The 57,671-nt window shown below is 57.3% G+C and carries 39 protein-coding genes and 1 pseudogene (2 of these 40 cut by a window edge); 18 read left to right on the top strand and 22 right to left on the bottom strand.

Translation table 11 applies throughout. The annotated features are described in order from the left end of the window. From AC07OJ_RS03445 to AC07OJ_RS03420, 6 genes are all read right to left on the bottom strand, one after another. Positions 1-1,010 carry the 5' portion of an MFS transporter gene (locus AC07OJ_RS03445; protein ID WP_495094265.1) on the bottom strand. 538 nt of this gene lie to the left of the window's left edge, so only the first 1,010 of its 1,548 coding nucleotides appear in the window; its start codon is at positions 1,008-1,010; its stop codon lies beyond the left edge, outside the window. A gap of 299 nt (positions 1,011-1,309) precedes the next feature. After that, on the bottom strand, positions 1,310-2,818 hold the full coding sequence (locus tag AC07OJ_RS03440; protein WP_495093942.1) for an efflux transporter outer membrane subunit: 1,509 nt from the start codon (positions 2,816-2,818) through the stop codon (positions 1,310-1,312). Positions 2,819-2,828: 10 nt separating this feature from the next. Next, positions 2,829-6,098, bottom strand: coding sequence for an efflux RND transporter permease subunit (locus tag AC07OJ_RS03435; protein ID WP_495093941.1), 3,270 nt, complete (start codon positions 6,096-6,098; stop codon positions 2,829-2,831). A gap of 15 nt (positions 6,099-6,113) precedes the next feature. Next, a complete protein-coding gene (locus AC07OJ_RS03430; protein ID WP_495093940.1) occupies positions 6,114-7,298 on the bottom strand; it encodes an efflux RND transporter periplasmic adaptor subunit in 1,185 nt (394 codons plus the stop codon). Positions 7,299-7,467: 169 nt separating this feature from the next. Next, positions 7,468-8,115 carry a gamma-glutamylcyclotransferase gene (locus AC07OJ_RS03425; protein WP_495093939.1) on the bottom strand — a complete coding sequence of 216 codons (648 nt, stop codon included), beginning with the start codon at positions 8,113-8,115 and terminating at the stop codon, positions 7,468-7,470. 514 nt (positions 8,116-8,629) lie between these two features. Continuing rightward, on the bottom strand, positions 8,630-8,947 hold the full coding sequence (locus AC07OJ_RS03420; protein WP_401192331.1) for an antibiotic biosynthesis monooxygenase: 318 nt from the start codon (positions 8,945-8,947) through the stop codon (positions 8,630-8,632). Positions 8,948-9,220: 273 nt separating this feature from the next. Here AC07OJ_RS03420 and AC07OJ_RS03415 point away from each other — a divergent pair, with 273 nt between their 5' ends. Next, positions 9,221-9,841, top strand: coding sequence for a glutathione binding-like protein (locus AC07OJ_RS03415; RefSeq protein ID WP_401192328.1), 621 nt, complete (start codon positions 9,221-9,223; stop codon positions 9,839-9,841). A 165-nt stretch (positions 9,842-10,006) separates the two neighbouring features. Here AC07OJ_RS03415 and AC07OJ_RS03410 read toward each other — a convergent pair whose 3' ends face one another. Continuing rightward, positions 10,007-11,152, bottom strand: a complete 1,146-nt coding sequence (locus AC07OJ_RS03410) for an epoxide hydrolase family protein (RefSeq protein ID WP_218231828.1) — start codon at positions 11,150-11,152, stop codon at positions 10,007-10,009. 284 nt (positions 11,153-11,436) lie between these two features. Here AC07OJ_RS03410 and AC07OJ_RS03405 point away from each other — a divergent pair, with 284 nt between their 5' ends. The 3 genes from AC07OJ_RS03405 to AC07OJ_RS03395 all read left to right on the top strand — a co-directional run bounded on the left by AC07OJ_RS03405 (position 11,437) and on the right by AC07OJ_RS03395 (position 15,428). Next, positions 11,437-12,303 (top strand): patatin-like phospholipase family protein, encoded by an 867-nt coding sequence (locus tag AC07OJ_RS03405; protein ID WP_087692979.1) that lies wholly within the window; start codon positions 11,437-11,439, stop codon positions 12,301-12,303. A 789-nt stretch (positions 12,304-13,092) separates the two neighbouring features. Next, positions 13,093-14,688, top strand: coding sequence for a bifunctional 3-(3-hydroxy-phenyl)propionate/3-hydroxycinnamic acid hydroxylase (locus AC07OJ_RS03400; protein WP_401192324.1), 1,596 nt, complete (start codon positions 13,093-13,095; stop codon positions 14,686-14,688). An 80-nt stretch (positions 14,689-14,768) separates the two neighbouring features. Then, positions 14,769-15,428 (top strand): TetR/AcrR family transcriptional regulator, encoded by a 660-nt coding sequence (locus tag AC07OJ_RS03395; protein ID WP_177044221.1) that lies wholly within the window; start codon positions 14,769-14,771, stop codon positions 15,426-15,428. Between the two features lie 10 nt (positions 15,429-15,438). On the opposite strand, the gene AC07OJ_RS03390 is transcribed toward AC07OJ_RS03395, so the two are convergent. From AC07OJ_RS03390 to AC07OJ_RS03380, 3 genes are read right to left on the bottom strand one after another with little or no spacing between them, the layout of a single operon-like run. Next, positions 15,439-16,683, bottom strand: a complete 1,245-nt coding sequence (locus AC07OJ_RS03390) for an NADH:flavin oxidoreductase/NADH oxidase family protein (RefSeq protein ID WP_177409834.1) — start codon at positions 16,681-16,683, stop codon at positions 15,439-15,441. A 1-nt stretch (position 16,684) separates the two neighbouring features. Beyond that, a complete protein-coding gene (locus AC07OJ_RS03385; protein ID WP_495093938.1) occupies positions 16,685-17,893 on the bottom strand; it encodes an amidohydrolase family protein in 1,209 nt (402 codons plus the stop codon). Between the two features lie 55 nt (positions 17,894-17,948). Next, entirely contained in the window at positions 17,949-19,022 is a 1,074-nt protein-coding gene (locus AC07OJ_RS03380; RefSeq protein ID WP_495093937.1) for an amidohydrolase family protein, read from the bottom strand. Between the two features lie 274 nt (positions 19,023-19,296). Here AC07OJ_RS03380 and AC07OJ_RS03375 point away from each other — a divergent pair, with 274 nt between their 5' ends. From AC07OJ_RS03375 to AC07OJ_RS03350, 6 genes are all read left to right on the top strand, one after another. After that, complete coding sequence (locus AC07OJ_RS03375; protein ID WP_087692974.1) at positions 19,297-19,911, top strand: TetR/AcrR family transcriptional regulator; 615 nt, start codon at positions 19,297-19,299, stop codon at positions 19,909-19,911. A gap of 83 nt (positions 19,912-19,994) precedes the next feature. Further along, complete coding sequence (locus AC07OJ_RS03370; RefSeq protein WP_495093936.1) at positions 19,995-21,083, top strand: VOC family protein; 1,089 nt, start codon at positions 19,995-19,997, stop codon at positions 21,081-21,083. 86 nt (positions 21,084-21,169) lie between these two features. Beyond that, positions 21,170-22,123, top strand: coding sequence for a fumarylacetoacetate hydrolase family protein (locus AC07OJ_RS03365; RefSeq protein ID WP_495093935.1), 954 nt, complete (start codon positions 21,170-21,172; stop codon positions 22,121-22,123). Continuing rightward, the gene (locus AC07OJ_RS03360) at positions 22,123-24,024 is read left to right on the top strand and encodes an acyl-CoA synthetase (protein WP_495093934.1); all 1,902 of its coding nucleotides are present in this window, start codon (positions 22,123-22,125) and stop codon (positions 24,022-24,024) included. The genes AC07OJ_RS03365 and AC07OJ_RS03360 overlap by 1 nt, the downstream gene beginning before the upstream one ends. Before the next feature lie 190 nt (positions 24,025-24,214). Then, complete coding sequence (locus AC07OJ_RS03355; protein WP_087692970.1) at positions 24,215-26,077, top strand: DUF1302 domain-containing protein; 1,863 nt, start codon at positions 24,215-24,217, stop codon at positions 26,075-26,077. A 14-nt stretch (positions 26,078-26,091) separates the two neighbouring features. Beyond that, the gene (locus tag AC07OJ_RS03350; RefSeq protein WP_495093933.1) at positions 26,092-27,453 is read left to right on the top strand and encodes a DUF1329 domain-containing protein; all 1,362 of its coding nucleotides are present in this window, start codon (positions 26,092-26,094) and stop codon (positions 27,451-27,453) included. A 98-nt stretch (positions 27,454-27,551) separates the two neighbouring features. Here the strand turns inward: AC07OJ_RS03350 and AC07OJ_RS03345 are convergent, their stop codons facing one another. Further along, complete coding sequence (locus AC07OJ_RS03345) at positions 27,552-28,133, bottom strand: TetR/AcrR family transcriptional regulator (RefSeq protein WP_158213533.1); 582 nt, start codon at positions 28,131-28,133, stop codon at positions 27,552-27,554. Positions 28,134-28,235: 102 nt separating this feature from the next. Here AC07OJ_RS03345 and AC07OJ_RS03340 point away from each other — a divergent pair, with 102 nt between their 5' ends. The 3 genes from AC07OJ_RS03340 (at position 28,236) to AC07OJ_RS03330 (ending at position 30,673) form a co-directional block, all read left to right on the top strand. Next, positions 28,236-28,988, top strand: coding sequence for an SDR family NAD(P)-dependent oxidoreductase (locus tag AC07OJ_RS03340; protein WP_177123446.1), 753 nt, complete (start codon positions 28,236-28,238; stop codon positions 28,986-28,988). A 30-nt stretch (positions 28,989-29,018) separates the two neighbouring features. Continuing rightward, a complete protein-coding gene (locus tag AC07OJ_RS03335) occupies positions 29,019-29,903 on the top strand; it encodes an SDR family oxidoreductase (RefSeq protein WP_087692966.1) in 885 nt (294 codons plus the stop codon). A 290-nt stretch (positions 29,904-30,193) separates the two neighbouring features. Next, complete coding sequence (locus AC07OJ_RS03330) at positions 30,194-30,673, top strand: hypothetical protein (RefSeq protein WP_214498803.1); 480 nt, start codon at positions 30,194-30,196, stop codon at positions 30,671-30,673. 95 nt (positions 30,674-30,768) lie between these two features. On the opposite strand, the gene AC07OJ_RS03325 is transcribed toward AC07OJ_RS03330, so the two are convergent. Together AC07OJ_RS03325 and AC07OJ_RS03320 are read right to left on the bottom strand one after the other, a co-directional pair. After that, complete coding sequence (locus tag AC07OJ_RS03325) at positions 30,769-35,913, bottom strand: YadA-like family protein (protein WP_495093932.1); 5,145 nt, start codon at positions 35,911-35,913, stop codon at positions 30,769-30,771. Between the two features lie 211 nt (positions 35,914-36,124). After that, positions 36,125-41,263: a YadA-like family protein gene (locus AC07OJ_RS03320; RefSeq protein ID WP_495093931.1), complete on the bottom strand. Its 5,139-nt coding sequence runs from the start codon at positions 41,261-41,263 to the stop codon at positions 36,125-36,127. Between the two features lie 316 nt (positions 41,264-41,579). Between AC07OJ_RS03320 and AC07OJ_RS03315 the strand changes: the two genes are divergently transcribed. The 5 genes from AC07OJ_RS03315 (at position 41,580) to AC07OJ_RS03295 (ending at position 46,453) form a co-directional block, all read left to right on the top strand. After that, positions 41,580-42,884: an EAL domain-containing protein gene (locus tag AC07OJ_RS03315; RefSeq protein ID WP_495093930.1), complete on the top strand. Its 1,305-nt coding sequence runs from the start codon at positions 41,580-41,582 to the stop codon at positions 42,882-42,884. Between the two features lie 10 nt (positions 42,885-42,894). Beyond that, on the top strand, positions 42,895-43,074 hold the full coding sequence (locus AC07OJ_RS03310) for a hypothetical protein (protein WP_457346787.1): 180 nt from the start codon (positions 42,895-42,897) through the stop codon (positions 43,072-43,074). Then, positions 43,046-43,705, top strand: coding sequence for a response regulator (locus AC07OJ_RS03305; RefSeq protein WP_106803100.1), 660 nt, complete (start codon positions 43,046-43,048; stop codon positions 43,703-43,705). The genes AC07OJ_RS03310 and AC07OJ_RS03305 overlap by 29 nt, the downstream gene beginning before the upstream one ends. A gap of 2 nt (positions 43,706-43,707) precedes the next feature. Continuing rightward, entirely contained in the window at positions 43,708-46,125 is a 2,418-nt protein-coding gene (locus AC07OJ_RS03300) for an ATP-binding protein (protein WP_495093929.1), read from the top strand. Between the two features lie 109 nt (positions 46,126-46,234). Continuing rightward, complete coding sequence (locus AC07OJ_RS03295) at positions 46,235-46,453, top strand: hypothetical protein (protein WP_087693821.1); 219 nt, start codon at positions 46,235-46,237, stop codon at positions 46,451-46,453. Positions 46,454-46,468: 15 nt separating this feature from the next. Here AC07OJ_RS03295 and AC07OJ_RS03290 read toward each other — a convergent pair. The 9 genes and pseudogenes from AC07OJ_RS03290 to gabP form a co-directional block, all read right to left on the bottom strand. After that, positions 46,469-47,617 (bottom strand): annotated as a pseudogene (locus AC07OJ_RS03290) (IS3 family transposase). 456 nt (positions 47,618-48,073) lie between these two features. Beyond that, entirely contained in the window at positions 48,074-49,426 is a 1,353-nt protein-coding gene (locus AC07OJ_RS03285) for an aminotransferase class III-fold pyridoxal phosphate-dependent enzyme (protein ID WP_495093928.1), read from the bottom strand. Positions 49,427-49,510: 84 nt separating this feature from the next. Continuing rightward, positions 49,511-50,986, bottom strand: coding sequence for an NAD-dependent succinate-semialdehyde dehydrogenase (locus AC07OJ_RS03280; protein WP_495093927.1), 1,476 nt, complete (start codon positions 50,984-50,986; stop codon positions 49,511-49,513). A 610-nt stretch (positions 50,987-51,596) separates the two neighbouring features. Beyond that, positions 51,597-53,030 (bottom strand): amino acid permease, encoded by a 1,434-nt coding sequence (locus tag AC07OJ_RS03275; RefSeq protein ID WP_495093926.1) that lies wholly within the window; start codon positions 53,028-53,030, stop codon positions 51,597-51,599. 196 nt (positions 53,031-53,226) lie between these two features. After that, positions 53,227-54,084, bottom strand: a complete 858-nt coding sequence (locus AC07OJ_RS03270; protein ID WP_495093925.1) for a DMT family transporter — start codon at positions 54,082-54,084, stop codon at positions 53,227-53,229. A 69-nt stretch (positions 54,085-54,153) separates the two neighbouring features. Next, positions 54,154-54,876: a haloacid dehalogenase type II gene (locus AC07OJ_RS03265; RefSeq protein ID WP_106803851.1), complete on the bottom strand. Its 723-nt coding sequence runs from the start codon at positions 54,874-54,876 to the stop codon at positions 54,154-54,156. Between the two features lie 68 nt (positions 54,877-54,944). After that, a complete protein-coding gene (locus AC07OJ_RS03260; protein ID WP_120448609.1) occupies positions 54,945-55,274 on the bottom strand; it encodes a tRNA-binding protein in 330 nt (109 codons plus the stop codon). A 45-nt stretch (positions 55,275-55,319) separates the two neighbouring features. Continuing rightward, the gene (gene gabT / locus AC07OJ_RS03255) at positions 55,320-56,603 is read right to left on the bottom strand and encodes a 4-aminobutyrate--2-oxoglutarate transaminase (RefSeq protein ID WP_495093924.1); all 1,284 of its coding nucleotides are present in this window, start codon (positions 56,601-56,603) and stop codon (positions 55,320-55,322) included. Positions 56,604-56,855: 252 nt separating this feature from the next. After that, on the bottom strand, positions 56,856-57,671 hold the 3' portion of the coding sequence (gene gabP / locus AC07OJ_RS03250) for a GABA permease (RefSeq protein ID WP_201144461.1). It continues 615 nt past the right edge of the window; 816 of the gene's 1,431 nt are visible here — the last part of the coding sequence; its start codon lies beyond the right edge, outside the window; the stop codon is at positions 56,856-56,858.

The raw sequence follows: 57,671 nt of genomic DNA, 5'->3' as shown, positions 1-57,671 counted from the left end.
CCCGAAAGAACACCGGCAGAGATGAACTGCGTCATCGAGGCGGCCATCATCGGCACGACCAACATCGGTGCAGACAGTGCCAGCAGCAGCAAACCGGCGTCGATTTCGCTCAGGCCTTCAACACCAATGAATCGCAACGGCAGCATCACGACCAGCACGATGTAGCAGTAGCAAGTGCCTATCGGCAGCATTTGCACGCCGACAAAACGCGGGAAGCGGAACAGCGTCAGATCCAGCATCGGGCGCTTGACGCGCATTTCAATCATCACGAAAACCACCAGCAATACCGCCGATGCACCCAACAGGCCAACCACTAAAGGGCTACCCCAACCGCTGTCAGGCGCTTGGATCACGCCAAATGTAAACAACGCCAGCACCGAACTGAAGGTAACGGTGCCGGGCCAGTCAAGACCTGTTGCGCCGGGGTCACGTGTCTCACGCATGCGCGGCAGGCCAAAGACCATGGCAATCACACCGATCAAAGCCGTGAACAGGAAAATCGCACGCCAGCTAAAGGCTTCGATCAACACGCCGGCCACCAATGGGCCGAATGCCAGACCGATACCGAAGGTCGTGCCCAGCATGCTGTACGCACGGGTGCGAGCATGACCTTCAAACTCTTGTGCAAGCGCAGCGGAGCCACTCGCCAGTGCAGCCGCACCGGCAACCCCTTGAATGGCACGCAGGATATCAAGCCAGAACACCGAAGGTGCCATGCTTTGGGCCAACGACGCAGCGGTAAACAGCATCATGCCGATGGTGAACAGGCGCTTGCGCCCATATACGTCAGCCAAAGCACCTGCAGCCATTAGTAAACTGCCGAAAGACAGCATGAAGGCATTGGTGATCCAGGTAAGCGCCACTGGACTTCCACCCAGATCCCGCCCAATCGCGGGCGTGGCAACTGCCCCTCCGGTAAAACTCAGTGGAAGTACCAAAGCGGAAAGACAAATCGCTGCAAGAATAAGCAGCTTGTCTCTCTCCCTGGCAACTCGGTCTGTTGATTTCATGATTTCACCGTAAGTGGAATGTGCGCAGCTGAATGCACCGTCTTTGAAAATCGGCATCACCGTCGAGGGGTTTGCCACTTGGAAACCCAGGCATCGCCTGTGCTTGGGAGCTATTGTCCTGTAAGCAAGGAAGTCCTTAAACGCACCTGCGTGAGACGCTTCGTCGCTTGCAAAGAGACAATGCGACACCCCCGATTCCGGGCCTGCGTGACGGATGCACCGATGCGTCATCACAAAAACAAAAAAGCATGCTCGATGGCATGCTTCTCTGTTTTTCCATCGGTGATAGTCAGCGAGCTTTACCGCTGCGTGATCGCTTGAGACGTGGCCGGTTTGGCATTACCCCAGCCACCACCCAATGCGCGAATCAGGTTCACGGTGGCCGCCGCTTGAGCGCCCTGCAACTGCACCGCCGCCCTGCGTGATTGCAGCGCCGTCCGCTCCGCGTCGATCACAGAGAGATAGATGACATCGCCTTCGGTGTACTGCGCCCGAGCGACTTTCGCCGCCCGGCCTGACGCCTCCACAGCTTGCGACTGCATCCGGGTCTGGTCTTCCAGCACTCGCAGGTCAGAGAGGTTGTCCTCTACTTCACGGAACGCCACCAGCACCTGTTGCCGATAGTTGGCGACATCTTCTTCGTACTCGGCCCGGGCCTTGGCCAGGTTTCCCTTGCGCAGGCCGCCGTCGAAGATCGGCAAGTCAAGCGCTGTACCCACCAACGGGCCAAGCAGGAAAGTACGGCTGCTCCATTTGAACAAGTTGCTCAGCGAACCGGACTCAAAACCGGCAGTGCCGGTCAGCGTCAATGACGGGAAGAACGCCGCTTTAGCCACGCCGATCCGTGCGTTCGCCGCAGCCATCGAGCGTTCGGCTGCGGCGATGTCCGGACGACGCTCCAGCAGTGAAGATGGCAAACCCGCCGGGATACGCAGATTCACCGGCTGTAAAGGATTGGCGGCCATCGAAAACTCTGCCGGTGTTTTGCCCAGCAACACCGCGAGGCTGTGCTCCGACGTCGCACGCAGACGCTGCACCGTCATTGCATCCGACCGGGCTGTCGCTAACTCAGACTCGGCACGCGCAACATCCAGCTCACTGATATCGCCCAGCGCATATTGCTGCTGCACCAGTTTCAGGGCTTGTTCACGCAGTTCGATGGCATGGTTGTACACCTCGATTTCCGCGTCCAGTTCACGCAACGCGAAATAGTTCTGTGCTACATCCGCCTGCAAGGCCAACAACACCGAATGGAACAAGGCTTCGCTACGCTGGGTTTCCGCGTCCGCCGCATCAACCGTGTTGGCGACGCGACCAAACATGTCGACCTCGTAAGAGATACCGGTCTGGGCACGCCACAGGGTTTGACTTGCCCCCTGCCCGCTGTCCGACTGGAACTGCGACGCCGGTGACACACGCTGACGGGTCGGGCCGAAACCCGCGTCTACGGTTGGGAACAGAGCCGAGCGAGCCGACTGATTCAGCGCCCTCGCCTCATTCAACCGTGCGGCCGCTGCAACCAAATTCTGGTTGGCATCCTGCGCCTGACTTTCGAGGTGATTCAGAGTGGTGTCATTGAACACCCGCCACCACTCGCCCCTGGTGAAGTCCTCCGACGGCTCGGCGGTTTTCCAGTTGCCGGCTTCGGCAGAAGACAGCGGTGCCGAAACCTTTTCCTCTTTGAAAGCCTGTGGTGCAGAAACATCAGGTTTCTCGTAAGTCGGCGCCAGGGAGCAGCCGGCCGTCACCAACATCGTCGCCAGCCAGACCGATCCTAAAAGCATCCGATTCATTGCAAACACTTTCATGTCGTTCTCCTTACTTCAGGTACGCGGCTTCAGGCACGCGGGCTGATGCTTGAGTGTGATGGCCACTACTTGAGTGGGGCGTGTGTTCCGGACTGATATTAGAGTCGTCGTTGAGGTCAGCACCGAGGTGTGGGTGTTTACCGTGCTTATCCACCAGGTGTTCCACACCCGACAGTTTGCGCAGCAACACGTAGAACACCGGCGTCAACATCAGACCGAACAGAGTCACGCCCAGCATGCCGAAGAACACTGCGATACCCATGGCCTGACGCATTTCAGAACCCGCGCCGGTGGAGAACACCAACGGCACGACCCCCATGATGAAGGCGATGGACGTCATCAGGATCGGACGCAGACGCAGGCGGCTGGCCTCGATCGCGGCCTGCACAATGGAACGGCCCTGCATTTCCAGTTCACGGGCGAACTCGACAATCAGAATGGCGTTCTTCGCCGACAGTCCCACCAACACCATCAAACCAATCTGGGTGAAGATGTTGTTGTCACCATTGGTCAGCCACACACCCACGAGTGCCGACAGAATGCTCATTGGTACGATCAGGATGATCGCCAATGGCAAGGTCAGACTTTCATACAAGGCAGCCAACACCAGGAACACCAACAACACGCTGATCGGAAACACCCACATTGCCGCGTTGCCAGCGAGTACCTGTTGATAGGTCAGGTCAGTCCACTCGTACTTGATCCCGCGTGGAAATACTTCCTTGGCGATACGATCGACCGCCGCCTGAGCCTGGCCAGACGAATAGCCGGGAGCCGGGCCCCCGTTGATGTCGGCAGCGGTGTAGCCGTTGTAGCGCACGACCATTTCCGGGCCATAGGTAGTGGTCACTTTGATCAGCGACGACAGCGGCACCATCTCACCTTTGTCGTTGCGGGTTTTCAGCAAGCCAATGTTTTCAGCGGTAGCACGGAACGGCGCATCCGCCTGAGCCCGCACTTGATACACACGACCGAACGCGTTGAAGTCATTGACGTACATCGAACCCAGGTAGATCTGCAGGGTGTCAAATACATCAGTGACCGACACACCCAACTGCTTGGCCTTAACCCGATCCAGGTCAACGTTGAGTTGAGGCATGTTGATCTGGAACATCGAAAATGCCGGGCCCAGTTCCGGCGCCTTCGCAGCCGCAGCCAAGAAATCCTGAGTCGCCTTGTTCAGCGCCTCCAAGCCCAGTGCACCACGGTCTTCGATCATCAGTTTGAAACCACCGACCGTCCCCAGGCCCGCCACTGGCGGTGGGGGGAATACGGCGATGGCCGCGTCCTTGATCCCGGCATATCTGGCATTCAACTGCGCAACGATGGCCGAGGCGGACTCTTCTTTGGAGCGATACTTCGACGGCTCAAGTACAGGGAATACCAGGGCACTGCTTGGCGAGTTGGTCAGGCTGACCGACAACCCCGGAAACTGCGGCAGGTTCTTCACGCCTGGAATGGCCAAGGCGATATCACCCATGTCACGCACGACGTTCTCGGTGCGATCCAACGTCGCGCCGCTAGGCAATTGTGCGATAGCAACCACGTAGTCCTTGTCTTGTGCTGGCACAAAACCACCCGGCACGATTTTGCCCATCCACACCGCGCCACCGAGCAGAATGCCGTAGATCACCAGCATCACCAGCTTGCGGTTAACGACACGGCGTACACCGTTGCCATAGTTTTCCGAACCCCGGTTGAAAACGCGGTTGAAGACGTTGAAGAAACGACCGAATAGCTTGTCCATGATCCGGGTCAGACGGTCTTTCGGCTCGTCATGCCCTTTGAGCAGGATGGCGGACAACGCTGGCGACAGGGTCAGGGAGTTGAACGCCGAGATCACGGTAGAGATCGCAATGGTCATCGCGAACTGTTGATAGAACTGACCGGTCAGGCCGGACATGAAAGCCAGCGGCACGAACACCGCCACCAGGGTCAGCGCGATGGCGATGATCGGCCCGCTCACTTCCTGCATGGCCTTGTAGGTCGCATCACGCGGCGACAGACCGTCAGCGATGTTTCGTTCGACGTTTTCCACCACGACGATGGCGTCGTCGACCACAATACCGATTGCCAGCACCATGCCGAACAGCGACAGGGCATTGATGGTGTAACCAAAGCCCAGCAGCAATGCAAAAGTACCGATGATCGATACCGGCACCGCCAGCAACGGAATCAGCGAGGCGCGCCAGGTCTGCAGGAACACGATGACCACCAGTACTACCAGGGCAATCGCCTCCAGCAGGGTCTGGATCACGGCATGAATACTGTCACGCACAAACTGGGTGGGGTCGTACTTGATGCCGTAATCGACACCATCCGGCATGTCCTGCTTGATCTCTTCCATGACGGTGCGTACGTCATCGGAAATCTGCAACGAGTTTGCACCCGGTTGCTGGAAGATAATCATCTGTACGGCAGGCTTGTTGTCGAGCAGTGCACGCAAGGTGTACTCGGACGCGGCCATTTCCACACGAGCGACATCCGACAGCCGCGTGATCGCGCCACCGGAAGATTTCAGGATGATGTCGCGAAATTCCTGCTCGGTTTTCAAACGGCCTTGGGCGTTGACGCTCAACTGCATCGGTACGTCGGTGAGCATTGGCGCACCGCCAACGATACCGGCCGCCACCTGCACGTTCTGCTCACGGATGGCCTTCACCACATCGAGAGCAGTCATGTTCAGGCGGGAGACCTTTTGCGGGTCGAGCCAGATGCGCATCGAGTAGTCGCCGGCGCCCCACATCACCACTTCACCCACACCAGGAATCCGCGCCAGGCGATCCTTGACGTTGATCAACGCATAGTTGCGCAGGTAGGTCAGGTCGTAACGCTGGTTCGGCGAGGTGATGCTCACGCCCATGGTCAGGGTGGGTGAGGACTTGATCGTGGTCACGCCCAGGCGCTGCACGTCTTCAGGCAGACGCGGCAAAGCCTGCGCCACGCGGTTCTGCACAAACTGCTGAGCCTTGTCCGGATCAGTACCGAGCTTGAAGGTGACGGTGGTCGTCAACTTGCCGTCGCTGTTGGCCAGCGACTGCATGTAGAGCATGTTTTCCACGCCGTTGATCTGTTCTTCAATCGGCGAAGCAACGGTTTCGGCGATTACTTTCGGGTTGGCGCCCGGGTACTCGGCGCGCACCACCACCGAGGGCGGTACCACTTCAGGGTATTCGGCGGTCGGCAGCTTGGTGAGGGCAATCAACCCCGCCAAGACCACCACCACCGACAGCACGCCGGCGAAGATCGGCCGGTCAATAAAGAATTTAGAGATATTCATGATGATGTTCTCTCGTTAAGCCGAAGGCTTCGCAGCACGACCGATGTTTGCCATTTCCACGGCGTTGGCGTGCACGGTGTCGTTGGGACGTACGCGTTGCACACCGCTGACCACCACCCGATCACCGGCCTTCAGACCCGAAGTGATGATGCGCAGTCCATCGTGCAGGTTGCCCAGGGTGACCTCGCGGTACTCGACGACATCGCCCTGGCCGACCAACAGGACAAATTTCTTCGCCTGATCGGTGCCGATGGCCGAGTCATCAACCAATACGGCGTCCGTTGGCTTACCGCCGCCCACCTTGATACGTGCGTACAGACCCGGCATCAGTGCACCATTTGCGTTATCGATACGTGCCCGCACACGGATGGTTCCCGATTGGGTGTCGAGTTGGTTGTCGATGGAGTCGACCACACCGTTGCGTGAGTAACCGGTTTCGTCAGCAAGACCGAGGGAAACGGGAGCAGGTTTGCCTGACGCCTGATTCAGGTAGCGCAGGTAGGTTTGCTCATCGACATCGAAGGATGCGTAGATAGGTGTTACCGAAACCAGGCTGGTCAGCACCGGTGCCGCCGGGCCTGCCGACACTACGTTGCCAACGGTCAGTTCCGCACGCGATACACGTCCGGCGATGGGGGCGCTGATTTCAGTGTAGGAAAGATTGACCTTGGCCGCGTCGAGTGCTGCCTTCGCCACTTTCACGTTAGCGATCGCTTCGCGCGAAGCATTTTGTTTCTCGTCCAGATCGCGCTTGGAAATGGCATTGGATTCGATCAATCGCCCAGCGCGAGCGGCATCGGTCGCCGTATAGACGGCGCGGGACTCAGCAGCGGCTAATTGACCGGCAGCACGATCAACTTCGGCCAGATAAGGACGCTGATCAATAGTGAACAGGCGATCTCCTTTGTTGACCATTGCTCCGTCTTTGAAATGTACGGCAACGATAGTGCCTGGTACCAATGGACGGATATCGACCTTACTTACCGCCTCAAGGCGACCCGAATAACTCTGCCACTCGCTAATCTGTTTAAAGACCACGGTGGCAACATCAACTTCAGTTTTAGGGGCGACCGCTGCTTCTGCCGCATGAGCTGACTCAATGGGTGAAAAATGATCGCCATACTTCACGGCGATTCCGGCTGTGCCGGCCACTAAGAGCGCACTCAACGCAACAGAAAGTCGTTTGTGATGGGCGATCATTTCTTTTCTCCTACTCAGTTAAGTTACTGTCTTGATAGGCAGCGATCGAATACCAGCTCCGGTCTACTACCAAAGGTCTTGCAATTGACTTTTATGAATTTCGGGCGCAGAGAGACTCCTTCCCGAAACCGGATACTTACAGCACAACACACACAACATCAGGTTTAATTCAGGGCGTTATTCCCGCTGACAATGCGCCGATGTATTCATCAAAAAATCCGCTTTCGCATAATGCATTGGTCAACTTGTGCACATACTCTGCGTTACTCCCCATAGGGCCAGACGCTCCTGAAATGTGCCGCGTAACGGATTCAACACTCGCATCCTTTTCATACAGCGGATGGTCAGGCTCAGCGACGAATACCAATGCCGTAGCGTGTGTCCCGTCATCCATAGAGATCGGCGCCCAAACCGGTCGATAAGCGCCAGTTGGCATCTCCCGAATCCAAAGCAAGATCAACTCTTCTCGTGCCACCTGCTCGGTCAACTTGAAAGCGACTCCCTGAGTAGAGCCCCCTGGTTCAAGTGCCAGCATCCGTCCCGGCGTACTGACAGTGGCCCGGCCAGCGATGATTCGCATGCAAAAGCTTCTGTGCCAGCCTTGTAAAGTTGCGCGCTTTTGTCCTGCAAAGTTCAACAAGGGATTCCATAACAACGAACCGTAACCAAAGACCCAGATGTCGCCACGTTCATGGCGTTTGGCCAACGTTTCGCGCATGGATTGCTCGATCTGCTCTAACGTCCACAACAAATCTTTTGGCATCTCACCGAAATTTTCGAGGTATGCACCGGAGGTAATCTGGTCTCTCGTCAACATTGCCGCCGCCTCTATCCTGCGCCTACACTGAATATAGATCCGGCTCAGCCTGGCCCATGAACGCAAAATTTGCGGTAGCCAAGATATGAACCAACGTTGGCAGCCAAGTAATAAATCTGCCCATGGACAAATACTGCCGGAGCGTGAGAGACGGATAAATAACGCAGGGGCCTACTGTTAGTAGCCACAAAAGAGACAATGATATAAACAGAGGGTGCCAGTTCTAAGTAATCAGGTCTTTGTCGCAGGCACCCCTTTTCTTTACGGCGCAGCAAAACACCCAAGCGCCCCTTTCAAAGTCTCGCAAGGTGTCAGCTTGGTCTCGTTCCAATGGATGCACGATGGATACAGCTTTCTGATTACCACCGCGGTATGCGGAGTCTATTGACGACCCAAAAATCTAAGCACGCAGACATACTGCCCTCAAGACTTTTCCACAACGAAAGCAGGCGTAGTTCCCTGTCTATCTTTCAAGCTTTCAAGCGTCCGCCCACCACCTAAGGGAAAGGCGTTATCAGTGCTTGGGTTGTTGATCCGCGTGAGTCACAACGAAACTATTGAATTTGACCCGGCTTGCCATACCGCTGTTTAACATATCCATGAATCCACCCAGCTCAGGGCGGTCGAAATGTGCGCGCATTTTGCTTTCTGATTCCCAGTAGCCGCTGACGATCCAGGCGTTTCTCACTGCCCGATTATCGGTTACCGCATACCCTACACACTCGGTGTTATCAAGGAGTGCACGCACAATACAAGGGAGCTTCGTGAACACCTCTCCCACTCGTCCTGGCGCGGCATCCACTTCGACAGTATTGATTGCTGAAACTAACATTTCCAACCCTCCTGCATGATCTAAGCGAATTATGCCTTCCGCTCTAGACCGCATAAATAACGCTGTAGTTGTTACACAGTTGCCACAGGAGCGACAATCCTGGTCACGACTTGATGGCGTGAAGGAGATATAGAAAAACGACACCTTTTGGGAGCCTCTGTCATCGTGCGCTTTTGCCGATGAACGGCGTATCTGTCGAGGCACCGCCAAACGCTATATTTTCCTCAGCAAGCTATCCTTCTATTTTCCAAATCCGCACGACGAGCCCCTCCCATGAAGCTCTATTTCACTCCTGAAGCCTGTTCGATGGCACCCCATATTGTATTGCGTGAGCTGAACATTCCCTTTCAGCTAATCCAGGTCGACCACGCCACCAAAACCACTTCCGCAGGAGAGGATTACTGGAGCATCAACCCACATGGGTACATCGCAGCCTTAATGCTCGACAATGGAGAAGTGCTTACCGAAAGCTCAACTATTCTAGAATTTCTTGCCGATCTCATACCCGCGGCAGGTTTGGCGCCTCCGCCAGATAGCTGGCAGCGAGTACGCCTGCGTGAGTACCTGAGTTTTCTGTCGTGCGAGCTCAACTGTGCAATGAGCCCCTTATTTCGAGATATCCCTCAGCAGGTGCGCGACCAAATCTTCACCCGCCTGTTCCGTCGTGTGGACTCACTCAATCAAACGCTTTCACAGCACCCCTATTTGTTGGGCGAAGCATTTTCCGTGGCAGATGCCTACCTCTATACGTTACTAAGATGGCTCAACTGGTTCTCGATTGACCTGGTACGGTGGCCTGCTTTGGCCGCTTACCAAGAACGTATCGGTGCTCGCCCTTGCGCTCAGGCAGCGTTGGCCGCAGAACTGAACGGGAAGAGTCCGCGCACACATTAATTCGACCATTGCTCGGCCATTAGGAATTGAGAAATCAATCGGAGTGAACCCTTCTTGCGACTCGTTTGCACACAAAAAGGGCCCGACGTAGACAGGCTGTTTGAAGCCTAAATACGCTGAGCGCAGTTAAACGCGTACCCAGAGATGCGCGCACTCCAGCCGCCATCAACGAACTGTAGAGAACGCCGCTCGCACTTCATTGACGAAAATCTTAGGCTGTTCAAAGGCCGCAAAATGGCCGCCTTTTTCCGCTTTATTCCAGTAGATCAAATTGCTGTACGCCCGCTCGGCCCATGCCTTCGGCGGCGTGTAGATCTCTCCTGGGAATACCGAGACAGCCACTGGCAGATCAAGCTGAATGGCACCGAAGTTAAGACCTGGATGCTCGGCATACATACGTGCCGACGATGCACCGCTGTTTGTCACCCAGTACAGCATGATGTTGTCGAGAATCTGATCGTAAGAGAACACGCTCTCTGCAGTGCCATCACTGTCGCTCCAGGACGCAAGCTTCTCATAGATCCACGAAGCCTGACCCACAGGAGAGTCCGCCAGCGAGAAGCCGATGGTCTCTGGGCGAGTGGTTTGCAGGTCGTGATATGCGATGCCGTCAGAAGCAAACAGTACGCACTGATCGAGTGCTGCTTGCTCTTCTACGCTCAGCTCTGCAGGCAGATCGGCCGGAACAACAAAAGGCAGATTCACGTGAATCGCCGCCAAGCCTTCCAGTTTCAAGCGTCCCATCTCAGTGGTCACCACACTGCCCCAGTCACCACCCTGCGCAACATAACGGGTGTAGCCAAGGCGCTGCATCAATTCGTGCCAGGCATTACCGATACGGGTGCGGTTCCAACCTTTAGTGGTCGGTTTGTCGCTAAAGCCATAACCAGGAATAGAAGGCAGAACCACGTGGAAAGCGTCTTTCGTTTCGCCACCATGAGCCGTTGGATTTACCAACGGATCGATGCTGTTGAGGAACTCGACAATCGAACCCGGCCAACCGTGGGTCATGATCAACGGTAAAGCGTTTTCGTGAGGAGATTTGATGTGAAGGAAGTGAATGCCCAGGCCATCAATTTCAGTTTTGAACTGCGGATAGCTGTTCAAGCGTGCCTCGAATCGACGCCAGTCATACTGGGTACGCCAGTACTCAACCAGGTCTTGCACCTTGGCCAATTGTGCGCCTTGGGAATGATCGCCAACGGTTTCACGATCCGGCCAGCGGGTGCTATTCAGACGACGCTGCAAATCATCCAGTTCGGCCTGAGGGATCTCAATGCGAAAAGGCGTCAGTTGAGTGCTGTTGGACATCATGAGTTCCTCTATGTCATCGGATTGTCGACAACCGTTTGGGTGTCGATTCAGTCGAGATCACTATGCCCGTAGCAAAGGAAAGAATAAGCCCGTCGAAAAGCAACGCTCTGTCGCACCAGAGGATACAAAGGCAGCTACTTAGCGCTCATTGCCCGTCGTTCCAGTGAGTTTCTTCTGCCTTAATACCGCCTGAAATTTTGCGCTTGCTAGTGCTCCCGCTAAGTAACGCGTGTCTCGTCAGCTACACTCAATCGACGCAAGACTGCAGAGGGACGTCGAGCATGGATACCAAAACTGCAATCGTATTTGCTGGCGGTGGCAGCTTGGGGGCTGTTCAGGTGGGCATGTTGCGAGCCTTGGTGGAGGCGAATGTAAGCTTTGACGTAGTGGTCGGAGCTTCGGTAGGGGCAATCAATGGCGCCTACTTTGCCGCAAGACCCAATGCGGAAGGAGTCGATGCACTCGCCGGTTTCTGGCGTGGTCTGAATAAAAAGGACATCTTTCCTTTATCCTGGCTTGATACCTGTAGAGGATTGATCAAGCGGCGTGGCTTCCTGTTGCAACCAGCGGCTTTGCATCGACTACTGGGTCAAGCGTTACCCATTCACCGCATTGAAGACGCTGCACTTCCCCTGCACATCGTCACCACTGATCTGCTCAGCGGTGCCGAAACAGTTCTGTCCAGTGGGGAACTTAAGCAGGCGTTATTAGCAAGCGCGGCCATCCCGCTCGTGTTCCCGTGCGTACAAATTGCCGAGCAATTTCTGGTCGATGGCGGTGTAGCAAGCAATACACCCATTTCAACTGCCGTGGCCCTGGGTGCCACTAATGTCGTGGTAATCCCTACCGGTGTGAGTTGCGCCCTAACACAACCACCGCGAGGCTTGGTCGCTTTAGCGCTGCATACCGTCAACCTGATGAGCATGCGCCAATTGGTGAGCGACATCGAACACTTCCGTACCCTCACCAGCCTGCATATCGTCCCACCTTTGTGCCCTGTGGATGTCTCGGTATTCAATTTTGCCCAGACAGAAGATTTGCTGCAGCGCGCTTATAAACAGACGCTATGGTGGCTAGACGGTGGAGGGCTTGAGCGTACAAAAGTACCGGGCGCTCTGACGATTCACTCCCATGCCCAAGATAACTGAATGCGCGCTAGCTGCCGGTTACTGCCCAAGTCAACAGGCTAATGTTTGGGCATCGCTGCTTCAGAAAACCAAATAGCCTATCGGTTTTCTGCACCACAGCTTTGCTCGCCTGTTGAGGTAGAGAACTGCGCTGCGCTCGCACTAGTGGCCTCGACTGGTCGTTTCGAACTCAGCGATCGCACCAAGTTGCTGGAGTTGATGCACAAGACAGCTCAACGCACAGTTCCGGTGTCGTAGAGTTCAGCCTGCAAATCTAGCCAGCGTTATCGTCCAGGGGCCCCAAGCTCTGATACAAGCTTTCGCTCGATCGCAGTGCAGCGTCTCACTGCTGCGTAGTGTTATGAACAAACGAGCACTGCATGGGGAGTACGGCAACGCTTTCGATTCGTACACCACGCCCCCGCTCCTAAGCAGGTCCTCTTAGGAGCGGGAGCGCGGAAATACGGCAACGCATATACCTCAACCTTACGCGATATGAACCTGCCCACCAGAGTGCTATTAGCTCGCGCCTCGATCCCGCTTTTATTCAATGCCATCCAGTTTGAATCACAAAACCGGCCTTACGAATTTCATTTATCCGTCAATACGCGTGTCGGAAACACAGGAAAGCTCATGATGACTCCTTTGGTACGGCGCTGATCATTGCTGTTGTGTGCGATCCATGCGATCTGGTACTTATGGGAACATCTTCAATATTGATATATTTTTCAATATTGAATAATGTCTCATAAAAAGCGACGAGCCAAAGCGGCAGATCGCACCTCGACGCTGAAACCACCCGGAACTCCCATGGAAAACAATAATAAAAGTACCCCGCTGCCCCCTTCGGTTGACGTACTGATCGTCGGCTTTGGCCCAGTCGGCGCGGCATTGGCAGCCCTGCTCGGGCGATACCACGTAAACGCCGTGGTGATCGACAAGCAGCACGAGATACTGCGCATGCCACGTGCCATTGCCCTGGATAACGAAGCCTTGCGTATGTTGCAGTTGATCGGCCTGCCCGAGGACGCATTCGATAAGCTGGTGATCCCAGAAGTCAAAATGCACTGCCCACTGGTAGGCCAATTCAGTCGCGCCAATACCAGCGGCTGCATCGACGGCCACCCCAAACTGGTAACTTTTTACCAACCCGATCTGGAGAACGCCCTGCGCAGCCGGTTACTGCAATATCCTTGCATCACCACTTGCACGGGTTACGAGTTGCAGGATGTTCAGCAACATGGCGATCACGTGGAGGCTTTTCTGCTGGACGAAGATGGCATGACGTTTACCGTCAATGCCAAATACCTGATTGGCGCGGACGGCGCAGGGTCGCGGGTGCGCACGTTGATTGGCCAGGATTTCACCGGCCAGACCTATGCTGAAGACTGGTTGATCGTGGATGCCAATGGACGCCAGGGGCAGGCAATCGACCACGTTGAGTTCCTGTGTGATCACCGCCGGCCTACCCCCCATATGCCGGCCCCCGGTGGCCGGGAACGTTGGGAGTTCATGCTGCATCCCGGTGAAACGCGAGAGGAAATGGAGCAGCCGCATCGCATTGCACAACTGCTGGCTCCGTGGGTAAAAGCTGCCGACTTGAGTATCGAGCGCACGGCGGTGTATCGCTTCCACGCACGTTGCTGCGACAGTTTTCAGAAGGGGCGGGTATTTTTGATCGGCGACGCGGCGCACATTACGCCACCCTTCGTCGGACAGGGACTGGTCGCCGGTCTTCGGGATGCATGCAACTTAGGCTGGAAGCTGGCCTGGGTACTCGATGGCCGCGCCGCACCCAGGATACTCGGCAGCTACGACCAGGAACGCCGCCCTCACGCTAAAGAAATGATCGACCTGGCCAAACTGATGGGCCGCGCAGTGATGCCGCGCAATGCCGTCGTTGCCTTGCTGATCCACGGACTAATGAAATCGCTGACCCTGTTCCCGCCCGCCCGCCGGCTGTTTGAAGAGCTGGACATCAAGCCAAAGAATCGCTTCAAGAAAGGCTTGTTCAGCACGCAACGCAAAACGAAGTCCCTCCCTGTTGGCGGCCTACTGAACCAATGTCTGGTGCGGGATCCTATTCATGGCATCGTCTTGAGTGACGATGTGCTGGGTGATCAAATGACCCTTATAGGGTTTGGTAACGACCCTCGCCAACTGCTGGAAACTGCAACCCAGGAGCGATGGCAGGCCCATGGTGGTGGGTATTTGCAGATCGTCCAGCGAGGCCAACGGGGTAATCCAGGCACCCATTGGGTCGAAGACCTGAGTGGTGAACTGCTCAAATGTCTGCCGAAAAATACGTTACTGATCGTTCGACCTGACCGCATTGTGATGCACAGCGGTGGCGCCGATCATGCAAATGAGCTGGCAAATGCATGCATGGCCTTGCTCGATAATTGAATAGATCAGCGATATTGACGGTAATTTGATTACTATCTTTGTCTTTCATCCCGCCGCGTCTTACATCATCAGGCATTTCCATGAGCGTAAAAACCGACACAGAACAGGCCACTCACACTCTGGAACCTCTGACCCGCGGCCACAAAAAAAAACAGCGCACGCGTCAGGGCTTATTGGATGCCGCGCTGCGGCTGTTCGCCCGTAAGGATGTATTTGAAACGGGTTTGTTGGAGCTGGCGGAAGAGGCAGAGGTCTCTACCGGCACCATCTACAACTACTTTCGCACCCGCGAGGAGGTAGTGGAGGCCGTGGGTATCGCTATGGCCAGCGAGTTTTCTGAGAGTATTTCCGGGTTAAGTGCAGGAGTTGAAAACGGTGCCCAGCGCATTGCAATTGGTGTGCGTCTATTTATCCTTCGCGCGATTGCCGACCCGAACTGGGCCAGCGCACTGGTGCGAATCGTACATTTTGACAAGGGGCTGCGGTCAACGCTCGCCATGCACGTCCAGGCGGACCTTCGCACCGGCGCAGAGCAGGGGCATCTGTCGTTTATCGATGAAAGCATCGCACTGGACCTGGTTATAGCCTGTGCAACAGCCGGCATGCGCAGTGCGGTTGAGGGCCGCACGGTTGAGCAACATGATGAGAAAGTCGCCGAGATGGTGCTTAAAGGCTTGGGTGCGAGCCCGGTGAAGGCTAAAAAGCTCGCCAGCCTTCCGTTGCCGCAACCTAACGAATAACCGATCCACTCTAAATGCCTTGTTCAGCTACCCATTTACGATAGCGCCGAGCTTGGCGCTTGGTTTTAAGCTGACTGGTAATCAGCGTCATTAGCGGCGAGATGCCAGGCTTGGTGGCTTTGCCCAGACTAAGCAAACTGAGCTGCTTCTTGATGATCGCCGTGATGGCAACGGCAACAAAGGCCTTATTCTTCCAAGATATCTGTACCGACTTTATCTGGGCGCCGTCCCCGGTCAACCATTGACTTGGCAAATTGGGTTCAAATGCCAAAGCGGTGGCCATTCCTACCATTGCCACAGATGGGCTGTTGATAACTATTTCAGCAATTTCCCTACGGCGGATCCCACCTGTGACCATTACAGGCATACGTGCCACACGACCAATGCGTTCAGCGAACTCCAAAAAGTACGCCTCTCGAGCGAGTGTTTGGCCGTCGCGTGTATGGCCTTGCATAGCAGGACTTTCATAGCTGCCGCCAGAAATCTCGACCAAATCCACGGGCAGTTCATTGAGCCGTTTAACGACCTCAATCGCGTCCCCCTCCTCAAAACCACCTCGCTGAAAGTCTGCTGAATTGAGTTTCACTGACACGCAAAACTGCGGTGCCACACGCGCCCGAACAGCCTCGATGGTACGAATGAGAATCCGCGCGCGGTTTTCCAAGCTACCGCCCCATTTGTCAGTCCGCTTATTGGTCAGTGGGGAAAGAAACTGGCTGAATAGATAACCGTGCGCAGCATGAATCTGTACGCCCGTAAAACCGGCGCGCTCGGCCAGAACAGCTGTTCGTGCGTAACGATTAATCAAGCCATGAATTTCAACCTCGCTCAGTGACCGAGGCTGAGCGAACAGCTTGGCGACACCGGGAATGTTCACCGCAATGGCTGAAGGTGCCACCGCCTCCTGGCCGAGATTGGCCATCAGTTGCCGGCCGGGATGATTGATCTGTAACCAAGCCTGAGCGCCTTGACTACGGCATACGACGGCCCAGTTCTTAAACTGCTCAAGATAACGATCATTCTCCAGAATGACCCCTGCCGGACCGGTCAGAGCACGGCAGTCGGGCATTACATTACCAGTAATAATGAGTCCAGCCCCTCCGTCTGCCCATGTCTGATACAAGCGAAGCAATTCAGGACCAGGGGCGTGATTTTCATCTGCCAAATTCTCCTCCATAGCGGCTTTTGCAAGGCGGTTTACGATGTGTGTTCCATTGGGCAACAGCAATGGCTGAAACAGGGGCAATCCCGACATATCACTGATCCTTCAAATGTTGCGCCAAGGCGCCAAGGGGTTTTTTCAACGTGCGTCCCCACCATTGCAGCGACGATTCGGATTCATGCACAGGCGCCAGAGTCAGCCACTCGCCTTTCTCCGCATAGTGGGGAAATAGCGACAACGCATGACCGCGGGTGATACCCCGGAGTTCTTTTGCCCCCCAGACAGGAGATTGGCGTAGCGTTTGGATTTCGGCACCGACTGACGCGGCTGGTGCGATCGGATAACCACTGCCGAAAACCACCTGAGCAGGCTCCACTAGTTCCTTGATCACCGCCATGGACGCAGGTGAAGTAGACACGGCTGTATCGAAGTAAAAGCGCCGCAAATAGCTCATCACCCCGAGAGGAACGTCATCAGCGAATTCCGGCAAGGCGTTGGCCAGGGAAATACGCCATGCCGCATAAGGTAGAAAACCGCCACCATCCGCCAGAATCCACCGAATGCGTGGGTATCGCTCCATCGTGCCAGTGAAGATCAGATTGATCGCCGCGCGCGCGATGTCACAGACCATCTCCAATGCGTATGGTGGTGTACCCAGCCCTAATTGCGCGCTGCTGGGGTGCAGATTAGCCTGTAAAAAAACTGTGGCCTGGCGTTGATTTAACTCGCTCATCAACTCTTCGAATTGCGGGTCACCTAGAAACACACCATTACTGCTGCCCATCAACAGCACGCCATCAGCCTGCAAAGTGTCCAGGGCATAAATAGCCTCGGCGCAGGCAAGATCGGTTGCTGGCAACGGCAGTACGGCGAAGGAGCCGAAGCGGCCTGGATATGTGACCGCCATATCGGCGGCAAACTCATTGCAGCTACGCGCCAGATCGGCTGCGGCCCGACCCTCGCCAAAACAAACACCAGGCGCTGGTAATGAGGTGATCGCTGTCTGGATGCCTTGTGCGTCCATGAGTGCCACTGACTGTTGCACAGACCAGCTTGGAAGCGCCGTGCCCGTCAGAGCACCCAGCCCTCGACGCTGCAGGGCGTCGACAAATACAGGTGGCAGAATGTTGTGATGCACATCAATGCATTCGGCCTTGAGCTCTTCCTTGGTGGCAGCGGACTCACTTCGCACTTCTGACTGCGCCGCAGCAGTCCTTGGCAAGGAGCCCCCGACGACGCCTGCGCCCAACACCGTCGCCCCAGCCAGCAGGCTCGTACGGGCGACAAATTCTCGGCGATTCATAACACCTCCGTGTTTATCTTGTTATTAGAGTGGGTTACTGAATAGGAGCGTCGTGTCAACGATTACGCATACGTTCAGCTAGTGCGCCAAGCGGCTTCGTCAGGCTGCGCTTCACGCGGCCGGAAAAAGACTCGCCTTCATAGATTGGCGCTGGCTGCACGACCTCGCCCGGCTGCTGGTATTGAGGAAACAAACGTAGCGCGTAGCCACGATTGATCCCGTAGTGCTCATCGCTGGACCACAGAGTATTTTGCTCTAGGGTTTGACATTGCAGGCTCGTAGCGGGAGCCGGGGCGAACGGAAAATCACTGCCGAAAAGGATGTGATCCGAGTCAACTAACTCCTTGAGCGCTGCCATCGAATAGCGCGAGGGAGAGAGAGCTGTGTCGAAATAAAAACGCCGGATGTAAGTGAGAATTCCTTGAGGCGCCAGCTGCTGGAATTGCGGCATCGCATTGGCCAGGGAAACACGCCACGCCACATAGGGAAGAAAACCACCGCCGTGGGCAAGGATCCAGCGAATGCGTGGGTATTTCTCCATCGTCCCGGTCAGGATCAGATTGACGGCAGCGCGAGTGGTGTCGCAGAGAAACTCGATCAAAAAGCCAGGAGTCTTGAAGCCCAACTGTTCGCTGCTTTTGTGCAGGTTTGGGTGAACGAACACCACTGTGCCACGACGATCCAATTCGTTCATCAGTTCGTCAAAACGCGGGTCGCCCAGAAATACCCCATCGGTGCTGCCAAACAGCACGATTCCCTCGGCCTTCAGCACGTCCAAGGCATAAATGGCTTCGCTACAAGCAGTTTCGGTAAACGGCATGGGTAGTACCGCGAAGTTGCCAAAACGGCCCGGAAAATCATCACGCATCTTCGCCGCGTATTCGTTGCAATCTCGCGCCAGGTGCCGTGCCTGCGCCACGCCGTTGCCCAAATGCACGCCGGGCGTGGAGATGGAGGTAATGGCACGTTGAATGCCATTCATGTCCATCACATCAATCGACTGCTCTGGCGTCCATTTTGGTAAGAGTGCACCCGCATGGCGCTCCATGCCCCGCTCGTAAATTGCGTCGCGGAATACAGGTGGAACGATGTGGTGATGGACGTCAATAAGGCCTTGCTTGAGGGTCATTGTTGTTATTCCTGGCGAGAACAGTCGCGACCTGGCCGTGGAAGCCCACGACAAAAACACACCTGCGATCAATATTGAACATCTGTGTTCACATCAGTCAACTGCGTTCGACACCAATGCCTCTTCAACAAAATTAAATAACACCGAAAATCCCTCTAGAAATGGTGTTACAGAACAGCTCTCAAAAAAATAATCTTGAATCTGAAAATACTTGATTGACGAAAATTGAACAGTGGCGTTCAATCAGGTCAGATTCGAACGGTGGAGAACATTTGTGGAGTCAATGAATCCGGTGCAGCGACGCATCCATCAGGCCGCTTTGCGCTTGTTTGCCGAGAAAGGCGTCAGCCAGGTCAACATCAGCGACCTTGCCCAAGAAGCGGGTGTGGCCCGCGGCACCATTTACAACAACGTCGAGACGATGGACAAACTGTTTGAACAGGTAGCCAGTCAGCTCAGCGCGGACATGCATCAGCGCGTAAAAAAGAGCATCGACAGCTTTGGAGACCCCGCACAGCGCTTGGCCAATGGTATTCGTCTGTTTATCCGCCGCACCCACGAAGAACCGCACTGGGGCGCGTTTATGAGTCGCTTTGCGCTGAGCAACCTAGCCCTGCGGGAGATGTTCTCTAGCCAGGCCGTACCGGACCTCATCCATGGGTTGAGTCTCGGCCGCTACCAGTTCCGCCAGGAACAAATGGTCACGGTGATTTCGTTTATCGCCAGCAGCGTACTGGGCTCGATGTTTTTGGTATTGGAAGGCTTGAAGACCTGGCGTGAAGCCGGCACCGATACCGCCGAGCTGATACTGCGGGCGTTGGGAGTGAGCATTGAAGACGCTCGTGTGCTAGCCACCGTGGAGTTGCCGCCGCTGCCGCCTTCCGACTGATTCACGACTGAATACTGATAGCCCAACCCCGGTTTTCGGGGTGACGGGCAGCTTTTGCCTGAAAAAAGTGTTGGAGAATAATAATGAGCAAATGCCAAATCTTGACCCTGGCTACGCCGCAGCCGGCTCGCCACCCGTACCCTACGGTGAAAGCCCAGCGGCTTGCCTATCTGATTTTTCAGCGTCCGGACCTGGCCAAGGCGGAACAGTTTCTACGCGACTTCGGGCTCACCGTTTGCCATCGTGCTACCGATGCGCTGTATCTGCGCGGCACTGACAGTTCAGCCTATTGCTACCGCATCGAGAAGGCAGACGAGGCACGCTTCGTCGGTTTCGCACTCACCGTCGCTACACGCGAAGATCTTCTCAAGCTTGCGCGTTTGCCGGGCGCGTCAGCAGTTGAAAACCAATTCCAACCGGGTGGTGGCGAGCGGGTTCGCCTGCGCGACCCGTCGGGGTTCGTGGTGGAGGCTATCTACGGACAAGCGGCGGTCAAACCGTTGCAGCATCGCGCGCCTTTGCCCCTCAATCTGGCAGAGCAGATCCCGCGCATCAATGCCACCCAACGTACGCCAGCCAGTGCCCCTGAGATCCTCAAGCTTGGGCATGTGGTTCTGGAAGTGGCGGACTACCAGGCAACCTGCGCTTGGTACACCGAGCATTTCGGATTGATCCCTAGCGATGTACAAGTACTGCCTGACGGTTCACCCGCCGTGACGTTCATGCGCTTGGACCTGGGTGACGTCCCGGCAGACCACCACACCCTGGCCCTAGCGCAAGGCTTCATGCCCACCTACAGCCACAGTGCTTTTGAGGTAGTAGATGCAGATGCAGTAGGCATGGGGCAGCGCGTCTTGCGCGAGCGTGGATGGGTTCATGCTTGGGGAATAGGTCGGCATATTCTCGGCAGTCAGATCTTCGACTACTGGCAGGATCCTTGGGGCGACAAACATGAACACTACTGCGATGGCGATTTATTCACCCAAGGTCAGCCCACCGAACTGCATAGCGTCAGTGCTCAGGCCATGGCGCAGTGGGGAGAGCGCATGCCAAGGAGCTTCACCAAACCGAAGCTCAGCGTGCGCGCCATCCGAGCCTTGATCCACAACCTCAGACACAGCCCGGACCTGACCTTTCGCAAGTTGGTGACCTTGGCGCGGCTGTTCGGCTGAGTCCGTCGGCAACGCTCGCAAATGCAGTACAACAACAACCTGATGCCACGCAGCATCAGCCGATCTACTCCTCGGGAGCTCCTGTCATGGCAGTGCATGTAGTCCACTTCGAATATCAGAATCGTACCCAATGGGGCGTGATAAACACCGGCAGGATCACGGTGATTCCCGGTGACTATGCCAGTACCGGCGAATTCATCAATAACACCAGCGTCACTGAGCTGGCCCGGATGAATGACGGTGATCTCCCCCTGACTGCGGTCAAGTTGCTTTCGCCCGTCACCCGTGACCAACAGTTCGTCTGCCAGGGCGCCAACTACCGTCAGCACATGATCGAGTCGGGCATGGACCCTGACGCCAAGCACTTCAACATGATCTTCACCAAAGCCACCAGTTGCATAGTGGCCGCCGACAGTGAGCTCATCAAACCCGGTAACGTGCGCTTCCTCGATTATGAAATCGAGTTGGGCCTGGTGCTCAAACGCAACATCACTGGCCAGGTGACTGTCACCGACAAGACCCTGCACGAATTCATCGCTGGAATCGTCGTGGTCAATGATTATTCAGCCCGCGATATCCAGATTCCGCAAATGCAGTTCTACAAGGGTAAAAGCTATCGCACCTTCGGCCCTGTCGGCCCTTACCTGTGCCTGCTCGAAGCGTCCGACATCCGCTACTTGAAGAACCTGCAACTGAGGCTGACGGTCAATGGGCAAGTCCGACAAAACGATAGCACCGCCAACCTGGTGTACGGCCCGGCAGAAACCTTGACCGAGCTGTCCGGTGTACAGGATTTCAACTCCGGCGACCTGATCGCCACTGGCACGCCAGCCGGTTGCGCGCTCACCGTGCCTTCCCCCGCGAAGCAACGAATCGGCGCCTTGCTGCCGGATGCGGTGAAGTGGAAGATCTTTCTGAAAACACAGGAGAGCCGCACGCAGTACCTCAAAGCCGGCGATGTTGTCGAAGCCAGTATTCGCAGCGCCGATGGCAAGATCGATCTTGGCACCCAGCGTAATCTTGTGGTGGAGCAAGCCTGATGGCGATCACAAACCTGGCCGATATTCAGACGCTGGAAAGCACCCCGCTCAGTCGTCAGGGGCTGTCGGTGAGCACCTATGATGCCTTGGCAAATTGTGCGAAAGAGCGCCCGAATGCGCCCGCCCTGCGCTTTTTTCTCGACGGGCAGAATTTTCGCAAGACCCACGATTGGACCTACTCCGAACTACTGATCGACATCACCCGCGCTGCTAACGCGTTCCACGAGCTCGGCCTGGGCGCGGACGACGTCATCGCGTTTATTTTGCCGAATTTGCCGGAAACCCATTTCACCATCTGGGGCGGCGAGGCGACAGGCATCGTAATGGCGGTCAATCCGTTGTTGGAGGCGTCTCAGATGGCCGACCTGCTGCGGGCCGCCAACGCCAAAGTCGTGGTCACGCTGGCCCCGACGCCTGGTAGCGATCTGTGGCCACGACTCGCTGCGCAACTGGACCAGTTACCTAGCATCAAGCACGTGATCTGGGTGAACATGGCGCCCTATGTCAGCACGTTTAAAGGGTTGGCATTGCGCTGGATGGCCAAACGGGAAAAAGCACGCTACCGGCATCTGGCAATTGCCGACCTGCGGGACCTGATGAAGAAGCAGCGTCATCAGTACCTGAACAGCGCCAGGCATATTCGCGCCGAAGATCCGTCTTCCTACTTCTGCACAGGCGGCACCACGGGGTTGCCGAAGATTGCCGTGCGCAGCCATGGCTCCGAGGTTTTCAATGCGTGGGCCATGGCTCGCAACATGGAGCCTAGGGAACCCGGCCTGGTGATTTTCTGCGGCTTGCCGCTATTCCATGTGAACGGCCAATTGGTCACCGGCCTGATGCCGTGGACCAAGGGCGACCAAGTGGTGATCGGCACGCCTCAGGGGTACCGCGGGGCCGGGGTCATACAGAATTTCTGGGCGATGGTCGAGCATTTCAAGATCAATTTTTTCTCTGGTGTGCCCACCGTATATTCCGCGCTGCTGCAACAATCGATAAAGGAGCACGACCTTAGCAGTCTCCAAAGCGCTCTTTGTGGTGCTGCACCCATGCCGATAGAGCTGTTCAAGGACTTCGAAGCGCAAATCGGCGTTCCTATTCTCGAAGGGTACGGCCTCACTGAAGGTGCCTGCGTTTCGTCATGCAACCCTGCGGGTGGCGAACGCAAAATCGGTTCCATTGGCCTGCGTCTTCCTTATCAGGAAATGCGTGCGGTGATTCTGGATGAACACGGCAGTTACCTGCGCGATGCGATGATCGACGAGGTAGGGGTGATAGGTATTCACGGCCCTAACGTATTTATTGGCTACCTGCAATCCGAACACAATCAAGGCCTATGGATCGATATTGACGGCCATCGCTGGCTGAATACCGGCGACTTGGGACGCCAGGATGCCGATGGTTATTTTTGGCTCACCGGGCGCAAGAAGGAACTGATTATTCGCGGCGGCCATAACATCGACCCCAAACAGATCGAAGAAGCGTTGCAGGCGCATCCGGCCGTCGCGCTGGTTGCCGCCATCGGTTGTCCCGACGCCCACGCCGGTGAGGTGCCCGTGGCGTATGTCCAGCTCAAGCCCGGGCACAAGTGCGCAGCGTCAACATTACTGGCATTTGCCAGCCAGGCCATTTCCGAACGCTCGGCCGTGCCCAAGCGCATCGAGATCCTCGACGCCCTGCCGGTGACACCGGTCGGCAAGATCTTCAAGCCGGCCCTGCAGCAACTGGAAATCGCCAACGTCGTACGCCAGGAGGCAGCCAACGCGGGCGCGCAGGATATCAGCGTAAACGTGTTGCAAGACCCGCGTCGCGGGCTGGTCGCCCACATTGGCGCCGGCGCCCATCGTGAGCAACTCGTTCCCCTGCTCGGGCGCTACAGCTTCCAAATTGAATGGCTCGGCTAAACAGCGCTTAGCGCTGCCCGCTGAGTTGAGGAGGCAACCACTGCCACCCGCAACCTGACCATTGAGCTTCACCAACTGAGCACCGAGAACCAGCTATGGCGTTTGCCATGGTCTGCGAGACCTGCTGCGCCTCGAAAACCATGCAGGGACGCGTAACGCACAACAAAAACAACAAGAGGTAGTGAACGCAATGACTCGTAAACAACCCCCATGGCAACAGGCTCGCCTGCCCCTCGCTTTTGGCATGGCCGCATTGGCCAGTGCGCCCGCATCGGCAATCAACTTCGATATCGGCGAGATCCAGGGACAGTTCGACTCCAGCCTCTCGGTAGGCTCCAGTTGGTCCCTAGAGAACCCGAAGCAGGAGCTGCTAAGTAGCCATAGTGCCGACGACGGCCGACTCAACTTCAAGAAAGGCGACGCCTTCAGCAGGGTATTCAAAGGCGTCCACGACCTTGAACTAAAATACGGGGACAGTGGCGTATTTGTACGCGGCAAGTACTGGTATGACTTCGTACTCAAGGATGAACATCAGCGCTTCAAGGACATCGATGACCACGGCCGACAGGAAGGTGCGAAAGCTTCCGGCGCCGAGATTCTCGACGCCTTCATTTACCACAACTACCTGATCCGAGACTTGCCCGGCACCGTGCGTCTTGGCAAGCAGGTGGTGAGCTGGGGCGAAAGCACTTTTATCCAGGGCGGCATCAACACCATCAATCCGGTGGACGTGACCTCTTTTCGCCGCCCCGGCTCGGAGATCAAGGAGGGCTTGATTCCGGTCAACATGTTCTACCTGTCGCAGAATCTCACCGACAACATATCGGCGGAGGGTTTCTACCAGTTGGAATGGCAAAAAACCGCGATCGATAACTGTGGCACTTTCTTCTCGCAGACCGACGTGATCGCCGACGGCTGCAATGGGCTGCCGGTGGGGCCGATACTCGACCAGAATCCGGCGGCACGAGCGGCCCTTTCGCCGTTTGGCGTGCAGCTGTCGAACGAAGGCATCGTGATTCCCCGCGGCCGCGACCGTGATGCTCGCGACGGCGGCCAGTGGGGCGCTGCACTGCGCTGGTTCGCACCGGAACTGAACAGTGAGTTCGCCGGGTACTTCATCAACTATCACAGCCGCCAACCCTACGTCAGCGCCATCAGCAGTGCGCATGCTGCCGACCTGGGTTTTGCCCCACAACTGTGTGGCAACGTCGGGGTACCGGCAGGTGCCTGTGGCGGTTTCCTCGCCAGCCCCACCGGCCAGAGCCTGGCACAGGCCTACCGCCTGGGCACCTCGCAGTATTATGTCGATTACCCGGAAGACATCCGCCTGTACGGGCTGAGCTTCAGCACCAGCCTCCCCACTGGCACCACTCTGGCAGGCGAAATCAGCTACCGGCCCAACATGCCGCTGCAGATCAGTCCCGTGGACTTGATCAGCGCCGGTATCGGCGTACCGGCCCTGACGCCGGTGCTGTCATCCGGGGCGGCGCCATTGGCCAATGGCCAGGACGTCTCCGGTTATCGACGCAAGGAAGTAACGCAGGCACAGGTCACCGCCACGCACTTCTTCGACCAGGTCATGAATGCCGAACGCCTGACCCTGATCGGTGAAGTGGGGCTCACCCATATCGGCGGCCTGGAGGGCAAAGGGGGGCTGCGCTATGGCCGCAGTACCGCCTACGGTCAAGGAGAGTTGTACCCCAACAACAGCCTATGCACCAACACCACCAATGTACAGACGCCTTCCAACTGCAACAACGATGGTTTCGCCACCAGCACCTCTTGGGGTTATCGCGTGCGCGCTATCTGGGACTACAACGGGGTGATTCCGGGCGTTGAATTGCACCCGAATATTGCCTGGTCCCATGACGTGAAAGGCTACGGCCCCGAGCCTGGCTTCAACGAAGGCTCCAAGGCATTGAGCCTGGGCATCGATGCCAATTACCTGAATACCTACACCGCAAGCCTGTCCTATACCGACTTTTTCGGCGGCGCCTACAACGTAAACATCGACCGCGACTTCATCGCCCTGAGCTTTGGCGTGTCCTTTTGAGTGGAGCCAACACAATGAAAACTCTGACCTTATTTGCCACTACACTCACCCTACTTGCTACAGCCACGCTGACCCACGCTGCAGTACCAGCAAGTGAAGCGACGAAGCTGGGCAACAGCCTGACGCCCGTCGGTGCAGAAAAAGCCGGCAACGCCGACGGGAGCATTCCCCCATGGACCGGCGGGCTGCCCGAGAACGCGGGCAGCGCAGGGCCCAATGGTGCGCTCAGTGACCCCTTCGCGGCCGAAAAACCGCTGTTCACCATCACTCCGCAAAATGTCGCCCAGTACCAAGACAAACTGACGCCGGGTCAGTTGGCCCTGTTCAAGCGCTACCCCGACAGCTTCCACATGCGGGTGTTCCCCAGCCATCGAAGCGCGGCCCTGCCCGAGAACGTAAACCAGGCCATCGCTAGGAACGCAGTAAAGTCGACACTTATATCTGGCGGCAACGGCCTGTCGGACTTTGAAATCGCCACGCCCTTTCCTATTCCCCAAAATGGGCTAGAGGTGGTGTGGAATCATATCACCCGCTATCGCGGCGGCAGCGTGCGGCGTACCCACGTCCAGGCCACACCACTGGCAGACGGCACCTTCAACCCGGTGTACTTCAAGCAGCAGTTTACTTATCGCGACCAGTTGAAAGACTTCGATCCGCAGAATCCGGGCAATGTGTTGTTCTACTACAAGCAATTGGTCACTGCGCCCGCCCGTTTGGCCGGCGATGTGGTTCTGGTCCATGAAACCCTAGACCAGGTGAAAGAACCGCGCATGGCCTGGATCTACAGCGCCGGGCAACGTCGCGTACGACGTGCACCACAGATCGCCTACGACGGCCCGTACCCAGCCTCGGACGGCCAACGGGTGGCAGATAACTTGGACATGTTCAACGGCGCACCGGATCGCTACGACTGGAAGCTGCTCGGCAAAAAGGAAATCTACATCCCCTACAACAGTTTTCAGTTGGAGTCGCCCGCACTGAAGTACACCGACGTGATCAAGCCGGGGCACATTAACTCCGATATCACCCGCTATGAGCTGCACCGAGTATGGGTGGTTGAGGCCGACCTCAAGGCTGACCAGCGTCATGTCTATGCAAAACGCGTCTTGTACTTTGATGAGGACAGCTGGCAAATCGCCCTTGCCGACCACTACGATGCACGCAATACCTTGTGGCGCACTGCCGAGGGCTTCATGACGCCGCTGTACGACAAGAAGATTCCGTGGATGGGTGTCGAAGCCCTGTATGACCTCATCAACGGCCGCTACCTAGTCTCCGGGATGCGTAACGAAGAGAAGGACAGCATGGACATCGGCTTCAAGGCCGTCGCGGCAGAATACACACCAACCGCCTTGCGCAACGACGGCATTCGTTAACGCATCGTCAGTATGGTCGAGACAGAGTAAGAGGGTTGGCCGCCAGCACAGCTGGCGGCTTCATACCTGCCACTCTGCTTCAAGGCGCACCAGGTTACTTACACAGGCCAGCTCATCAATGCGCGAGCCACAACAGTCTCCAGTTGCTGTCGCACAGTTCCCGCAGCGGCTTGCAGGCACAGACCGTCGAACACAGTCTGAATGTAAAGTGCTAGTGCGTCGGCATCTTGTGTGCTGGCCAGGTCACCCTGCTGCTGCGCCAGCTCGAAACGCTCGCGCAGCATTGCTCTTATACGGTTACGTCGACGACTGAGTTCTGTAGCCACATCACATTCAGCCAAGCCGTTCGCAAGCCCCGACTGAACCAGTAGGCAACCCAAAGGCTCGTCTGCAGTGGTGAGCCACTCAACGGCACCTATCAGCATTCGCCTGGCGGCCTCGCGGCCTGTAGGTGCAGCCAGGATCCAGTCACGGTGGGCGAGCCTGCGTTGGTCGTAGCGTTCAAGCACGGCATCAAACAACCCGCGCTTGCTGCCAAAGGCGAAGTAAAGGCTAGGGGCGCTGATACCCATCGCCTTGGTTAATTCCGCCACAGAGGTGCCGTCGTAGCCTTTGCTCCAGAAAATATCTGTGGCCTTGTCCAGAACGGCGTCCTCGTTAAACTTTCTTGGACGTGCCATCGCCTACCTCCTAATAATCTAGCGATCATTCTATTATGAGCTTGACCTGCCTCGCTAGCACTCGTAATGTAGTGATCACTAAATTACTAGTGAGGTGAAAACATGGCGCAGACACTTGTTGGAAAAATAGCGTTGGTTACCGGAGGTAGCTCCGGCCTGGGCCTGGCCACGGCAAAGCGCTTCGCACGCGAAGGTGCTCGGGTATTCATTACCGGTAGAAACCAGGCTGCTCTTGATGATGCCGTTGCCTTGATCGGCGAACAGGCTGTGGCGATTCAGGGGGATGTCTCCAACGATACTGATTTGGAGCGCGTATCGCAGGTTGTCGGCAAGCAGGCGGGGCGACTGGACATTCTGTTTGCCAATGCTGGAATTCTTGAGCGCGCACCTCTTGGCGAGATCACCGGAGAGTCCTTCGACCGTCTGTTCGCAGTGAATGTAAAAGGGATGGTGTTTACCGTTCAGAAGCTGCTGCCACTACTAAGTGATGGGGCCAGCATTGTATTGGTCTCTTCACTGGTCGGCAGCAAAGGCATGCCCGGCAACAGCATCTATGCCGCCACCAAGGCAGCTATCCGCAGTTTCGCCCGCGGCTGGATGCTCGACCTTAAGCATCGCAACATTCGAGTGAACGTTATCAGCCCGGGAGCCATTGAAACCCCCGGCCTCAAGGGTGCGGCGCCGGACAAGGAAGCTGCAGATGCCATGCTTGGCCTCTTCGCCGAACTGATCCCGGTTGGGCGCGTCGGACAACCCGATGAGATTGCCAAAGTAGCCGTTTTCCTGGCATCCGACGGTGCCAGCTACATCAACGGCGCTGAAATCCCAGTTGATGGCGGCTGGGCACAGGTGTGATCCCTTTTACTCACTAACAGAAGGTCAATCATGGGCAAGATATTGGTGACAGGCGCCTCTGGCGAATTGGGCTCTCAAACCCTGAAAGCACTGCTGCAAATCACGGAAGCGAACCAATTGGTTGCGATGGTCCGAGATCCTAGCAAGGTTCAGGCACTGTCGGCGCAAGGTGTGGAAGTTCGGCGCGGTGACTATCTGGATCAATCGTCCCTGATTGCAGCATTTGAGGGCATCGAGAAGGTGCTGATGGTTTCGGCAGTTGCGTTCACGGACCGTTTGCCACAGCACCTTAACATCATCCAGGCGGCAAAATATGCCGGTGTCAGCCACCTAGTCTATACGTCGATCCAGCGCAAAACCGGGTCAGTCAACCTGATCTCGATGGTGACCGAATCGGACCTTGCCACTGAGCAGGCGTTGGTAGACAGCGGGCTGGCTTACACCGTTGTACGCAATAGTGTGTACCAGGACTCAGTGCCATACTTTTTGGGAGCACACTGGGCCTCCAACGGTGTTCAAGTTACCGCAGGTGATGGCCGTGCAACGCTAGTTTCACGAGCAGATCTAGCGTACGCCAACGCATTGATCCTTACCCAAACAGGCCACGAGGGCAAGACCTATACCCTTGGTGCCAGTGAAGCGATTTCATTCCGAGAAATAGCAGCGGCATTATCAGAGGTCGTTGGTAGGAAAGTCCCTTATCAGACCGTGTCGAAGGAAGTGCTCGCCGCAAGGCTAGTCGGTGATGGCATCCCCGCTCCTGTTGCTGACTTTTTGCACGAGTGGATCGCTGCGGTGAATACAGGTGAATTCGAGGAGATTACCGGTGATCTGGAGCACTTGATCGGCCGACGTCCCATCAGTTGCCTGGAGTTCATTGGTTCAAATTATAGCGCTGTAAATGAGTCACTATGATGCCTTAGCTTCGCTCAACAAGATCGATAAGGAGCAAATAGCGAGAATCTGATGTGAGGTCATGCTCGGTTTTCGATATCAGAATTAGCACATTAGGTAACTCGCACGGCGCACGTAAATGAATCATCCCTAGTTTCGTAGACACCTGACGGCCGCTTTTGGCCGATGTTTTCTGCCCAATGTGAAGGGCAGAAATCGGCCAGAAGCAGTCGGTCGCGATCAGAAAGGTTTGACGACAACGAGTCGCTCTCGCACTCTGTTTATAACCCATTCATTCATCAGGTTCCCGCATGTCATTAGCGACCGTAGTGCTGCTCGACTCCTGGCCACAGCCAAGTACGTCGCCTGAACCAGTGGTGTTCGCCACGGACACACAACTATGTTTACGGTATTACACCACCGGAGAAGAAATAGCTGTGGTTCATTTTCCGCTAGTAAAGAAAATCCAATTCGGTTCGCCAAACGACGAAGCTTTGGGCGGCCATCCGCTCATTGGACTTGGCCTAAAGCATTACCAAATTCATCGAATAGATAATTCGCCTTGGTTAGCAGAGCTTGAGCAAAGGAACGCCATTCATCCTCGACACGACAAACAGCGGTTCATGAAAGATGCTATCCACTATGTCTTTACGTTTCAGGACTCTACCTTGGAATGCATCGTAATCGAGGGGGCGTTCTGGCATCCCAAAGTGCAAGTCTTTACCTCGGAGCAGGAGGCAAAGGATGGCTGGCGCACACTGGTGAATGACGTGGGTGCATTAAGCCAATAGTCAGGAGCGGATGGCTGCGTTGGGTCGATAGCACCCGTCGTAACGGGTAGCTACTGACTGGAAGCTACCGCTGTGCCCTATCGGCAGCTAGTGCACTACCAATGATAACCAAGCCCCAACGTAAGTCCGAAATCTCCCTGCGCGGTGCCCGCACCTGTCGCGCGATAGGTCCACTTCCCACCCCTGGAGCGCGCCGTCAACCCGATGGCCAAAGCGGGCTCACCCTCGTACACAGCCGTTGCCATTGCCACCATCGACTTGCCCGGCGAGGACGCAACCGGTAACCCGGCGGTGGCCATCACCGCCGCAATACCGGCGTACACGTCCTGCCGCAGGCTGCCGACGCGGCGGTCGGTATAGTCGTTGGCCTCAGTTAGCGATCGATTGGCGGCTTGGTTCGAAAGCCGAGTTGCCTGGCGGAAATTGACAGCGTCCGAGCCTTGCACAGCCTCTGCCGCATGGCTGATCTGACGCTCGGCGCCATACGCACCGACTGCCACGCTACTAGCACGTGTGGCTTGGGAACCCGCCCCCAGCGCCACGCTATTTGTCGCGTTGGCGCCTGCTTGCGAACCCAGCGCAGTACTGTGTTTCACCTGAGCAGTGGCGCCAGCACCGGTGGCGACACTGCGCTCGCCTTCGGCTTGAGTCTGTGCCCCGAGCGCAACCGATTGGCTATCCGGACGCGTGGATACATTGTCGCCGGCTTCGCTCGCATCCACGGCAATGCCGGAAGACTGCTGGCCCAATTGCTTGGTCTGCTGATTCACTGCCTCCAGTTGGCGCCCGTTGACGGCATCAAGGCTGGTGGAACTGACCTCGCCGTCCTCAACGCCACCAACCATGCGCGAGCCTTGGCTGCCACTGATGTCGACGTGGGTCCCATCAGCAATGCCGGCCAACTGTATGTCACGACTGACCGGATCCTGGCGGGCATGCCCCACCTCACCGCTGTCCATTTGCTTGCGCAGTGTTTCAGCTTGCGCACTGACGGCATTCGATTGGTTGTCGGTAGCCACCATACGGTCATCGAGTAGACCGAATGCCTGCCCAATGGAGTCGACCTTGATCGACTGAGCCTCGGCACCGTTCTCGCCAGACTGCGTCACTGCGTAGGTGGAAGGACTCGTCGAACCGTCGGCGTTCACATTCGCAGCGCCGCCCATGGCAGTAGCCAGGAACTCGTCATGTACCTTAGCGGCGCCCTGGATGTGCCCGAGAACCGTTTCGCCTTGGGCGATACCTTGCAGCCTGGCGGCTGACTGGTCCGCGACCTGGCCGGCAAGAGTCGCACTGGCGTGTGCTGCGACGGCGCCATCATGGGCAGTTGCAGCGGCGGATTGTGCGGCCTCGGCACTGCCCTTGGCCGCTTCCGCGCGGCTCTGTGCAATGGCAGCGACGCCAGTCGCACCGACGGCCACGCTTTGCGCCTGGTCAGCCATGGTTTTCCCAGCCTGGGCAACACTCTGGGCTGCCACCGCCGTACGATCAACGTCATCCAACTGGCCCTTGTTCACCGCATCAGCCTGTGCGCTACCGGAAGCCAACCGGGCGATGCGAGCCGGCTCGCTGGCTGAACTGCGGCCTGCGTTGTAGACCCCGTCAATACCACTCCACTGCAAGGTGTCATCGCGCAGGCCCTGGATGTTATCCACCAACGCGTCCAGCTCAGTGGCCTGGGTACGCACGGCATCGTTGAGCGTGGAGAGATTGCCCGCCACCGCGTGCAGCGCCTCACCTGCATTGTCGTGGCTGGTTGCAGGCTGAGCACTGCCAGCGGCTGCGATCATGGGGATGTTATAGCCAGGTGCCGTGGGCTGGCCTTCAGCGTCCACGGTAGCGCCACCTCCAAGCAGCCGAGTGATGGTCTCGCGACTCAGGCCCGCAGCTGCTTTTACCGCCGAGTCCAGGCGCTCTACCACCGTTTGCCCGCCGTCCAGGCCGCCGAGCTGAACCGCAGCCACATCAGCGGTGGACCGAGCGGCGTCGGCAGTACCCTGGGCATTATCGGCCGTGCGCTGAGCGACCGAAGCGACGCCCAACGCCGTGTCGGCTGTCGTTTGTGCAGCAGCGGCACGATGACTTGCCTCCGTCGCGACGCCTTGCGCCTGGTCGGCGTCTGACTGCGCTACGACGGCGACACTCATCGCATCGATGCTGGCGCTGTTCGCTTGCTGTGCTGTGGTGTGGGCGGTGTCGGCCATACGCTGTGCCGTGTTTGCCGCATCCAGAGACGCGTTGGCGCGGCTCTGGGCAGCCAGGGCCTTCTGATTGACCTGCGAGGAGCTCAGCAACGCATGGTCGGCGGCGCTCTGCGCGGTCTGCGCAGCCGTTTGAGCAGTGGATGCCGCACCCAACGCAGCTTCAGCGTTGGCTTGAGTCTCCAGCGCGGCATGCTGTGTGCCGGACGCCGCGGCGGAAGCGGTGTCGGCACTGCTTTGGGCCGCCCGGGCAGAAGCCTGCGCGACGGTGGCGACGCCTAGCGCCCGGCTGGCGGTAGTGTCGGCAGCGCTGGCTGCTTCTTGTGCTGTCGACGCGACGCCCAATGCGGTATCGGCGCTGTTGCGTGCGGCCATGGCAGTGATATCCGCACTGGCAGCCGAGCCCTGCGCAGCGCCTGCAGTGTTTTGCGCGGCATCCGCAGACCGCTGCGCCTGCAAGGCTGAAGACAACGCGAGGTCGGCAGTGCCTTGTGCCCCGTCGGTGGTGGCCTTTGCGTTTTCCAGCGCGCCCAACGCGCTGTCTGCACCACGCTGTGCGACGTCGGCCAGGTCTTGAGCAGAAACGGCGGTGTCGTGAGCGTTTTTTGCGGTCCCTTGGGCATTCTGCGCATCGGTTTGCGCTGTGACGGCCGCTACACCTGCCGTGTCAGCTGTCTGCCGGGCGGTGGCTGCCGTTGTCTGGGCGGCGATCGCCGCGTTCAGTGCGGCGTTGGCTGAAACCTGCGCCGAGTCGACCGCACTGAGTGCGCCCGCAGCCGTGTCCTGAGCTCTGTCAGCCATGTCCTTGGCGACCTTACCGGCACCCTGGGCGGTCGACGCGAGCCCCGCAGCCCGATCGGCGATTTCACGAGCGGTAGCCGCTGCATCCTGTACCGCGTTCGCCGCGTTCAGGGTCTGGCCGGCAGTGGCTTGCGCGGTTTCAGCGGCCACGTCGGCCTCCCTGCCCACAAGCAAGGCCGCATCCGCAGCGCGCTGTGCACCATCGGCCCTCTCCTGTGCACTTGAAGCCGCAGTGGCAGCCTGGTCCGTCCGGTCTTGTGCATCCGCTACAGCAGCCTGCGCCGAAGTGACCGCATCCGAGACGGCATCAGCCGAGCGCAGGGCAGCTGTCGCGGCAGCTGCAGCCTTGTCCACGACATCTCCCACTTCTTTGACACGGGTTTGCGCCGCGCTGGCCAGAGCCTGCGCCGTCGTAGCGCTGGCGTGTGCCTGCGTGGCGGCGCCTTGGGCGGTCTGGGCCGAATGCTGAGCGCTTGCGGCAGCAACGTCGGCACGCTCAGCTACCGCTTGCGCGTTGGCGGCGGTCGTACCGGCCTTGCTGGCGGCGCTTGCCGCCGCGCTGGCGCTGCCCTGGGCTTGATTGGCGGCGGCAAGGGCACCCGCTGCCTCCTGGGAGGCATTGTTGGCCTGTGCCAACGATGAGTCGGCGGCATCCTTTGCCGCCAACGACACCTGATGAGCCTTATCCACAGCAGCAGTAGCGGTGCCGGCCGCCTGTTGTGCACGCAAGGCACTGCTTTCAACGCTGTCCAACTGACCTTTGTTGACAGCATCCGTTACCGCCACGCCGGCAGCCATATTGATAATCGACGCGGGCACGCCAGCGTCCCTGTCGGCGTCATACGCACCCGTCTGGGGGTTCCAGTAGAACCTCCTGGTCGCCCTCAACACCTGGGATTTTTCCGAGATGTCCATGACGGAATCGAACACTTCACCCATGCGGTCATCAGTGACGTTGTGCGCTTTGTCCAAGGCCGCCAGAGCCCCCAACAGCGTGGTGGGCGGCGGTGTTCCCGGGGCAAGGCTGGTCAGTACAAGAGGTGTCGGTACTATACGATTGCCCTGAGCGAGCGGGCCGGTTCCCAAGGCCTGTGCCATCGATTCACCGGCCGTGGTCTCACGTGTTCCAAGACGGCGGATCGCCTCATATCCCGAGGACAACTGGGCACCGTTAATGGCATCGGTACTTGTGGCGTTCACCGCCCCTGGAGCTACAAAAATCCATTGGCGCAATCGCGCCGCACTGCCGCCGCTGACCGTGCCGACCGCGCTGTTGCGCTCGAAGGAGTAGACGCGTCCATTGAGGGTCACGGGCGTAACTTCGCGCAGATCGTCAGTGGCCGAGAAGCTGCCGAGCGCGACACTCGCCCTCTGGGGGGCCTGGGCGCTGTAACCAAGTGCCAGGCTTTCCAAGTTCGATGCGCTCGCGTTCCTGCCGATCGCTACCGAGTTGTCCCCTCGTGATACTGCGAATCGCCCGCCGGCGAACGAACTCGCACCGCCCGCCTGCGCGCTCGCGCCGAGTGTAGTGGCATACTCACCTGAAGCAGTGGATGCCGAACCGAATGCAGTACTGAACGTATTGGAGGCCGTAGCGGTATTGCCGAACGACAGCGCATAGGGGTTCCGGGCCCTGGCGGTAAGACCTAAGGCCATGGTCCAGGCGGCTGTACTCTGGGCACCGCGGCCGAAGGCAAAGCCGTTATCAGTGGCAAGCGGGGCGCCAACCTCAATGCCGGAATGGCCAATCGCGATGCTGCCGTTGACACCTCCCAACATCAGCCGCCCACTGTTGATATACAGCTCCCCGCCCAAGGAAAGCGAGGTTGCACCAACACCCGGCGTTTCTGACGGCCGATAGAACATCACGCTCTCGGTTTGACCACCCTTGGCGTTCGAGTCGCACTGCCCCGACTGACCATCCTTGAAATTCAAGTTTTCGTTCAAATAGGCTCTGTCGGCCCCGGTGCCTGCAGTATAAGTATTTTGGGGGTCATTGAGACTGACGCATTCGCCGCTGTCATTCGCATTGATGTGTACACCGTTGCCTGCACGGGCATCAGACACGCCCAGCAGCGCCGAAACCCCGGTAAGGGTCAGCAGGCCGAGAGTCGGCCAACCGCGTGATGTGACCGCAAACTCGGGGCAGTAGAAGCCGCGAATGAGGGAGCGAAGTGAGTTGAGAGGAACAGCATGCGGACAAGCGACCTGCGAATCGAAACGCAATGTGACTTTCACGATGACTTACCTGAGACATTGACGGATGCGTCGAACCGAAACAAGGCACCACGGCAATCCGATGGCTGAGACGGGTTCCACGAGTGGTAGCCGCTACGACAGCGGGCAATGATTACTGAGGGTTATTGTGGACAGTGAGGCTGGTGGAGAACATCGGACTGCTCCTAAATCGGCAGGGAGGGTCAGACCCTCGACCTGCCGATATCAGGACCTACCATTCGTAACCCACGCCAACCGCCAGCCCGACACTTCCTTGGGCACTGCCCGAACCATTGGCCTTGTACGCCCAACGACCATCCTCGGTGCGCCCCGAGAGGCCGACGGCCAAGGCTGATTGCCCCTCGTAGACCGACGTTCCCATGGCCACCATGCTCCTGCCCGGTGTCGACGCCACAGGTAAGGCTGCCATGGCCATCGCTGACGCGATGCCGGCGTAGGCATCCTGACGCACCGCAGTGATCTGGCTGTCGGTATAGGCATTGGCCTGTCGTAAGGTACGGTCAGCGGCCTGGTTGGAGATCTGCGTGGCCTGGCCGAGATTGACGACATCGGTCGCCTCGCTGGCGGCTGCTACGTTGGTGATTTGCCGCTCCGCACCCGGCGCGCCCACTGAGACGGTATTCGCCCGCTGGGCCTGGGAGCCGGCGCCAAGCGCGACGCTCCCCGGCGCATCGGCCTTCGCACCAGCCCCCAGTACAGTGCTGCGAGGCGCTTGGGCCACAGCACCTGCCCCCACCGCAACGCTGCGCTCGCTTCCGGCCTGGGCGTTGGCCCCGACAGCCACAGCCTTGCTACCCGGCGTCACCGTTGCCTTTTCATTGCCTTGGGTGTCAACGGCGATGCCGGAGGCTCGTTGCGTCAACTGCTTGACCTGCCGGTCAACGGCGTCGAGTTGTCGGCCATTGACGACATCGGTGCTGTCGACGCTCAAGGCACCCTCCTTCACACCCGTCAGAACGCGAGGTCCCTGCGTACCCGTGAGATCGACACGAACGCCGTCAGTGTCCCGCGCCACCTGAATTTCCCGGTTGAGGGAGTCCTGGCGAACCAGGCCGACCTGACCGTTGTTCACCTGCTCGCGCAAGCTGCCCATGTTCGCTGTGGCCTTGTCGGCCTTGGCGTTGACTGCATTCAGCGACGCGTCGAGTGTTTCGATCGCCTGCCCGACGTTGCCGGCCTGGACCTGACCAACCGGGCCACCCTCAGAGTCGATCCGGGTCACAGCGTAGGCCGGTGGTTTCATGGAACCATCCGCGTTGACAGCAGCGCCACCGCCCAGCGCATCAGCCAATGCCTGTCGGCCTGCGTGGTTCGCTGACTGTATGCGATCAAGCACGGTTTCACCCTCCTCCAGCCCCTGCAATTGCGCTGCTGCGCGCTCCGCCACCTGGCCAACCTGACTAGCGAATGTGTGAGCAGCGTTTGCGGCCTCACGTGCGTCAGCAGCAGTGCCGCCAGCGGTATCGGCAGCATATTGCGCGGCATCAGCGGCGGTCTGGGCGAAGGCAGCAGCATCCATCGCGCCATCCGCCGTCCCCTGGGCCCGAACCGCTGCCGCCCGGGCTGCGTCAGCGGCGCTGCCGGCCTGCGATGCGGTGGTCGCGACGGTATCGAGCTGTCCCTTGTTGACGGCATCGGTTTGCGCAACACCGGCCGCCAGGTTACCGATACGTGCCGGCTCACCGCGATCAGCGCCACGACCCGCGGTATAAGCACCGCTAGACTCGTCCCACACAACGCTGTCGTCACGCAGCGCCCGGACATCCTCATCCAAGGCACCGAGTGCCGCGCCTTGGCGGTTCACAGCGGTGTTGACCGCGCCGGCATTGCGGTTCAAAGCAGTCAGCGCATCGCCCACGTTGTCCAGGGTTTGAGGAGCGGGCTGAACGCTGCCATCGGCGTTGATCTGACTGATTGCATAGGCCGGCGCCGTCGGCTGTCCATCGGCGCCCACGGTGGAGCCTCCTCCCAATGCCTTGGCGACGAATTCACTGGCCGCACCTGCGGCGCCTCGAATAGCCGCGTCAATGCGCTGGATGACAGTCTGACCGTCGTCCAGGCCCTTGAGCTGACCAGCAGCAATGTCGGCTGTGGCCTTGGCCCCATCGGCGGTGCGTTGAGCCGCGTCCGCTCCTTGCTGGGCATTGTTTGCTGCGCCCAACGCGTTGTCGGCGCTGGCCTGTGACGTTGATGCAGCCTGCAACGCATCGCTTGCCGAGCGCCCGGCGGCGTCCGCGGTGCCCTGGGCCTTGTCTGCCGCGTTGCGCGCAGACGAGGCCGAAGCCAGGGCGGTATCGGCGGACCTCTGCGCGGTTTCAGCGGTTTTCTGCGCGCCGGAAGCCGAGCTCAATGCCGTGTCAGCCGTGCCTTGGGCAGCATCTGCGGCGTGCTGTGCCCGGGCCGACGAGGCCAATGCGCTGTCAGCTGTACTCTGGGCGTTGCCCGCCGCGCTTTGCGCGCTGGCTGCAGCGATCAGCGCTGCATCGGCCGTGCCTTGGGCCCTCTCGACCGCCTGATGCGCCGTGGAGGCCGTGCTCAGTGCCTGGTCTGCGGTGGAATTGGCGGCGTCGGCCGTGCGCTGTGCCGTGGAGGCAGCACCAAGGGCGGTATCCGCCGTGCCTTGCGCGGCATTTGCGGCCTGTTGTGCACCAGCCGCCGAACTGACGGCGGCATCCGCGCGATCCTGAGCCGATTGAGCGGCAGTCTGCGCCCCTGTCGCCGTTGCCAATGCCGAATCCGCCACGCTTTGGGCCGCGTTGGCGGATTGCCCGGCACCCTCGGAGGCGCTGAGCGCCTGATTGGCTGTAAGCTGCGCGGCATCGGCGCTTTTCTGCACCACGGCGGCCTTGTCCAGCGCCGTATTAGCGGTGCCTTGGGCCACGTCGGCAGCCTTGTGAGAGCTGGCGGCTGCAGCCAAGGCGGCATCGGCGGAGCCCTGGGCGGCCGTAGCGGTTTCGCCGGCCCGAACAGCCGTGTCCAACGCCTTATCGGCAGAGCCCTGCGCAGCATTCGCGGCTTGTTGGGCGCTGGAGGCCGTGGTCAGCGCGGTATCGGCAGTGCCTTGGGCTGTCGCGGCGCTTTTTTGCGCTTCAGACGCCGTACTCAGTGCTGTGGTGGCTGCCCCTTGTGCGGCTTCGGCCGTCTTCTGGGCAGTGGCTGCCGAGCCCAGGGCCGTGTTGGCGACACCCTGTGCGGTTTCGGCCGTCTGTTGTGCAGTCGCAACGGCCCCTTGCGCCCGTTCGGCGATTCCCCGGGCGGATTCGGCAGTTTTTTGGGCGTCAGCTGCGGAGTCCAGCGCGGTACTGGCCGTCCCTTGCGCCACACCTGCGCTCTTTTCGGCGCTGTCGGCCTTGGCCAAAGCGGCATCGGCAGCAGCTCGCACATCGTCCGCAGTCTTACGGGCATCATCTGCCCCGGCCAACGCCGAGCTCGCCTTGCCTTCTGCGGTCTCTGCAGTTCGCTGCGCCGTCGTTGCAGAATTCGCCGCCACGTCCGCAGCCGCCTGTGCGGCCTCGGCCAGTTGCTGCGCACCGCTTGCCGAACCCAGTGCCGAGTTGGCAGTGCCTTGGGCAGCATCAGCTGTCGCCTGTGCGGTTGATGCGGCTCCCAGCGCGGCAGTAGCAGAGCCTTGCGCGGTGTCTGCGGTTTTCTGTGCTGCATCGGCCGAGCTGGCGGCATCCTTGGCGGTGCTCTGCGCATTATCTGCAGTTGCCCGTGCTCCCGCCGCCGTTTGCAGGGCCGCGTCGGCCCCCTGTTGCGCTGTATTTGCCGTTTTGCGGGCTTCGTCGGCGGTGGCCTGCGCCGCGCTGGCACCAGCCAGCGCGCTACCGGCAAGGCTGTTCGCATTGTTGGCGGTACTTTCCACGGCGTCCAACTGGCCCTTATTTACCGCGTCAGTTGCAGCCACACCTGCAGCCACATTGGCAATGCGGTTCTCAGGGCTGGCGCCTTCACTGGCCGTGTAGGCTTGCAGGTCCTTGTTCCAACGCAGGTATTTCTCGGCCATCGCCAAGCGGACTTGCTCTGCCGTTTCGTTGGCCAGTTGATCAATGTCACTCAAGGCTTCCTGCGTACCTTTATGGGCCTGATCCAGGGCCTTGATCGCCCCCACCACCGATGTGGGCTGTGCCACGCCAGTGCCCAGGCTGGTCAGGGAAAAGGCCGGCAGCACCACTTTGCCGTCCTTGACCGCAGTACCCTCACCGAGGGCATCCGCCACGGACTGAGTGGCGACCAACTCTCGATCCCCGAGCTTCTGGATCGCATCGTATGCAACGAATAACTGGGCGCCATTGACGCCATCGGTGCTGGTGTTGCTTACCGCCCCGGGGGCCATGTTGATCAGTTGGCGAGTCTGGCTGGCATTACCCAGGCTGACCACGCCCATGGCCGACGTACTATCGACACTGTAGGCAGTGCCATTGATCGTCACCGGCGCAACCGCCTTCAGGTTTTGCGTCGTTGAGCCACTGCCCAGTGCAACGCCGTAATTATGTTGCGCGCTGGCCTTGTTGCCCAAGGCAACCCCTTCATTACTGCTGGCCGTAACGCTGGCCTCGGAGCCCACCGCAACGCTGTGGGTGCCGTCCGCTTTGGCGTCGCGACTCGCGGCAAAAGCCCCGCCGCCACTGGCCGATGCACCGGCGCCCACAGCCGTGGCCCGCTCTCCCGCCGCCGTCGTATTTGCGCCGATAGCCGTGGCGTACTGATTCGAGGCCTGGGCGTTATAGCCGAATGCGTGGGCATAGTCAGCCAGGGACTTGGCCTGGAACCCCGCCGCCATGCCCCAGCGGCCGAGGCCTTGGGCCCCATGACCAATGGCAGCCCCGTCGGCGCTGGCTTGAGTACTCTCGTTACCAATCGCCATATTGCCGCCGGGCTGCCCGAGGATCACCCGACCGCTGTTGACGAACAGTTCGCCGCCCAGGGTCAGAGAGGTCGCCCCTACGCCAGAAACGCCCCCTGGACGGTAAAACAGTACCGAATCGGTCTGCGAACCCTTAGTCGCGGAATTACACTTGCCCGAGGCCTGATCCTTGAAGATCAGGTTTTGCGCCAGATACGTCGTGGCATTGCCATCGTTGTTCTGCGGATCATTCAAACTTACGCACTGGCCGTCCGCATTCGCGTTGATGTGCACACCATTCCCGGCATGGGCTGGTGCACTCAGCAATGCCGTTATGCCGGTCAGGGTCATGACCCCCCATATCGCCCAATCCAGTTGAGGGCGTGGTGACTGACAAGCACCAGGTGCATGGCAATAACGCATGCGAACCCAGTAGCGAATCGGATTTAACGGAGCTGATAGCAGGAACGCAAACGGCAAGACTGAACGCGACGTGACTTTCACAATAACTCACCCTGTAGCACACACATCGTCAGGTATGAGGCCTCACGAAGTGGCATTGAAGCGCAGAAGCAACAGCTGTTGGCGACAGCGTGCGTGCACTCGTTCTGTAATGCCCGCACATGCTGCGAGCCGCCATGAATCGGGGTGAATTCTGTAGAACGCTCGCAAGTACCGATATCGGACTGCTCCTAAATTTCGGATCAGCGCAGACCGGAGCCCGGACAGGGTTCAGCCACAATTTAGTCCCAGTCTTATATTTCTCTCACACCCCCCTCTGCTCAAATGTGGTCTCACTACAACCACCGAGCATCAGCAGATGGCAGTCCAAGTCATCGTTCCCTCCGAGCGCGCCCTGCAAAGCCTGGTCATCCTGGCCAGTGACGAGCAGTACGCCCATCGCGTAGCCACGCAGCTCAACGGGAGCCTCCTTTTTCATATCGAACACATCGATTCGTTGAGCGAGTTGATGACACGCTTGCGTAAGCAGCCAGTCGATATCATCGTCGCACAGGTTCACGCCGACCACGTCGACAGCTTGATGTTGCCGTGCTGTGTCAGTGACCTGAATGCTTCCGGGCTGCTATACAGCATTCCGCATATCGTCTGGACCGCACAGCCACAATCCGAACTTGCGCTCACCTCAGGGTTACTGACCGCAGGCATTGAGCAGGGCTGGACGCACACCCTCAATGGCGTCTCGACGGCAGCCCTGGCTTCCCATGCACGCCTAGCCAGGGCTTCAGGTATCCAGGTCGAGATCGCTGTTGAACAACAACCCGAACAGCTCCTAGCAATTATCAGTCAGTTGGCAAACACCGCCCATCCGGCGCCGCGCAGCCCAAACGAGGAAAAACTGGAGCAATTGCTAAATGACGATGAAGTGATTGCGGCCCTCTCCACAGGAGATGGATTAAGAGTGGTCTACCAGCCTCAATACGACCTGGTGACACGAGCAGTCGTCGGGGCGGAGGCTCTGATTCGCTGGCACCACCCGCAGCATGGAGATGTGCCACCCTCGATCCTGATCCCGATGGTAAATCAGCTTGGGCTGGATCTATTGCTGTTCAGCTTTATCGAAAAGACCGTGATCGACACTCTGGGCAAGTTAAACCGTGCAGGCATTGAGATCCCCATCGCCATCAACGCTTCAGCGCGAACGCTCTGCGCCTATGGCCTGGCCACGCGACTCGCGCAAAAGATGCACCGGGCGGGATTGCCTTGCAAACGCCTAAAAATCGAGCTAACCGAAGACCTGGCGCCCGACAGCGAACTCGCCCTTTCAGCCTCGATCACCGCTTTGCGCGCCAAAGGCTTTCGGGTCTCCCTGGACGACTTCGGTGCAGGTGCTGCAACGTTGTCGCTGCTGGCGCGCATGCCGTTCGACGAGATGAAGATTGACGGTGCCTTGGTACGTGCGCTGGGGCAGTCCGCACACTCTTCAGAAATCATCTCGGGCATCGTCGGTCTAACCCAGCTATTTAATATCAACCTGGTCACCGAGGGTATTGAAGATACCGAGAGTATCGAGTTGCTGAGCAAGCTGGGTTGCAACGTTGGGCAGGGTTTCGCCCTGGCCCGGCCGATGGAGAGTGATGTCTTCCTGAGCATGATCATTGCGTAGTGATGCGTTCATGCGCATCGAACCTACAAATGTGATCTCACGCGCGCCGGAAGTAATCAAGGCGCTGCTCAATGATATTTACAACCCCTGCTGGAGCCAAATTGATAGATGGTCTTTAATCAACTGGTTAACCGGCTACTTTCGAGTGTCCATCGGCAACCATGAAAACCATACGCATAGCGATCCTTGATGATCATGCAGTGGTACGCCACGGCCTTGTCAGTCACCTCGCCGAAGAGTCGTCCATCGAGATTGTTGGCGTCTATGAGACCAGCCGTGAACTGATACGCGGCATGGCGACGATGCCTGCCAACGTCTTGCTGCTGGACTTTGCTCTGGGTCGGGATGAACTGGACGGTGTCTCCCTGATTCGCGCCTTGCGGAGCCGCTTCCCTGACTGTCGTATCCTGGTACTATCGAGCCATCATGAGTCGGCCACGGTGTCGCTTGCCTTGCGTGTTGGGGCGCGAGGGTTTGTAGGAAAGGATGAGGGCTTGGGAAGCCTGCTGAAGGCGATTCGTACCGTTGCCTCGGGCGCTATTTACCTGAGTGTCGACATGTCTTACCAAGTGGCCGATGCGGCCAGGCCAGACGAATCGACACAAATGTCGATCAGTGATAACGCCCTGCAGCGCGCCGCCTTGTCGGCGCGGGAGCAGGAAGTGATCCGCTGTTATCTGGAAGGCATGACCGTGACGGAGATCGCCGAGAAGTTCAATCGCAGCATCAAGACCATCAGTACGCAGAAGGCCACCGCTTTTCGCAAGCTTGGGGTCACCTCTAACAACGGCTTGTTCAAGATCATGAAAACCCTGGACTAGACATGATGACCAGGAACTGCGTTCGTTGGGGCGCCAGCCTGTGCCTGTTGATGGCCGCGACATGGGCTAATGCCGGCGCGCGATTTCCCGAACCTGATTTAAGCGTCGAGGAAAGAGTCTGGATCGAACATCATCCGGTATTGCGTGTCGCCGTAGTGGGCAGTCTTTCCCCTATCGAATACGTGGAGAACGGTCGCCTCAAAGGGCTGTCGGCTGAGTATTTGCAGCTGATTGCAGACAAGACCGGCATGAAGATCGACTATGTTGCAGCTCACTCGATTCAAGAGCGCATAGAGCTCCTGACAACTGGACAAGCAGACCTTATCTCCACCTTCAGGCTTAATGGGCCCGGTGTTAAAGACCCCCGACTCCTGCTAACTTCAGCCTATTTGAATACCACTACGGTCATCATCACCCGCATCGGACGCCCGCCTCTTTTCGAGGCTGAACAGCTGGACCAGCTGACCGTGACCCTGCCCTCCTTCGATCGATACAAAGATTTCCTCGCGACGAAGGCACCTGGGGCGAAATTGATCATCGGCGGCAGCGCCCTGACGATGCTGCAGCAAGTTGCCGAAGGCACCGCCGATGCTGCGGTGGCCACTGAAGCCTATCTGCTGCCGTTCCTCTATCGCCAGTTCCAGGGCCAATTGCAGATATCCGGGGTGCTCACCGGTATGGCGTCGCAAATTGGTATGGGCACTCGGAAAAACGAGCCTTTATTGCACTCAATCATCCAGAAGACGCTCGATTCGGTCACCCCTGACGAAGTTCGCGTCCTGCACGCCAATTGGCTGCGCGAACATGCCACCCAGGACCTGACGATAAGGGAAGTTGTGTCCCACTACCCTCATGAGATCGCGTTAATTGTCCTGGTGGTAGTGCTATTGCTCATCACGATTTACCAAACCCAGCGCATGCGCCAGCGTGCCGAGCGCAACGAGCGGGAAAAGGCGATGTTCCTGGCGGTCATGAGCCATGAAATCCGCTCGCCGATGAATGCGGTGGTGGCGGCCGTCGAACTGTTGCGTAACACACCGCTGGACAAGCAGCAACAGCACTTTGCCGACCTGGCCAACCACGGCGCGCAATCGTTGTTGAGGCTGCTCAATGACGTACTGGATATTTCCAAGCTTGATGCCGGGCAGGTCAAGCTCGAATACGAGCCGGTGAACCTCGGCACCCTGGTGAATAACATCGTTGACCTGCATCGCTTGCGGGCCCGGGAGAAGCATTTATCAATCAGCGTCGATGGCGAATCCCACCTGCCACTGTTGATGCTCGACAGCGCCCGCATTGGGCAGGTGCTGCACAACCTGCTGTCCAATGCCATCAAGTTCACCGAAATCGGCGGTGTGGAAGTTGCCTATGCGATCAGTGACCTGCCTTCGTCGCGCAACAAACAGTTGCGGTTGACCGTCACTGATACCGGAATCGGTCTGAGCCCGGAAAGCCAAGTGCGCCTGTTCCAGCCTTACAGCCAGGGAGCACAATCCTATAAGCGCTCAGGTGGCACAGGCCTGGGGCTGGTCATCTGTCGCGACCTGCTTAAACTCATGGGCGGCACCCTCACGCTGGACAGCTCGCTGGGCAAGGGAACGCGCGTTGAATTGTCGCTGACCGCGGAGTTGGCACCGCCCGACTCGACAGAGGCTGAAACCGTGCTCCCCGCCACGAACTGGTCAGCGACATCCGCACCAAAGCCCTTGCGCATTCTGGTCGTGGAGGACACCGTCGCCAACCAGGCGGTATTGCAGGCACAGATCGAGGGCTTCGGCTGCACGCCGGTGATCGCCAGGGACGGCGCCCAGGCCGTGGATTGCTTCGAACAAGGCACCTATGACCTGATCTTGATGGACTGTGACCTGCCGGACCAGGACGGCTATTCGCTGACGCGTCTGCTGCGCATGATCGAACAGGATGCCGCACAAACACGCTGCCCCATCATTGCGATCTCCGCCTCTACGGGCAACCAGCATGTCGCCCGCTGTTTTGATGCCGGCATGGACGGCATCCTCAGCAAGCCGATCAGCCTTGGCAAGTTGCAGGATGCCATCGAGTTATGGTGCGGCGTGACCCTGACGTTACTGCCACACCCCTTCGCCCAACGGCAACCTGTGGGCCACCAGCAGATCCTTGAAGCATTGGAACGGGACCTACTGGCGCTACTTGAAGGGATGGTTCTGCGCAACCTGGAACCGGCCCTCCACGCAGCCCACCGTCTACACGGCGCAGCACTCAGTATCGAATGGCCAGATGTGGCCCGCCAAGCGGGACAGCTGGAGGCCCTTCTCAGGACTGCCACGCCATGGAGCGACCCAACCTGCGCCACGACCTTACAGGCACTGCTTCATGGGTTTCGCTCCACGAGCTTCAGCCATCCCGTTTTCGACCCGCCCGTCCCTCCCGCGGCAGATTGAGATTCGGGTCTGTGAATTAAGAGCAGTCTGATGTGATTCACCGCCCTGCCCCCCTGAAAATCGGTCTTGTCAGCTAAAGACTAACTCAACCGCTCCCAAGGTTTGAATGATGGATCCTTTGCACGAGATTCAAAAACGGCAACTAAGGCTGATAGAGTCAGCCTCCGTTAACGAAGCCTGCGCCGTTGACTTGCTGAGTCTATTGCGCAAGTTGACCGCGGCCGAAGCCAGTAATGTCCTAAATATCGTCACGCTGCTGCAAAGCGAGGCGGAATTTTTGCGCGAACTTTCAAAGGAAATGGCCACGCGAGAATATGAGGCACTGTGAATCGCCCCGGATTCTCTAGACACCTTGCAAGCTCATTGCGTAACGCTTTTTAAACTCTACCGGTGACAGCTGATTGTTGAAACCATGGCGGCGTTTTACGTTGTAGAACATCTCGATGTAATCGAACACATCACTACGAGCGTCTTCCTGCGTGGTGTAGATTCTCCGCTTGATCCGTTCCGTTTCAGAAGCTGGAAAAAGCTCTCGGCCACGGCGTTGTCATGACAGTTGCCTCGGCGACTCATGCTGGCAACCAAATTGTTTGCCTTCAAAAAGCTGCGCCAATCATAGCTGCTGTATTGGCTACCTTGGTCGTAGTGAACCATCACCTCCTGGTTCGGTTTACGCCTCCAAACCGCCATCAATAACGCATCAATGGCCAAATCACTGGTCATCTGCGACTTCATTGACCAGCCGACGACCTGACGAGAAAACAGATCCAGCACCACCGCCAAATACAGCCAGCCTTCATACGTGCGAATGTAGGTGATATCGGTGACCCAAACTTTGTTGGATTCTACGACATCGAACTGGCGCTTCAGTAAATTGGGTGAAGCGACCGCTGGCTTATCGCCGTACTTGCCAGGGCGGAGTCGGTACCCTGTCTGAGAGCGCAGACCTTCAAGACGCATCAGCCTCGCCACACGATGCCGACCACAATCCTCACCGACCTCGCGCAGATCGTCATGGATTTTTCGATAGCCATAAACGCCACCGCTTTCCAGCCACGAATGCTTGATCAAACCCAGTGATCGTTGATCGTCTTTAGCACGTGCAGATTGCGGTTCAGACAACCAAGCGTAATAACCACTGGGATGGACTTTCAGCGTCAGGCAAAGCCGTCGAATCGAATAGTCGCCCGCTCGCTGCTTGATAAAGGCGTACTTCAACCGCACTCCTTGGCAAAGTACGCGGCGGCCTTTTTAATATGTCTCGCTCTTCAGTGACGCGCTTAAGTTCCGCTCTCAGGCGACGCAGTTCAGCGTGCTGATCATCATCCTGCTGCCGTTCTTCTTGGGGTTTGCTGTAGCGCTTTATCCAGGTATAGAGGCTATGCGTCGACACGCCGAGACGGGCGGCTACCTCAGCGACAGGCAGCTTCTTTTCGGTCACTTGATTGACTGCTTGGATTTTGAATTCTTCGGAGTAACGCGGGTTGCTCATGGCACCTCCTAATTGGCCTCAGTTTAAGGCAAAGAGGTGTCTATGAAACCCGGGGCGATTCACACGTTAGACAAAAGGGCCGCCGTTCAGGCCCTCGCCGCCAGCCACCGCTTAAGTAGCTGCCAAAGGTCGGATCGACCAGACGAGCGGAAAACCTCGTCCATGAACATTAATCGATGAACAAGCACATTCATTTTGAGCGCATTGAGCCCAGCGGAGTGGGCTTACGAGCAGCTTGTGAACATCTGGCATCGCCCACTTGTAAAATCATGTATCTGGTACGGTCTGCGCGCGGGACTACAGACTCAGTAAGCCTGGGTGAATCGCTGCGTCTTATCGTCTGCGTTTTTGTAACGCCGTGCTAGTAAGCAATTAAACGGCTTATAGCTATCTTAAAAAGAAGGTCTTCTGATCGAAGACCTTAAACGCAGTGCTAAATCGCGCAGCGGAAAGCGGTCAGACCCATTTAGCGCCGATCACCTTTTCGATAGAAAAGGTCAGAATCTCAATCAGCTTGTCGACGTCAGCATTGGTGTAATTCAGAGAGGGAGCAAAACCGAGTATGTCGTCTGCAAAAGCACGGAATACAAGCCCCTCGCTAAACGCATGGGCCAAGATTTTCTGACCGATTTTCAAGCTCGGGTCAGGCTTGGCTCGTGTGTGCTTGTCTGTAACAAGTTCAACGCCCGCCAGCATACCCTGCCCCCGCACCTGTCCTACTACGGCCAGCGCCTCGAGGCTACGCAGCCTTTCCTGGAAATACTCACCAACAGCTTTGCCATTTTCCAAGAGACCGGTTTCGTACAGATCCAGCGTAGCGTTGGCAATTGCCGCGCTGACAGGATGTCCAGCGTAGGTTTGGCCATGACCAAACGGAGTACCGTCAGCGCCAGCCTCCGCGATTGCGGCATAGATGCTATCGGAGATGATCGTTGCGCCCATGGGCGCGTACCCTGAAGTCAGGCCTTTGGCGAGTGTCAAGATATCTGGACTAACACCTTCATGCTCGCAGGCGAACATTGGGCCAGTACGACCAAATCCAGTAATCACCTCATCAACGATCAGCAGGATGCCGAGCCTGTCACAGGTCTCGCGCATTGCTTTCAGATAACCAGCAGGAGGAACAATTACCCCACCAGAGCCAATGATGGGCTCGCAGATGAACGCGGCCACTTTTTCCTTGCCAATTTCTCGCACTTTACTTTCAAGTGCCGCAACGGTCGCTTGCAGTACCGATACCTCATCTGGGCCGGCACTATGACGGTAAGTGTAAGGCGCTTCAATGTGGTGCTGGGTAGGCGCAGGTACATCAAAATAGCGATGGAACACGGGCAGTGCGGTAAGTCCGCTGCCCAAAGCTGAGGAGCCGTGATAGCCACGCTGCACTGCAATGAAGTGCTTTTTTTCAGGCTGTCCGATCGCGTTGAAGTAGTAGCGTACCGTTCGGATCGCTGTGTCTACCGCATCAGATCCGCCCTGCCCGAAAATGACGTGGTTCAAACCAGAAGGCGCCAGGTTGGCTAAACGATGGGCTAGCTCAATCGCAGGCTCGTTACCGAAGCCGAAGTAACCGGTCGCGTAAGGCAGAACTTCAAGCTGCTTCCTTGCGGCCTCGATGATCGTCGGCTGCCCGTAACCGGCGTTCACACACCAGAGGCCCGAGAAGGCGTCTTGGACTCGATGACCATTCACATCCACCAGGTGAATCCCATCCGCACTTTTCCAGGCACATACGCCCTTTGCCTGGTGATTCATCAGGGCGGTCACAGGGTGAACCCAGTGTTGATCTTTTTTCTGAAGGTTGTTCATACGATCTCTCAATAAACACGCATAGCGGATTCTCTTTGCCTCAAACAGGTTTGAGTAAAGAGCTCACTCATCAAAGGTCGGGAGTCAATCCAGGCCGCCTTGGCAGACATATTTGATGTGCATGTATTCCTCCAGGCCATGTACGGAGCCTTCTCGGCCATAGCCCGAATCCTTCACTCCCCCAAACGGAGCGGCTTCGGCGGCTATAGCACCTTCGTTCACGCCAACAATGCCGCACTCCAGCGCATCAGTAACCCGGTGCACACGGCGCATGTCGTTGGTATAGAAATAAGATGCCAATCCAAATGGCGAGTCATTGGCCATCTTGATGACCTCTTCCTCGGTTTCAAACCGAGTGATGGGTGCAACCGGCCCGAAGGTTTCTTCATGGAAGCATTTAGAGGAAGGATCTACGTCCGCCAGGACGGTTGGCGCGTAGTAAGTGGACTCGGCACGCTGTTCGGTAAAAAGACGCTTGCCACCCGTGAGGACTCGAGCACCACGCGCGACTGCATCATTGACGTGCTCCTCGATCTTGGCGATCGCTTTGGCGTTGATCATAGGGCCAATCTGCGACGTCGAATCGCTGGCAGGGCCAACGACCAGGGCCGACACGCGGGCGCTGAGTTTCTCCAGGAAATTGCCGTAGATTTTCGACTGAACGTACACACGGTTTGGACACACGCAGGTCTGGCCGCCGTTACGGAATTTAGCCACCATCAAACCTTCTACTGCGGCATCGATATCGGCGTCCTCGAACACGATGAACGGTGCATTACCGCCCAGTTCCAGCGCCAATTTCTTCAGGGTACGCGATGATTCGTGGGCCAGGTGCTTACCGACCGGCGTCGATCCTGTGAAGGTGATTTTGCGAACGCGGGGATCATCCAACCAGACATCCGCTACCGTTTTTGAGGCGGAAGTGTTGACGATGTTCAAGACGCCAGCCGGGACGCCCGCCTCCTCCGCAAGCTTCACCAATGCCAAAGCAGTCAGAGGTGTTTCCGCCGCTGGCTTACAGACAACAGTACAACCTGCGGCCAGAGCAGGAGCGATTTTCCGAGCGATCATCGCTGCGGGAAAGTTCCAAGGCGTGATGGCCGCTACAACGCCTACCGGCTCCCTGTAAGCAGCCATTTTACGTCCGCGTACGGCTTGAGGAATGATGTCACCGTTCGCCCGGGTGGCTTCCTCAGCAAACCACTCTACATAACTTGCGGCGTAGGCGATTTCGCCAACGGCTTCAGCAAGGGGCTTACCTTGCTCAGTAGAAATGATCTTACCCAAGTCTTCAGCGTTAGCCATGATCAAGTCATTCCAGCGCTTCAAGATCACAGCTCGCTGCTTGGCGGGCGTCGAGCGCCAAGCTTCAAACGCTTGCACTGCAGCGTCAACTGCAGCCTTTGCATCCTTTTCGTCGCTATCGGCAACGAGGGTTACGCGCTCTCCCGAAGCTGGGTTGTTGACTGGGAGGGTTGCGCCAGAGACTGCGTCCTGCCACACACCCGCGATAAAGTTCTTGGTGAGTATCAACGCTTCGCGCTGCAGCTTAAAACTCATAAAACCTCCAAAGAGATTCGTAAAAAATGAAAAGAAAATACCTTCGTGACTACACCACGAAGGAACAGGTATTCATGTACCGTCGATGACTAAGCACTTAGAGCCATGGTTCAATCCACTACGCCTGCAGGCCGTCTTTGGGAGGCGTAACATCAACCATTCATCTTGGGTAAATCCTAAGCAACGAACTCAGTATCAGCTACCGATCCCGAGCAGGATAAACAGGGGTGTTTTTAGTATTTAAAGTATTAATCATTTAAGCCTTGAAGTGCCCCCTAGTGGTTTCGAGAACGGGGGGATACTTCAATATGAATATGAGGGCATGGGCAGGCTACCAACACGTTGTCATCTTTCTCGGTAACAGGCCTTGCCAAACAAAAATCCCGAATGGCGACTAGCATGCTGATGAATAGACTTTTATTATTATTCATTTAATACCCCGTGCAAGATTAGTCATTCAGAGGTTGATTTTTACGATTAGTCAAATGAGCACTGAAAGGTTAAGTGCTGTTATGAGGGGACGGGATCCATTGCCACCCTTCTTTCGCAAAGGGTGGCTTTCTTCTGATAAACACAACATTCACGCGGTCTGCTGAGTGTGAGTCTATGGTCAGAGTCTTACGTTGTGTTCCTGGCGCTTCAAGCGATTACAACGTCGCTGATGCACGATCCCAATCAGCACCAAAGCGAGACCCGCACTGCCTGTCGACACTACCAGGACCTGGTACTCAGCCATGAAAGACATCACCGCCAAACACGCCACGATGAAGATAATCACCGCCCAGGTCAGCCAAGGAAACAGCCACATTTTCAGCGGGATTTCACTGCCCTTCAGTTCCAGCTTGCGGCGCATTTTCAGCTGAGAGCACGCGATAACCAGATACACCAGAAGCGCGATAGTACCGGTCATGTTCATCAGCGTATCGAGCACATCCTTGGGCCTCAGCGCCTCGCTGAAATTGATCAGCGCCAGAATCACAGCCACCAGACAGGATCCGACGATGGCATAGAGCGGAACACCCGTTCCTTGTTTTGTAAACTTGAAGAATGACGGGGCGTCGCCGCGACTGGCCAACGAATAGAGCATGCGTGAAGCTGTGTAGTGCGCGGAAATCAAGCAGCTGCTCACCGACGTCAGCACCACGAAATTCATCAGCACTTCTGCACCAGGCACCCCAAGCAGCTCCAGCGTGCGTCGGTAGGCCCCATAGCCTGGCGCACCGAGCATGGGGTCATTCCATGGCACCAAGCACACAATCAGGAAAATCGAGCCCACGTAAAACAACCCTACGCGCCAAACGACCGACTTGGTCGTCTTGATGATCTGCTGGGACGGGTTCGCAGACTCAGAAGCGGCAATAGTCGCGATCTCTGCCCCCAGGAACGCAAACATCACTCCCAGCATGGCGCCGACGACAGGGTCTATGCCGTTCGGCATGAAACCGTGCGCCGTCAAGTTGGTGATACCCCTCACCTCCCCCAGCGTCCAGATATTGGCTACCGCGAGGCCACACACTATCAAGAAGCAGAAAATCGCCACGACTTTGATCAGTGCAAACCAGAACTCAAATTCGCCGTAGTTTTTCACGTTGAAGAAGTTGATGCTGATCAGTACCAGCGTGGTTGCCAGAACGAAGACATTGATACTGATCGATGGAAACCAGCCGTTAAGGATCTTGCCTGCAACGTAGGCCTCCCAAGCCATGAGGCTTACCCAGTAGCCCCAATAAAGCCAGCCAATGGTAAAACCGGCCCACCGGCCAATCGCCCGATCGGCGTAAGTTGAGAAAGACCCCGTATCAGGGGAGGACGTCGCCATCTCACCCAGCATTCTCATGATAAGCATCATCAGAATACCGCCGACCAGAAATGCCAAGACGGCAGCGGGACCTGCAGTATGGATGATACTTGCCGACCCTACGAACAGAGAGCCACCAATGACCCCCGCGATAGACATCATGGTGAGATGCCTGGACTTGAGCCCCGTCTTGAGTTGACTATCTTGGATCTTCGGGTTTTCGATACTTATATTTGTTTCAATCATCGAGTCACCTCTATTTTTACCAACGACATTTCCGCCAAGAATCTGCGGCGCTGCGCACTTGGATGTTCTACTTCGATAGTTCAGGCATATAAAAAAGCCCCCAGCGTGACGGGGGCAAGGTTAAATCGGCGACTATGAATAGAATGACCTGTTCTATTCCTTCACCTTATTGACGCACGCGCACAATCAATAACGTTTACGAAGTTGCTCTTCTCGACATTATCATCGAGCAAACAACTAATCCCGCGCCTACCCAGATGTACCACTGCATGCCGACCTGCAAGTAGATGGCCAAGAATGCGGTGGACAGCACAGGTGTGGCATAACTGAGGACGGCTACCTGCTCATGATTGGCCTTTTTCATGGCATAGTCCCAGAGGTAAAAGGCTCCACCCATAGGTCCCAAGCCCATGTAGACAATTGCCCAGGTCTCACTAGGGGTGAGCGACGGCCACTGCGCGCCTGCGCGATAAACCAACAGGCACGCAGCGCCCGACACAAGACAAAACAGCCCAACCGATGCACTGCGAACGCCCGCATATTGCTTGGCAAGTAGCGAGTAAGCTGCCCACAGGATGGCCGAAACAAATGCCAGGCCATAGCCAAGCCAGTTACCCTCACCCAGAGAGTGATCCGGATTACAGCTGATCACTGCGCCAACAAAACCCACGAGTCCGGCCAAAATCGATCTCGTGGTGAGTCGCCCGCTCGACACAAAGAGTGGAGCCATCACCACGATCAGCACAGGCCAAAGGTAGTGCAGCAGACTGACGCCGATCGGATCAGCCAGTTGGAGCGCGTAAAAATAAATGACGTGGTAGGCCAACATGCAGAATGTGCCCAGCACAAAGAGCCTGCGCGGCATAGCCCAGAGCCTGAACCACGGAAGCCCGATGAGCCCGCCAATAAATAGCGCAGCCCCCGTAATAAACATGGGAGATACGTTCTGGCAGTAGGTAACACTCACTGCCAAGGTGCTCCAGATGATCACTGAGACTACCGCTGGGATAATCCCGAACTGAGATCTTGAGACAGTTGAATCATACGATCTCATGGCAGTCTCGCTGTTAGTTCAAGTTCAGCGGAAAATACCGGCGACCCACAACAGTCGCCGGCATCGGTATTAACCCTTAAGCGCTTGCTTATGGGCCTCAGCCATCTCGCCCATGCTGTTGAAGCGGAAATCGATGTTGGGCATACGCGACGGAACGTGGGTCGCACCGTAGCCTTCTTTACCGTGACGGCGGTAGATCCAGGCCGAAGCCAGACCTGCGTCGTTGGCGGGGATATGGTCGTGGTAAAGGCTTTCTGCAGTGTGCAGGATATCGCCTTTCTCGATGCCAGCTTGAGCCAGAGCATCGATCATGAAGGTAAAGTTGTTTGGGTTTGGTTTGTACGAACCCACATCCTGAGCGGTGATAATGTGGTCGAACTCGACACCCAGCTTCGCATTGCTCAGCTTGAATTCATTGCGGTCGATGTTGGACAGGATGACCAGCTTGTAGTGGTTCTTCAGATACTGCAAAGCTTCCACCGTATCTGGGAACGCAGGCCAGTTCTTCACAGAGGTGCCGAACTCTTCACGCTCAGCAGCCTCAGGTTGCAGGCCCCATTCTTTGGCGATGCGGTCATACACAGCGCGCAGAATGTCCTGGTAAAGCGCACCAGGGGTCTCGGTTTGCTGAGGCGACTCGTTGCGACCAAACACTTCCAGCAGCTCGTCAGAGGTGAAAGACTTGCCAGTGCGCTTGGCCAGTGGTTGGAGGGCGTTGACGATACCGGTTTCCCAGTCGATCAGGGTGCCGTAGCAGTCGAAGGTCAACGCTTTGAAGTCGGTCAGTTGCATCTTGATATCCTACTTTAGGTTTACTTGTTTTGAATCAGCCGCGGTATCGCAGCACAGCGGCTAGAGGGTTAAAAAATCTTGCTACCGAGTGGAACAGGCCGCTCTGTGGTCAGGTAAACAACCTCACCCGGCTCACGATCGACACCCAACATCAATACTTCGGAGGTAAAGCCCGCAATCTTCCTGGCGCCCAGATTGACGGCGCAAACCACCTGCTTACCGACAAGCTCCTCAGGGCTGTAGAGCTTGGTGTACTGCGCGCTGGTGGTTTTCTCGCCCAACTCACCAAAATTGATCCAGAACTTATAAGCTGGCTTGTTTGCTTTTTCATTGAGCTCCACTCGCACGACCTCGCCGATACGAATGTCAACCTCATTGAACGCTTCAAACGGGGACATAACCACTCCAGTATTATTGCGGTGTAAATCGATAAAACCTCAGCCTTATGCTTCGGCGACAACCAGCGCACGCTCAAACATGCCCAAGGCTTCAGCCACATCCTGCTCGGAAATGACCAGTGGGCAGATGAATCGGACAACATTGCGGTACACGCCGCATTTGATCACCAGCAACCCCTCTTCACGGGCAGCATCGATGATCCGCTGCGCCAGAGCCGCATCTGGCTCTTTTGACTCACGATCAGAAACGAACTCAACGGCTGCCATTGCACCGATCGCACGCACGTGACCGATGCCTTTGAAGCGGCCTTCCAGGGCTTTGAAGCCTTCAAGAAGCTGGGCGCCGATCGCGCGGCTACGCTCCGTCAGGTTTTCCGACTCGAAGATCTTGATGACTTCCAAGGCTGCAGCGCAACCGAGCGGGTTGCCACCATACGTACCGCCCAAGCCACCTGGTTGTGGGGCATCCATGATTGCGGCACGACCTACGACACCAGAGATCGGCAGACCGCCGGCCATGCTCTTGGCAACGGTTACCAAGTCAGGCTGGATGCCGGAGTGCTCGAAGCCGAACATCTTGCCGGTACGGCCGAAGCCGGTCTGAATTTCGTCGCAGATCAGGACGATGCCCAGCTCCTGAGTTTTCTTGCGCAGAGCACGCATGAACTCGACCGGCGCGGCGATGAAGCCACCATCACCCTGGACGGGCTCAATGATGATTGCAGCGACGCGATCAGCAGCGATTTGAGTGTCAAATACCTCCTGCAGAGCGGCCAGTGCTTTCTCGGTGGTCACCCCACGGTACTCGTTCGGATACGGCGTATGGTAGATATCCGGAGCGTACGGGCCGAAATTCTGGCGGTAAGGCTGGCTCATACCAGTGAGGGTCATACCCATCAAGGTACGACCGTGGAAACCGCCACGGAATGCGATCACACCTGGACGATTGGTATGGCCACGCGCGATCTTGATGGCGTTCTCAACAGCTTCAGCACCGGTAGTCAGGAACACTGACTTGTAGTGCTCCTCGCCACCCACCAGGTTGTTCAGCTTTGCGGCGAGGTCGGTGTATTGGTTGTAAGCCGCGACCTGGAAGCAGATGTGCGAGAAGGTATCCAGCTGCTTACGTACCGCTTCGACGACGCGTGGGTGGTTGTGACCGACGTTCAGCACGCCGATACCACCTACGAAGTCCAAGTATTTCTTGCCTTGGTCATCCCAGAGGTAAGCACCTGCAGCGCGGCTCACGGTGATCGGGTGAGCAACCGCAACACCATTGGATACATGTTGTGCGCGAGGCGATACGGACAGTTTTTGTTGAGAAGACATGGTATTCACCTTTGTGTGTCAGTGTGGCAATCATAACGACACCCTCACACTCAAAATACGTGCGAGAACTAGGAAGACTGATTGATTTTTTCGTACTAAAAGTAGGTACAGCAAAGATGGGGCTCAGGGCAGGAAAGCGAGACAGCAATAAGCCGAGCCCAACTATTCCGCTGGCAACTGGTCGGCCAAGAACAAGGGGACGCGCGCCCCCGCCCCCTCCACCCCTCTTGAATAACCTGGACCTGAAGGAGGTCAGCGGCGGTTATTGCTGACGAGACCCTGAGACCAATTCGCCGCGTTGCTACGGCGCTTGGTGTAAACACCAGTGGCAACGATCACGAGTGCCAGCACCGCCGTCGACGCCACCTCATAAGTGTGTTTAGGGAGCGTCAGCATCAGGCACAGCGCGGCCGTAATGAAAATGATCACAAGCCAGGTCAGCCAAGGGTAAAGCCACATCTTGAAGCCCAACTCCTGGCCGTCAGCGACCAGCTGCTTGCGCATGCGCAACTGCGAAACCGCGATAACCAGGTAGACCAGCAATGCAACTGCCCCCGAGGTTGCCAGGAGGAATGCAAATACTGTCTCAGGGGCAAAGTAGTTAATGGCAGTCGTAACGAAGCCAATAGCCGTACTGGCCAAGACCGCCCTGCGCGGGACATTTGAGGCAGTCGTCGCCTTGAGCGCTTGTGGCGCATCACCGCGCTTGGCCAGGGAGAACATCATCCTGGAAGCGGTGTAGATGGCCGAATTGAGACAGCTCGCTACAGCGACGAGAACCACGATATCGACGATCAGCTTGGCGTAGGGAATTTGCAGCAGCTCCAGCGCACGCTGGTACGACCCAACCACGGAGAGCTGGGCGTCGTTCCATGGCACGATGGAAACCACCATAAAGATCGAAACAATGTAGAAAATACCGATGCGCCAAATAACAGAGTTTGTAGCCCGGGCGATCTGCTGAGACGGGTTTTTCGATTCTGCTGCAGCGATCGTGACGATCTCGGTACCCATGAAGCTGAACATGGTCGTCAGCAAGGCACCCAGCACCGGCCCATAGCCATTCGG

The organism is Pseudomonas sp. GW821-FHT09C08 (genome assembly GCF_059418125.1).
This window is presented reverse-complemented; position numbering and strand designations above follow the sequence as displayed.

Excerpts from the sequence above, each read along its gene's own strand:
- AC07OJ_RS03345 (WP_158213533.1), bottom strand. The coding sequence starts at position 28,133 with ATGGCACGTCCAAGAAAGTTTAACGAGGACGCCGTTCTGGACAAGGCC.
- AC07OJ_RS03270 (WP_495093925.1), bottom strand. The coding sequence starts at position 54,084 with ATGAGATCGTATGATTCAACTGTCTCAAGATCTCAGTTCGGGATTATC.
- AC07OJ_RS03415 (WP_401192328.1), top strand. The coding sequence starts at position 9,221 with ATGAAGCTCTATTTCACTCCTGAAGCCTGTTCGATGGCACCCCATATT.
- AC07OJ_RS03420 (WP_401192331.1), bottom strand. The coding sequence starts at position 8,947 with ATGTTAGTTTCAGCAATCAATACTGTCGAAGTGGATGCCGCGCCAGGA.
- AC07OJ_RS03365 (WP_495093935.1), top strand. The coding sequence starts at position 21,170 with ATGGCAGTGCATGTAGTCCACTTCGAATATCAGAATCGTACCCAATGG.
- AC07OJ_RS03275 (WP_495093926.1), bottom strand. The coding sequence starts at position 53,030 with ATGATTGAAACAAATATAAGTATCGAAAACCCGAAGATCCAAGATAGT.
- AC07OJ_RS03280 (WP_495093927.1), bottom strand. The coding sequence starts at position 50,986 with ATGAGTTTTAAGCTGCAGCGCGAAGCGTTGATACTCACCAAGAACTTT.
- AC07OJ_RS03390 (WP_177409834.1), bottom strand. The coding sequence starts at position 16,683 with ATGTCGGGATTGCCCCTGTTTCAGCCATTGCTGTTGCCCAATGGAACA.
- AC07OJ_RS03385 (WP_495093938.1), bottom strand. The coding sequence starts at position 17,893 with ATGAATCGCCGAGAATTTGTCGCCCGTACGAGCCTGCTGGCTGGGGCG.
- AC07OJ_RS03380 (WP_495093937.1), bottom strand. The coding sequence starts at position 19,022 with ATGACCCTCAAGCAAGGCCTTATTGACGTCCATCACCACATCGTTCCA.
- AC07OJ_RS03305 (WP_106803100.1), top strand. The coding sequence starts at position 43,046 with ATGAAAACCATACGCATAGCGATCCTTGATGATCATGCAGTGGTACGC.
- gabT (WP_495093924.1), bottom strand. The coding sequence starts at position 56,603 with ATGTCTTCTCAACAAAAACTGTCCGTATCGCCTCGCGCACAACATGTA.
- AC07OJ_RS03295 (WP_087693821.1), top strand. The coding sequence starts at position 46,235 with ATGGATCCTTTGCACGAGATTCAAAAACGGCAACTAAGGCTGATAGAG.
- AC07OJ_RS03360 (WP_495093934.1), top strand. The coding sequence starts at position 22,123 with ATGGCGATCACAAACCTGGCCGATATTCAGACGCTGGAAAGCACCCCG.
- AC07OJ_RS03285 (WP_495093928.1), bottom strand. The coding sequence starts at position 49,426 with ATGAACAACCTTCAGAAAAAAGATCAACACTGGGTTCACCCTGTGACC.
- AC07OJ_RS03355 (WP_087692970.1), top strand. The coding sequence starts at position 24,215 with ATGACTCGTAAACAACCCCCATGGCAACAGGCTCGCCTGCCCCTCGCT.
- AC07OJ_RS03265 (WP_106803851.1), bottom strand. The coding sequence starts at position 54,876 with ATGCAACTGACCGACTTCAAAGCGTTGACCTTCGACTGCTACGGCACC.
- AC07OJ_RS03395 (WP_177044221.1), top strand. The coding sequence starts at position 14,769 with ATGAGCGTAAAAACCGACACAGAACAGGCCACTCACACTCTGGAACCT.
- AC07OJ_RS03370 (WP_495093936.1), top strand. The coding sequence starts at position 19,995 with ATGAGCAAATGCCAAATCTTGACCCTGGCTACGCCGCAGCCGGCTCGC.
- AC07OJ_RS03335 (WP_087692966.1), top strand. The coding sequence starts at position 29,019 with ATGGGCAAGATATTGGTGACAGGCGCCTCTGGCGAATTGGGCTCTCAA.
- AC07OJ_RS03430 (WP_495093940.1), bottom strand. The coding sequence starts at position 7,298 with ATGATCGCCCATCACAAACGACTTTCTGTTGCGTTGAGTGCGCTCTTA.
- AC07OJ_RS03330 (WP_214498803.1), top strand. The coding sequence starts at position 30,194 with ATGTCATTAGCGACCGTAGTGCTGCTCGACTCCTGGCCACAGCCAAGT.
- AC07OJ_RS03410 (WP_218231828.1), bottom strand. The coding sequence starts at position 11,152 with ATGTCCAACAGCACTCAACTGACGCCTTTTCGCATTGAGATCCCTCAG.
- AC07OJ_RS03310 (WP_457346787.1), top strand. The coding sequence starts at position 42,895 with ATGCGCATCGAACCTACAAATGTGATCTCACGCGCGCCGGAAGTAATC.
- AC07OJ_RS03300 (WP_495093929.1), top strand. The coding sequence starts at position 43,708 with ATGATGACCAGGAACTGCGTTCGTTGGGGCGCCAGCCTGTGCCTGTTG.
- AC07OJ_RS03440 (WP_495093942.1), bottom strand. The coding sequence starts at position 2,818 with ATGAAAGTGTTTGCAATGAATCGGATGCTTTTAGGATCGGTCTGGCTG.
- AC07OJ_RS03425 (WP_495093939.1), bottom strand. The coding sequence starts at position 8,115 with ATGTTGACGAGAGACCAGATTACCTCCGGTGCATACCTCGAAAATTTC.
- AC07OJ_RS03400 (WP_401192324.1), top strand. The coding sequence starts at position 13,093 with ATGGAAAACAATAATAAAAGTACCCCGCTGCCCCCTTCGGTTGACGTA.
- AC07OJ_RS03435 (WP_495093941.1), bottom strand. The coding sequence starts at position 6,098 with ATGAATATCTCTAAATTCTTTATTGACCGGCCGATCTTCGCCGGCGTG.
- AC07OJ_RS03260 (WP_120448609.1), bottom strand. The coding sequence starts at position 55,274 with ATGTCCCCGTTTGAAGCGTTCAATGAGGTTGACATTCGTATCGGCGAG.
- AC07OJ_RS03315 (WP_495093930.1), top strand. The coding sequence starts at position 41,580 with ATGGCAGTCCAAGTCATCGTTCCCTCCGAGCGCGCCCTGCAAAGCCTG.
- AC07OJ_RS03405 (WP_087692979.1), top strand. The coding sequence starts at position 11,437 with ATGGATACCAAAACTGCAATCGTATTTGCTGGCGGTGGCAGCTTGGGG.
- AC07OJ_RS03340 (WP_177123446.1), top strand. The coding sequence starts at position 28,236 with ATGGCGCAGACACTTGTTGGAAAAATAGCGTTGGTTACCGGAGGTAGC.
- AC07OJ_RS03350 (WP_495093933.1), top strand. The coding sequence starts at position 26,092 with ATGAAAACTCTGACCTTATTTGCCACTACACTCACCCTACTTGCTACA.